At 71.0% G+C, this 55,589-nt stretch carries 53 protein-coding genes (1 of these 53 running past the window's edge); 26 read left to right on the forward strand and 27 right to left on the reverse strand.

Going from position 1 to position 55,589, the window contains the following annotated elements; translation table 11 throughout:
- Positions 1–186: 186 nt before the first annotated feature.
- Positions 187–2,202, reverse strand: a complete 2,016-nt coding sequence (locus ACNPQM_RS15340; RefSeq protein ID WP_418084426.1) for a thioredoxin domain-containing protein — start codon at positions 2,200–2,202, stop codon at positions 187–189.
- 292 nt (positions 2,203–2,494) lie between these two features.
- Here ACNPQM_RS15340 and ACNPQM_RS15345 point away from each other — a divergent pair, with 292 nt between their 5' ends.
- Positions 2,495–5,746 carry a tetratricopeptide repeat protein gene (locus tag ACNPQM_RS15345; protein WP_418084427.1) on the forward strand — a complete coding sequence of 1,084 codons (3,252 nt, stop codon included), beginning with the start codon at positions 2,495–2,497 and terminating at the stop codon, positions 5,744–5,746.
- Between the two features lie 83 nt (positions 5,747–5,829).
- Here ACNPQM_RS15345 and ACNPQM_RS15350 read toward each other — a convergent pair whose 3' ends face one another.
- Positions 5,830–6,069 (reverse strand): hypothetical protein, encoded by a 240-nt coding sequence (locus ACNPQM_RS15350; protein ID WP_358857854.1) that lies wholly within the window; start codon positions 6,067–6,069, stop codon positions 5,830–5,832.
- A gap of 1 nt (position 6,070) precedes the next feature.
- The gene (mca, locus tag ACNPQM_RS15355; RefSeq protein ID WP_358857853.1) at positions 6,071–6,952 is read right to left on the reverse strand and encodes a mycothiol conjugate amidase Mca; all 882 of its coding nucleotides are present in this window, start codon (positions 6,950–6,952) and stop codon (positions 6,071–6,073) included.
- A gap of 150 nt (positions 6,953–7,102) precedes the next feature.
- On the opposite strand from mca, the gene ACNPQM_RS15360 reads away from it, so the two are divergent.
- Both ACNPQM_RS15360 and greA read left to right on the forward strand, forming a co-directional pair.
- Complete coding sequence (locus tag ACNPQM_RS15360; RefSeq protein WP_418084428.1) at positions 7,103–7,519, forward strand: DUF4307 domain-containing protein; 417 nt, start codon at positions 7,103–7,105, stop codon at positions 7,517–7,519.
- Between the two features lie 203 nt (positions 7,520–7,722).
- On the forward strand, positions 7,723–8,220 hold the full coding sequence (greA, locus tag ACNPQM_RS15365) for a transcription elongation factor GreA (RefSeq protein ID WP_358857851.1): 498 nt from the start codon (positions 7,723–7,725) through the stop codon (positions 8,218–8,220).
- 99 nt (positions 8,221–8,319) lie between these two features.
- Here the strand turns inward: greA and ACNPQM_RS15370 are convergent, their stop codons facing one another.
- The 3 genes from ACNPQM_RS15370 to ilvA form a co-directional block, all read right to left on the reverse strand.
- Complete coding sequence (locus tag ACNPQM_RS15370; RefSeq protein WP_358857850.1) at positions 8,320–9,174, reverse strand: ABC transporter permease; 855 nt, start codon at positions 9,172–9,174, stop codon at positions 8,320–8,322.
- A complete protein-coding gene (locus ACNPQM_RS15375) occupies positions 9,171–10,193 on the reverse strand; it encodes an ATP-binding cassette domain-containing protein (protein WP_418084429.1) in 1,023 nt (340 codons plus the stop codon). Before ACNPQM_RS15375 ends, ACNPQM_RS15370 begins: the two co-directional genes overlap by 4 nt.
- A gap of 93 nt (positions 10,194–10,286) precedes the next feature.
- The gene (ilvA, locus tag ACNPQM_RS15380; RefSeq protein WP_358857848.1) at positions 10,287–11,519 is read right to left on the reverse strand and encodes a threonine ammonia-lyase; all 1,233 of its coding nucleotides are present in this window, start codon (positions 11,517–11,519) and stop codon (positions 10,287–10,289) included.
- A 157-nt stretch (positions 11,520–11,676) separates the two neighbouring features.
- On the opposite strand from ilvA, the gene ACNPQM_RS15385 reads away from it, so the two are divergent.
- The 4 genes from ACNPQM_RS15385 (at position 11,677) to ACNPQM_RS15400 (ending at position 13,267) form a co-directional block, all read left to right on the forward strand.
- Positions 11,677–12,198, forward strand: a complete 522-nt coding sequence (locus ACNPQM_RS15385) for a MarR family winged helix-turn-helix transcriptional regulator (protein WP_358857847.1) — start codon at positions 11,677–11,679, stop codon at positions 12,196–12,198.
- Positions 12,199–12,260: 62 nt separating this feature from the next.
- Positions 12,261–12,755: a sigma factor-like helix-turn-helix DNA-binding protein gene (locus ACNPQM_RS15390; protein WP_418084430.1), complete on the forward strand. Its 495-nt coding sequence runs from the start codon at positions 12,261–12,263 to the stop codon at positions 12,753–12,755.
- Complete coding sequence (locus tag ACNPQM_RS15395; RefSeq protein WP_418084431.1) at positions 12,752–12,997, forward strand: hypothetical protein; 246 nt, start codon at positions 12,752–12,754, stop codon at positions 12,995–12,997. Before ACNPQM_RS15390 ends, ACNPQM_RS15395 begins: the two co-directional genes overlap by 4 nt.
- A 78-nt stretch (positions 12,998–13,075) precedes the next feature.
- A complete protein-coding gene (locus ACNPQM_RS15400) occupies positions 13,076–13,267 on the forward strand; it encodes a DUF1059 domain-containing protein (protein WP_037688500.1) in 192 nt (63 codons plus the stop codon).
- A gap of 199 nt (positions 13,268–13,466) precedes the next feature.
- On the opposite strand, the gene ACNPQM_RS15405 is transcribed toward ACNPQM_RS15400, so the two are convergent.
- Positions 13,467–14,612 (reverse strand): cystathionine gamma-synthase, encoded by a 1,146-nt coding sequence (locus ACNPQM_RS15405; RefSeq protein ID WP_358857843.1) that lies wholly within the window; start codon positions 14,610–14,612, stop codon positions 13,467–13,469.
- A 67-nt stretch (positions 14,613–14,679) separates the two neighbouring features.
- Here ACNPQM_RS15405 and ACNPQM_RS15410 point away from each other — a divergent pair, with 67 nt between their 5' ends.
- The 4 genes from ACNPQM_RS15410 to ACNPQM_RS15425 all read left to right on the forward strand — a co-directional run bounded on the left by ACNPQM_RS15410 (position 14,680) and on the right by ACNPQM_RS15425 (position 19,197).
- Complete coding sequence (locus tag ACNPQM_RS15410; protein ID WP_358857842.1) at positions 14,680–15,783, forward strand: hypothetical protein; 1,104 nt, start codon at positions 14,680–14,682, stop codon at positions 15,781–15,783.
- 197 nt (positions 15,784–15,980) lie between these two features.
- Positions 15,981–17,570, forward strand: coding sequence for a M48 family metallopeptidase (locus tag ACNPQM_RS15415; protein WP_358857841.1), 1,590 nt, complete (start codon positions 15,981–15,983; stop codon positions 17,568–17,570).
- Positions 17,571–17,765: 195 nt separating this feature from the next.
- Entirely contained in the window at positions 17,766–18,440 is a 675-nt protein-coding gene (msrA, locus tag ACNPQM_RS15420) for a peptide-methionine (S)-S-oxide reductase MsrA (RefSeq protein WP_418084432.1), read from the forward strand.
- Positions 18,441–18,840: 400 nt separating this feature from the next.
- On the forward strand, positions 18,841–19,197 hold the full coding sequence (locus ACNPQM_RS15425; RefSeq protein ID WP_418084498.1) for a YrdB family protein: 357 nt from the start codon (positions 18,841–18,843) through the stop codon (positions 19,195–19,197).
- A 127-nt stretch (positions 19,198–19,324) separates the two neighbouring features.
- On the opposite strand, the gene gdhA is transcribed toward ACNPQM_RS15425, so the two are convergent.
- The 7 genes from gdhA to ACNPQM_RS15460 all read right to left on the reverse strand — a co-directional run bounded on the left by gdhA (position 19,325) and on the right by ACNPQM_RS15460 (position 26,200).
- Positions 19,325–20,704, reverse strand: a complete 1,380-nt coding sequence (gdhA, locus tag ACNPQM_RS15430; RefSeq protein ID WP_358857947.1) for an NADP-specific glutamate dehydrogenase — start codon at positions 20,702–20,704, stop codon at positions 19,325–19,327.
- Between the two features lie 270 nt (positions 20,705–20,974).
- A complete protein-coding gene (locus ACNPQM_RS15435; RefSeq protein ID WP_358857837.1) occupies positions 20,975–21,145 on the reverse strand; it encodes a hypothetical protein in 171 nt (56 codons plus the stop codon).
- Between the two features lie 186 nt (positions 21,146–21,331).
- Complete coding sequence (locus ACNPQM_RS15440; RefSeq protein WP_358857836.1) at positions 21,332–21,844, reverse strand: hypothetical protein; 513 nt, start codon at positions 21,842–21,844, stop codon at positions 21,332–21,334.
- A gap of 123 nt (positions 21,845–21,967) precedes the next feature.
- Positions 21,968–22,651, reverse strand: coding sequence for an ABC transporter ATP-binding protein (locus ACNPQM_RS15445; RefSeq protein WP_418084433.1), 684 nt, complete (start codon positions 22,649–22,651; stop codon positions 21,968–21,970).
- Between the two features lie 46 nt (positions 22,652–22,697).
- A complete protein-coding gene (locus tag ACNPQM_RS15450; RefSeq protein WP_418084434.1) occupies positions 22,698–24,158 on the reverse strand; it encodes an ABC transporter permease in 1,461 nt (486 codons plus the stop codon).
- Positions 24,159–24,364: 206 nt separating this feature from the next.
- Positions 24,365–25,630, reverse strand: coding sequence for a L,D-transpeptidase (locus ACNPQM_RS15455; RefSeq protein WP_358857834.1), 1,266 nt, complete (start codon positions 25,628–25,630; stop codon positions 24,365–24,367).
- Between the two features lie 207 nt (positions 25,631–25,837).
- Entirely contained in the window at positions 25,838–26,200 is a 363-nt protein-coding gene (locus ACNPQM_RS15460; RefSeq protein ID WP_418084499.1) for a hypothetical protein, read from the reverse strand.
- A 179-nt stretch (positions 26,201–26,379) separates the two neighbouring features.
- Here ACNPQM_RS15460 and ACNPQM_RS15465 point away from each other — a divergent pair, with 179 nt between their 5' ends.
- A complete protein-coding gene (locus ACNPQM_RS15465) occupies positions 26,380–26,661 on the forward strand; it encodes a hypothetical protein (RefSeq protein WP_418084435.1) in 282 nt (93 codons plus the stop codon).
- Between the two features lie 163 nt (positions 26,662–26,824).
- Here ACNPQM_RS15465 and hutH read toward each other — a convergent pair whose 3' ends face one another.
- The 5 genes from hutH to ACNPQM_RS15490 all read right to left on the reverse strand — a co-directional run bounded on the left by hutH (position 26,825) and on the right by ACNPQM_RS15490 (position 33,288).
- A complete protein-coding gene (hutH, locus tag ACNPQM_RS15470) occupies positions 26,825–28,375 on the reverse strand; it encodes a histidine ammonia-lyase (protein WP_418084436.1) in 1,551 nt (516 codons plus the stop codon).
- A 90-nt stretch (positions 28,376–28,465) separates the two neighbouring features.
- The gene (locus ACNPQM_RS15475; RefSeq protein WP_418084437.1) at positions 28,466–29,647 is read right to left on the reverse strand and encodes a diguanylate cyclase domain-containing protein; all 1,182 of its coding nucleotides are present in this window, start codon (positions 29,645–29,647) and stop codon (positions 28,466–28,468) included.
- A gap of 248 nt (positions 29,648–29,895) precedes the next feature.
- Entirely contained in the window at positions 29,896–30,708 is an 813-nt protein-coding gene (locus ACNPQM_RS15480) for an enoyl-CoA hydratase/isomerase family protein (RefSeq protein ID WP_358857829.1), read from the reverse strand.
- A gap of 63 nt (positions 30,709–30,771) precedes the next feature.
- Positions 30,772–31,944, reverse strand: a complete 1,173-nt coding sequence (locus tag ACNPQM_RS15485; protein ID WP_358857828.1) for an adenylate/guanylate cyclase domain-containing protein — start codon at positions 31,942–31,944, stop codon at positions 30,772–30,774.
- Between the two features lie 474 nt (positions 31,945–32,418).
- Positions 32,419–33,288, reverse strand: a complete 870-nt coding sequence (locus ACNPQM_RS15490; RefSeq protein ID WP_358857827.1) for a biotin--[acetyl-CoA-carboxylase] ligase — start codon at positions 33,286–33,288, stop codon at positions 32,419–32,421.
- 188 nt (positions 33,289–33,476) lie between these two features.
- On the opposite strand from ACNPQM_RS15490, the gene ACNPQM_RS15495 reads away from it, so the two are divergent.
- From ACNPQM_RS15495 to ACNPQM_RS15510, 4 genes are all read left to right on the forward strand, one after another.
- Positions 33,477–35,060 carry an acyl-CoA carboxylase subunit beta gene (locus tag ACNPQM_RS15495; RefSeq protein ID WP_358857826.1) on the forward strand — a complete coding sequence of 528 codons (1,584 nt, stop codon included), beginning with the start codon at positions 33,477–33,479 and terminating at the stop codon, positions 35,058–35,060.
- 14 nt (positions 35,061–35,074) lie between these two features.
- Positions 35,075–35,281 (forward strand): acyl-CoA carboxylase subunit epsilon, encoded by a 207-nt coding sequence (locus tag ACNPQM_RS15500; protein WP_358857825.1) that lies wholly within the window; start codon positions 35,075–35,077, stop codon positions 35,279–35,281.
- A 119-nt stretch (positions 35,282–35,400) separates the two neighbouring features.
- Entirely contained in the window at positions 35,401–35,529 is a 129-nt protein-coding gene (gene mmpB / locus ACNPQM_RS15505; RefSeq protein WP_418084438.1) for a morphogenic membrane protein MmpB, read from the forward strand.
- Between the two features lie 111 nt (positions 35,530–35,640).
- Entirely contained in the window at positions 35,641–36,252 is a 612-nt protein-coding gene (locus ACNPQM_RS15510) for a nucleoside triphosphate pyrophosphatase (RefSeq protein ID WP_418084439.1), read from the forward strand.
- Positions 36,253–36,278: 26 nt separating this feature from the next.
- On the opposite strand, the gene ACNPQM_RS15515 is transcribed toward ACNPQM_RS15510, so the two are convergent.
- Positions 36,279–36,737 carry a hypothetical protein gene (locus tag ACNPQM_RS15515; RefSeq protein ID WP_418084500.1) on the reverse strand — a complete coding sequence of 153 codons (459 nt, stop codon included), beginning with the start codon at positions 36,735–36,737 and terminating at the stop codon, positions 36,279–36,281.
- A gap of 424 nt (positions 36,738–37,161) precedes the next feature.
- Here ACNPQM_RS15515 and ACNPQM_RS15520 point away from each other — a divergent pair, with 424 nt between their 5' ends.
- Together ACNPQM_RS15520 and ACNPQM_RS15525 are read left to right on the forward strand one after the other, a co-directional pair.
- Positions 37,162–38,916, forward strand: a complete 1,755-nt coding sequence (locus ACNPQM_RS15520) for an acetyl/propionyl/methylcrotonyl-CoA carboxylase subunit alpha (RefSeq protein WP_418084440.1) — start codon at positions 37,162–37,164, stop codon at positions 38,914–38,916.
- 182 nt (positions 38,917–39,098) lie between these two features.
- Positions 39,099–39,695: a TetR/AcrR family transcriptional regulator gene (locus ACNPQM_RS15525; RefSeq protein WP_418084441.1), complete on the forward strand. Its 597-nt coding sequence runs from the start codon at positions 39,099–39,101 to the stop codon at positions 39,693–39,695.
- 99 nt (positions 39,696–39,794) lie between these two features.
- Here the strand turns inward: ACNPQM_RS15525 and ACNPQM_RS15530 are convergent, their stop codons facing one another.
- Both ACNPQM_RS15530 and ACNPQM_RS15535 read right to left on the reverse strand, forming a co-directional pair.
- Positions 39,795–40,757, reverse strand: coding sequence for a DeoR/GlpR family DNA-binding transcription regulator (locus tag ACNPQM_RS15530; protein WP_358857819.1), 963 nt, complete (start codon positions 40,755–40,757; stop codon positions 39,795–39,797).
- Between the two features lie 187 nt (positions 40,758–40,944).
- Complete coding sequence (locus ACNPQM_RS15535) at positions 40,945–42,384, reverse strand: NAD(P)H-quinone dehydrogenase (RefSeq protein WP_358857818.1); 1,440 nt, start codon at positions 42,382–42,384, stop codon at positions 40,945–40,947.
- Between the two features lie 274 nt (positions 42,385–42,658).
- Between ACNPQM_RS15535 and ACNPQM_RS15540 the strand changes: the two genes are divergently transcribed.
- From ACNPQM_RS15540 to ACNPQM_RS15550, 3 genes are all read left to right on the forward strand, one after another.
- On the forward strand, positions 42,659–43,096 hold the full coding sequence (locus ACNPQM_RS15540) for a gamma-glutamylcyclotransferase (RefSeq protein WP_358857946.1): 438 nt from the start codon (positions 42,659–42,661) through the stop codon (positions 43,094–43,096).
- Positions 43,097–43,198: 102 nt separating this feature from the next.
- A complete protein-coding gene (locus ACNPQM_RS15545) occupies positions 43,199–44,023 on the forward strand; it encodes a purine-nucleoside phosphorylase (protein ID WP_358857817.1) in 825 nt (274 codons plus the stop codon).
- 108 nt (positions 44,024–44,131) lie between these two features.
- Complete coding sequence (locus ACNPQM_RS15550; RefSeq protein ID WP_418084501.1) at positions 44,132–45,772, forward strand: phospho-sugar mutase; 1,641 nt, start codon at positions 44,132–44,134, stop codon at positions 45,770–45,772.
- Positions 45,773–46,185: 413 nt separating this feature from the next.
- Here ACNPQM_RS15550 and ACNPQM_RS15555 read toward each other — a convergent pair whose 3' ends face one another.
- Positions 46,186–46,821 (reverse strand): PH domain-containing protein, encoded by a 636-nt coding sequence (locus tag ACNPQM_RS15555; protein ID WP_358857816.1) that lies wholly within the window; start codon positions 46,819–46,821, stop codon positions 46,186–46,188.
- Positions 46,822–46,957: 136 nt separating this feature from the next.
- On the opposite strand from ACNPQM_RS15555, the gene deoC reads away from it, so the two are divergent.
- Genes deoC through ACNPQM_RS15570 form a run of 3 tightly spaced genes read left to right on the forward strand, consistent with a single transcriptional unit; the run spans position 46,958 to position 50,302 of the window.
- Positions 46,958–47,920, forward strand: coding sequence for a deoxyribose-phosphate aldolase (deoC, locus tag ACNPQM_RS15560; RefSeq protein WP_358857815.1), 963 nt, complete (start codon positions 46,958–46,960; stop codon positions 47,918–47,920).
- Positions 47,921–47,925: 5 nt separating this feature from the next.
- Positions 47,926–49,365 (forward strand): aldehyde dehydrogenase family protein, encoded by a 1,440-nt coding sequence (locus ACNPQM_RS15565; protein WP_418084442.1) that lies wholly within the window; start codon positions 47,926–47,928, stop codon positions 49,363–49,365.
- Positions 49,355–50,302, forward strand: a complete 948-nt coding sequence (locus ACNPQM_RS15570; protein WP_418084443.1) for an aldehyde dehydrogenase family protein — start codon at positions 49,355–49,357, stop codon at positions 50,300–50,302. Before ACNPQM_RS15565 ends, ACNPQM_RS15570 begins: the two co-directional genes overlap by 11 nt.
- 69 nt (positions 50,303–50,371) lie before the next feature.
- On the opposite strand, the gene ACNPQM_RS15575 is transcribed toward ACNPQM_RS15570, so the two are convergent.
- Positions 50,372–50,776 (reverse strand): hypothetical protein, encoded by a 405-nt coding sequence (locus ACNPQM_RS15575; protein ID WP_418084444.1) that lies wholly within the window; start codon positions 50,774–50,776, stop codon positions 50,372–50,374.
- A gap of 64 nt (positions 50,777–50,840) precedes the next feature.
- On the opposite strand from ACNPQM_RS15575, the gene ACNPQM_RS15580 reads away from it, so the two are divergent.
- Positions 50,841–51,539, forward strand: coding sequence for a uridine kinase family protein (locus ACNPQM_RS15580; protein WP_358857811.1), 699 nt, complete (start codon positions 50,841–50,843; stop codon positions 51,537–51,539).
- A gap of 79 nt (positions 51,540–51,618) precedes the next feature.
- Here ACNPQM_RS15580 and ACNPQM_RS15585 read toward each other — a convergent pair whose 3' ends face one another.
- From ACNPQM_RS15585 to ACNPQM_RS15595, 3 genes are read right to left on the reverse strand one after another with little or no spacing between them, the layout of a single operon-like run.
- The gene (locus ACNPQM_RS15585) at positions 51,619–52,395 is read right to left on the reverse strand and encodes an ABC transporter permease (protein WP_358859570.1); all 777 of its coding nucleotides are present in this window, start codon (positions 52,393–52,395) and stop codon (positions 51,619–51,621) included.
- Positions 52,392–53,933, reverse strand: a complete 1,542-nt coding sequence (locus tag ACNPQM_RS15590) for an ABC transporter permease subunit (RefSeq protein WP_418084445.1) — start codon at positions 53,931–53,933, stop codon at positions 52,392–52,394. The genes ACNPQM_RS15585 and ACNPQM_RS15590 overlap by 4 nt, the downstream gene beginning before the upstream one ends.
- Complete coding sequence (locus ACNPQM_RS15595; RefSeq protein ID WP_418084446.1) at positions 53,930–54,862, reverse strand: ABC transporter ATP-binding protein; 933 nt, start codon at positions 54,860–54,862, stop codon at positions 53,930–53,932. The genes ACNPQM_RS15590 and ACNPQM_RS15595 overlap by 4 nt, the downstream gene beginning before the upstream one ends.
- 145 nt (positions 54,863–55,007) lie before the next feature.
- On the opposite strand from ACNPQM_RS15595, the gene ACNPQM_RS15600 reads away from it, so the two are divergent.
- On the forward strand, positions 55,008–55,589 hold the 5' portion of the coding sequence (locus tag ACNPQM_RS15600) for a sensor histidine kinase (RefSeq protein ID WP_358859573.1). It continues 603 nt past the right edge of the window; only the first 582 of its 1,185 coding nucleotides appear in the window; its start codon is at positions 55,008–55,010; its stop codon lies beyond the right edge, outside the window.

The following is a 55,589-nucleotide window of genomic DNA, read 5'->3' on the forward strand; positions in this document are numbered from 1 at the left end:
GGTGGGACTGGTGGGGGGGTGTGGTGCGGTGCATCGCAAGGCGCCGGAGCGTCCTGATAGCGGAGCTATCCGGGCGTTTCGGCAACGCCGCGAGGTGCCGTGCCGGACGCCGCGACCCCGGCCATGATCCGCCGGACACCCCCGAGTGAGGCCCTGGGTGCAGACCACAGACGGAGCGCCGGCCGGTCACGTCACCAGCTTCCGCGCCAGCTCCTCCGTGTCCGTGGTCGGCGCGTCGCACACAAAGTGCCGGCAGACGTACGCCGTCGGCGCCCCGCCGACCATCGGCCGGTCGACCAGCAGCGGAAACTCCGCACCACCGGTCTCGCCCGCCGCGACCACCGCGCCCGGTGCCCGTCCCAGCAGTGCCGTACGGTGCAGTGCGCCGCCGACCGGGCCGTTGACCGCCACCTCGCGTGGACCGTCGAGCAGCGCCTCGGCAACCGCGAGACCCCACCCGATGAACCGCGGAACCCGTGGCCCGAGCGCCTTCACCACCCCCAGCGCGCCTTCCGCGGCAGCCCGATGGGCCTCGGATCCGGTGTGCGCGGCGTACGAGAGCAGCGCTCCGGCAGCCGCCGTCCAGCCCGCCGGAGTCGCGCTGTCGGTGGGGTCCTGCGGGCGGCGGATCAGCTGTTCGGCGTCGTCCGCCGTGTCGTACAGCTGCCCGCCCTCGCCGGTGAAGTGCTGCAGCACGATGTCGAGCAGGAAGCCGGCGAATTCCAGCCAGACACCCTCGCCGGTGACGGCGGCCAGCGCGAGGAAGCCCTCCGCGACATCGCCGTAGTCCTCCAGGACCCCGGCGTTGTCACCCGCCCGGCCGTCCCTGGACGTCCGGGACAGCCGGGCGTTGTCGCCCATGTGGACCCGGACCAGCAGGTCCGCCGCCTCGGTGGCGCGTTCGATCAGGTCGGGCCGGTCGAAATACGCCCCGGTCTCGGCGAGCGCGGCGATCGCCAGGCCGTTCCAGGCCGCCACCACCTTGTCGTCCCGTCCGGGACGCGCCCGCTTCTCGCGCGCCGCGAGCAGCCGGGCCCGCACATCGGCGGCCCGGCCCGGGTCCACCGCGTCGTCCGTGCGCGGCAGTTGGAGCACGGAGGCGCCCTCCTCGAAGGTGCCCGCCTCGGTCACCCCGAAGTACTCCGCGGCGAACGTTGCGTCCTGCTCTCCCAGTGCCTCGCGCAGCTGCGCGGGCGTCCACACGTAGAACGCGCCTTCGACGTGACGGCCGCCGCCGACCTCACTGTCGGCGTCGAGCGCCGAGGCGAATCCGCCCTCCGCCGTCCGCAGTTCGCGCACGATGAAGTCGGCGGTCTCCAGCGCGACCCGTCGCGCCAGGCCGGAACCTGTCGCCCGCCACAGATGGGCGTACACCCGGCAGAGCAGCGCATTGTCGTAGAGCATCTTCTCGAAGTGCGGTACCACCCATGTCCGGTCCACCGAGTAGCGGGCGAAGCCGCCGGCGAGCTGGTCGTACATCCCGCCCCTGGCCATCGCCTCACAGGTGTCGGCCGCCATCTGGAGGGCACCCTCGGCGCCGGTGCGGGCATGGTGGCGCAGCAGGAACTCGATCGTCATGGACGGCGGGAACTTCGGGGCGCCGCCGAAGCCTGCGTACTTCTCGTCGTAATCCCTGGTCAGCCCGAGCAGCGCCTGCGAGAGCTCCTGCTCACCGGGCAGCCCCTCCCCGCCGTGCGCCAGCGAGCGGCCTGCCAGGTCGTGCACGATGCGCCCGGCGACCTCGGCGACCTCGTCGGGGCGTTCGGTCCAGGCGGCCACGACGCCTTCGAGGATCTGCCGGAAGGAGGGCATGCCGTGACGGGGCGCGGGCGGGAAGTACGTACCGAAGTAGAAGGGCTCGGCGTCGGCGGTCAGGAAGACGGTCATCGGCCAGCCGCCCTGACCGGTCGCCGCCTGCACCGCCTCCATGTACACGGCGTCGACGTCCGGCCGCTCCTCCCGGTCGACCTTCACCGGGACGAAGTGCGCGTTCATGTATGCCGCGGTTGCTTCGTCCTCGAAGCTCTCGACCGCGAAAACATGGCACCAGTGGCAACTCGAGTAACCGACGCTCAACACCACCGGAACGCCCCGCTTCCGGGCCTCCTCAAAGGCCTCGGGCGACCAGGGCCACCAGTCGACCGGATTGTCGGCGTGCTGAAGGAGGTACGGAGACGTCTCATGGGCCAGGCGGTTCGGCATACCTCCATCCTGCCTGAGTGGACCCGCTCCATCCCATGACCCGGCCCTCGAACCACAGGATCGGATGCCGCCACCCGGTCCGCCCACTTCCGGACCGGCGTCACACGTGAGTGGTCCCAGGCCCGGTTTCCCTTCACCCCCGGCCGGATCACGAAGGACTCGAAGACCGAGGCAATCACCTTGCGCCGCTCGCCGAGGTCCATGGCACCCGACATCCAGCGCCTGCTCTCTCGCGCTCAGCCGCCCCACGCAGGACACTTGTCCCGACCAGGGCTCTCGGAGGGGGACGGACATGCGGGACAGCCACCGGGCTGAAGCCGAACAGCTGTTGGTACGCGCCGTGGAGGAGGAAGTACGCCGTTCGGGGGGCAGGGCCGACGCCGGTGCGCTGACGACGCGCGGGCGGGCGGCGCTCGACTCGCTGGCCGCAGGCGCGGCCGAGGAGTACGCCGCGTACACGCAGGCGCTCGACGCGATGGAGGCCGGGCAGAAACCTCTGTCGCAGCACTTCAGCAAGGCGGCGATGGGAACTCCGCTGCTCGTCACGGGGGTTGCCGCGGCCGCGGCGTTCGGCGCCGATCTCGCGTTCGGTACGGCGGCGGGGCCGGCGCTCGGCGCGGGTGCCGTCGTCGCCGTCGCGGGTGCCGCAGCCACCGTCGTCAAGGTGACAGCCTCGCACTGGCCCGCCGCGCACCGGCACGCGGGTGCGGCGAGCCAGCCCGGCGGGCCCGAACAGCTGCGGCTGCAGTGGCTCGCGGCGCTGGAGGTACGGGGCATCCGCCCGTTCCTGGACCAGCAGCGGATGCTGAGCGCGTCGTCCCGTACGCCGAAGAAGAAGGCCGCCGTCGTGCCTCAGCTGCGCGGAAGCAACCGCAGTGCGGAGGCGCGCAGGAGGTCGCTGCTCGCTCAGTCCTTCGGGCATCTGCCCGCCCCCGACGCCCCGTTCGCCGGCCGCCGGGCCGAGCTGGCGCAGATCGCCCAGTGGGTGCACGCGGCCCGCGCGTCGACGGAGACCAAGCCGACCGTCGTCGTCCTGCACGGCACGCCCGGGTCCGGGCGCACGACACTCGCGGTGCGGGCGGCGCACGAGCTCAAGGACCAGTTCCGGGGCGCGTGCGTGGTGGATCTGCGTTCCGATGTCACCGGCGAGAACCCGCTGCCGACCCGCGACGCACTGCTGCACCTGCTGAACCGGCTCGGCGCGCCGCGCGAACAGCTGCTGTTCCGCGACGGGGCCTCCGCTGACCGAGCAGGGTCGGGATCTCGGGGGAGGTCCTCGGCCGAGCAGCAGGTGCGACGGCTCAGCGAGCTCTATCACCAGCATCTGACCGGTACGCCCGTGACGATCGTCCTCGACGACGCCGCCGATCCGGAGCAGGTCCGCACGCTCGTACCGGAGCGCTCCGACAGCCTGGTTCTCGTCACCGCCCGCGCCCCTCTCGACCTGCCCGCCGACATTCCGGCGTGGGTGCACCAGCTGCCCGTCGGCCCGCTGGATGCGGCGGGTGCGGAGGAACTGCTGCGTGTGTCGGCGCAGGAGGAGCAGGGGCCGTACGACTCCCAGTCGACGGACGCGATCACCGAGCTGTGCGGTGGGCTGCCCCTGGCGCTGCGGATCGCGGGTTCCTCGCTCGGGCCGCGTACCCGCACGGCGCTGGCCACCGAACTCGCCGCGTACGGGCCCGTCGCCCCCGTCGAACGGGCTCTGTGGCTGCGCTACACCGACCAGTCCGAGCAGGCGCGGAGGCTGCTGCGCCGGCTCGCGCTGGCCGGGCGCGCCAGCCTGGGCGCGGCGGCGGCCGCGGCGCTGCTGTCCGCCGAGGAACAGGAGGCGCAGTCACTGCTGACGGAGCTGTCCCGGGCCGGGCTGCTCGACCATGTGCGGGGTACGCGCTACCGGCTGCACGATCTCGTACGCGGTTTCGCCCTGGCCCGGCTGCGCGACGAGGAGGAGGCGGCGGACCGTAGCGCCGCTCAGGAGCGGCTGATCCACAACTATGCGGAGCTCGCCGGTGCGGTGATCCGGATGGTGGACGGGAAGATGTCCACCCGGGCGGGACAGTTCGGTTCGCACGGGTTCGGTTCGCTCGACGCGGCGCTGCACTGGCTGGACGAAGAGTCGAGCTTCATCACCTCCGCGCTGCGGCATGCGGAGGGCGTCGACCAGGGGGCCCTGCTGGACCTGCTGGGCGCACTGTGCGACTACTGCCTGCTGCGCGGCGACCTCTACCGCCTGGGTGAGATCAGCGAGCTGACACAGGCCGTCGACAAGGGGCTGCTGGACCGGTCGGTCCAGTGGCGTACGGGCATCGCGGCCCGGCAGCTCGGCGAGCTGGACAAGGCCCGCACCACACTGTCCTCGGTCGTCGGTCTCTACCGCGAGGCGCAGAACGACGCGGGCACCGCGCTGGCACTCTGCTCGCTCGGCATCACCCTGCACCACCAGGGGAACCTCACCGACGCGTCGGCGCGGCTGCGCGAGGCGATCGCGCTGCAGTCCTCCGACGGACAGGCCGAGGACCGGGCGTGGTCGCTGCACGCCCTGGCCGCCGTCGAGCGCGACCGGGCGAACCTGGCGGAGGCCCTGACCCTCCTCGACACGGCGCTGACCCTGCACCGGGAGGGCGAGTCGCTGCACGGCGAGGCATGGACGCAGTTCCAGCTGGGCCAGGTGCGGCTGCGGATGGGCGATGTGCCCGGAGCCGAGGAGACGCTGCGTACGGCCCTGGACCTGTACGGCCGCACCCGTGACGAGCGCGGCGAGGCCTGGGCGCTGACCCAGCTGGCCCGCGCCCGGCTGCTCGACGGCGCCCCGGACCTGGCGGTCGACGAGTTGCGCCGGGCGCTCTCCCGCCACCGTGACAACGAGGACGCGCGCGGTGAGGCCTGGACGCTGTACTACCTGGGCCAGGCGCTGGAGGAGGCGGGCGACACCGATCAGGCGGTGCGGGAGCTGGAGCGGTCGCGCACGTTGTTCTCGCGGATGCGGGACGTCTACGGGCTGGCATGTGCCCGGCACCACTCGGGCCGGGTCACCCGCGACCAGCGGGCCGCCCAGACCGGCAATCTGCGCAACTCCGGTTTCGCCCGTCAGCTCCTGGCCGACGCCCGGGCCGACTTCCGGCGCATCGGCCTCGCCCACGGCGAGGCGTGGACATGTCTGGAACTGGCCCTGGTCGACGCGGGGAACAACCGGGCGGCCCAGGCGCTCGCGCTGTGCGACGAGGCGGTGGAGCTGTTCGGCTCGTACGGCGACATGCGAGGTGCCGACTGGGCCCGCTTCCTGCGCTGCACTCTGCTGCCGTACGCGTCTGCGGGCGGCACGGAGGTGGGCACCGTGGTGGCCCAGCAGGAACTCGCCGACCTGCTCCGGGCCGGGCACCCGACCCGCGACAGCAGGCTGGAGGACTGCGCGGAGGCGTTCACCGTGGTCCTGAACCGCGGGATCGATCTGGAGGACGGCTGGCAGGCCTGGCGCCTGGGCATGACCCCGACCCGCCACGCCCGGGAAATCATGGGCGTGGCGGTGGAAGCACGGTCGTAGCCGCCGTCCCTGCACCCTCGCCGGACGGTCTTGGACCGTCCGGCGATTGAGGACAAGGCGCCGACGGGTTGCGCCGGAACCCGCTACTTCGCGGACCCGGCCCCCGTCCCGGACACGTCGGCCCCGGCCGGCGCCGCGTCCGGATCCGGCGCCTCCTCGAAGTTCACCCTGCCCATGTGCCGGTTCATGGACTTCATCAGCAGCCACACGCCCACCGCGAGCGCCGCGAAGACGAGGAAGCCGAGGACGCCGGGTGTCACCTTGTTCTTGTCGAATTCCTCGGCGAGAGGAACGACGTGGGTCAGTGCCTGGGTCACGTACATATCAGGCATTGTCGCGGATGCCCGCGAAGAGGTCGCTCTCGGGGAGGGAGGTGTCGACGAGAGACTTCGCCAGCTCGTACTCCTCGGTCGGCCAGACCTCCCGCTGGATGTCCATCGGCACCCGGAACCAGCCGCCGTCCGGATCGATCTGCGTGGCGTGCGCGATCAGCGCCTTGTCCCGGGTCTCGAAGAACTCCGCGCACGGAACGTGCGTGGTCAGCGTCCGCTCGACGCGCTCGAACTCCTTCCAGCGCTCCAGCCACTCGCCGTACGGCGACTCCAGGCCGCGGGCGAGCAGCGCCTCGTGCAGCGCCACCGTGCGCGGACGGTTGAAGCCCTGGTTGTAGTAGAGCTTCTGCGGCTGCCAGGCGGGGCCGAACTCGGCCTCGGGGAACGTCTCGGTGTCCGCGGCGCCCTCGAACGCGATCATCGTGATCGTGTGGGTCATGATGTGGTCGGGGTGCGGGTAGCCGCCGTTCTCGTCGTACGTGGTGATGACCTGCGGCCGGAACGCGCGGATGGAGCGGACCAGGCGCCCTGCCGCCTTCTCCTCGTCCTCCAGCGCGAAGCAGCCCTCGGGCAGCGGGGGCAGCGGGTCGCCCTCGGGGAGCCCCGAGTCGACGAAGCCGAGCCACTCCTGCTTGACGCCCAGGATCTCCCGGGCCTCGTCCATCTCCTTCTTCCGTACCTCGTGGATGTGCTCCTCGATGTACGGGTCGCCCTGGAGTTTCGGGTTGAGGATGGAGCCGCGTTCGCCTCCTGTGCAGGTCACCACCAGCACGTCCACCCCCTCGGACACGTACTTGGCCATGGTGGCCGCCCCTTTGCTCGACTCGTCGTCGGGGTGGGCGTGGACGGCCATCAGTCGAAGCTGCTCAGTCAAGACTCGATCCTCAGTGATTCGGCCGCCATCGGGCACCGTCCCGGAGGGACGTCGGTGTGGGGCGGCGGTCGGGTGGCGGGTGGGAGGCTTCTATAGTGACCGAACCGGGGGGCGGAAAATTCCTCGATGCCCGGCACGGGAGGAACGATCATGACTGCGGTGCGTGAAGCACTTCCGGAGGGCCGCTACGGGCGCTCCGCGGACGAGCGCGCGGACCGCAAGCTCAAGATCATCGGCTCGGTGCTGGGCGTGGCCCTGCTCGGCGTGGTCGGCTGGATCGGTTACGACTACGTGACCGGCCAGGGCATCAGCGCCGAGGTGATCAAGTTCAGGATCGCTTCGGACGACCGGGTCGACGTCCACCTAGAGGTGCGCAAGGACCGGGACGCGAAGGGGTACTGCACCCTCCGCTCCCAGCAGGTGGACGGCAGCGACGTGGCCCGGAAGGACGTCCGTTTCGACGACCGCTCCGACCGGATCGACCGGATCGTCTCGCTGCGTACGACCTCGCGGGCCACCAGCGTCGAGCTGCTGGGCTGCACGGTTGACGGCGGGTCGTCGCACTGACCGGCACGGACCGGCCCTGACCTGCGACGATCGCGGCTGACCTGCGTCGACGCGGTCATAGCGGTTTACCTTCTCCCCCTTTTCCTGGGGAATTGTTAGGCTCGTGGTTTCGCCCACCCTTGGAGGCACATGCTTCTGGGTAGGGCGATGCTTTGTATTCCCAGTACCGACGATTGAATATCCAGTACCGACTAGGAGCACCTGTGACCCAGACCAGCGAAAACGTCACCTGGCTCACGCAGGAGGCGTACAACCAGCTCAAGGCCGAGCTGGAGTACCTGTCTGGTCCCGCGCGCACGGAGATCGCCGTCAAGATCGCGGCGGCCCGTGAGGAGGGTGACCTCCGAGAGAACGGCGGGTACCACGCGGCCAAGGAGGAGCAGGGCAAGATGGAGTTGCGGGTGCGCCAGCTCACCCAGCTCCTGGAGCATGCGAAGGTCGGCGAGGCCCCCGCCGACGACGGCGTGGTCGAGCCCGGCATGGTCGTCACCATCGCGTTCGACGGTGACCCCGACGACACCATGACGTTCCTGCTCGCCTCGCGCGAGTACGCGAGCGCGGACATCGAGACGTACTCTCCGCAGTCTCCGCTCGGTACCGGCGTGAACGGCAAGAAGATGGGCGAGGACGCCGAGTACGAGCTGCCGAACGGCAAGTGGGCCTCGGTGAAGATCCTCGCGGCGAAGCCCTACACGGGCTGAGCCGACCACCGGACCCCGCAGAACCAGGAAGCCCCGGCCGCCGACGGCCGGGGCTTCCTGGCGTCCCTCAGAGCCTGTCGGGTGACCTCCGACAGGCTCTCAGGCGGTCGCCGAACGGTACTTGCGGACCGCAAGGGTCCGGAAGACCACGATGATCAGCACGGACCAGATCAGCGAGGCCCAGACGGGATGCTGCATCGGCCAGGCATCGGACGGGGAGACGCCCGGGTTCCCGAAGAGTTCGCGGCAGGCCTGGACGGTCGCGCTGAACGGGTTCCATTCGGCGACCGGCTGGAGCCAGCTCGCCATGTTCTCGGTGGGCACGAAGGCGTTCGAGATGAACGTGACCGGGAACAGCCAGATGAGGCCGCCCGACGTGGCTGCCTCGGGCGTGCGGACCGACAGGCCGATCAGCGCCCCGATCCAGGAGAAGGCGTACCCCAGCAGGAGCAGCAGCACGAAGCCGCCGAGCACCTTGCCGACGTTCTCGTCGGTGCGCCAGCCGACCAGCAGGGCGACGGCCGCGAGGACGACCAGGGTGAGCGTCGTCTGGACGAGGTCGGCGAGCGTACGGCCGGTGAGGACCGCGCCGCGCGCCATCGGCAGCGAGCGGAACCGGTCGATGAGGCCCTTGTGCATGTCGTCCGCGATGCCCGCACCGGCGCCCGCGGTGGCGAAGGTCACGGTCTGCGCGAAGATGCCCGCCATCAGGAAGTTGCGGTAGTCACTGGCGCTGGTGGAACCGCCGATCATCATGGAGCCGCCGAAGACGTAGCTGAACAGCACCACGAACATGATCGGCTGGATCAGCCCGAAGATCACCATCTCCGGGATCCGGGTCATCCGGATCAGATTCCGCTTGGCGACGACGAGGGAGTCGCGGACCGACCCGCTGATGCCGCCGCCCGCCCTGGGGGCCGCCGCAACGTGCGGCGTGTCCGTCGTGGCAGTCACTTCCTGACCTCCTGTCCGGCCTTCCTGCCGGTCGGCGCGGCGGGACCCGGGACCGTCCCGTTCTCGTCGGTCTCCGGCGCCTCGGCGACATGGCCGGTGAGCGAGAGGAACACGTCGTCCAGGGTCGGGCGGCGCAGTCCGATGTCGTCGATCTCGACCCCGCGGGAGTCGAGATCGCGGATGATCTCGGCGAGCAGCTTGGCGCCGCCGAAGACCGGGACCGTCAGTTTGCGGGTGTGCTGGGCGACGGTGACCTCGCCCTTGCCGAGGTGGGCGAGGACGGCGCGGGCCGGATCGATCTGGTCGGGGTGGTGGACGACGACCTCGACGCGCTCGCCGCCGGTCCTGGCCTTCAGTTCGTCGGAGGTGCCGCGGGCGATGACGAGCCCGTGATCGATGACGCAGATGTCGTGCGCCAGGCGGTCGGCCTCCTCCAGATACTGCGTGGTCAGCAGCAGCGTCGTGCCACCCGCGATGAGCTCCTCGATGACCTCCCACAGCTGCTGCCGGTTGCGCGGGTCGAGTCCGGTCGTCGGCTCGTCCATGAACATCACCGGCGGGGAGACGACGAGCGCCGCCGCCAGGTCGAGGCGGCGGCGCATGCCGCCGGAGTACGTCTTCGCGGGGCGGTCGGCCGCATCGGCGAGGTTGAACCGCTCCAGCAGCTGCACCGCGCGGGCCTTCGCGTCTCGCCCGCTCATCTGGTAGAGCTGACCGACCATCTGCAGGTTCTCGCGGCCCGTCAGATACTCGTCGACCGCGGCGAACTGGCCGGAGAGGCCGATCGAGCGGCGTACCTCGTTGGGTTTCTTCAGCACGTCGATGCCTGCCACGACGGCCCGGCCGCTGTCGGGTCTGAGCAGCGTCGTGAGGACACGCACGGCAGTCGTCTTGCCTGCGCCGTTGGGACCGAGGAGGCCCAGGACCGTACCCTCCGGCACGTCGAGATCAACACCGCCGAGTGCTCGTACATCACCGAAGGTCTTGACCAGACCCTCGGCGTAGATGGCGCCTGGCATACGGGATTCCCCCAGAGCGATTGTCGGCTTCCTCGACAGATCCTAGGTTTGCGCGCCTTTCCCCGCCCGGTGAACGCCAAACCTCACGGAGTGTCAGTCCGTGACCACCAGGTAGCCCGCACCGCGCAGTTCCGCGGTGACCTCCTCGCAGTGCTCGGGACCCTTGGTCTCCAGGTGCAGGTCGACCTCCGCCTCGGTGAGTCCGAGCCGCGGATCGGTCCGCACATGGCCGATGTCGAGGATGTTCGCGTCGGCGACGGTCAGCACGGAGAGCAGCGTGGCCAGTGCCCCCGGACGGTCGGTGAGCCGGACCCGCAGGCTGAGATAGCGGCCCGCGGTCGCCATGCCGTGGGTGAGGATGCGCTGCATCAGCAGCGGGTCGACATTGCCGCCCGACAACAGGGCGACGACCGGTCCGCGGAACGACTCCGGGTTGCTCAGCAGCGCCGCCACCGGGCTCGCCCCCGCCGGTTCGACGACCAGCTTCGCCCGCTCCAGGCAGAGCAGCAGCGCACTGGAGAGTTCGGCCTCGGAGACCGTACGGACCTCGTCGACCAGTTCCTGGACGAGCCCGAACGGTACGTCGCCGGGGCGCCCCACCTTGATGCCGTCCGCCATCGTCTGGAGCGAGCCGATCGCCACCGGGTAGCCGGCGGCGAGCGACGGCGGGTAGCAGGCGGCGCCCGCCGCCTGGACTCCGACGATCCGCACGTCGGGCCGGATCGCCTTCACGGCCACGGCGATGCCCGCGGCGAGTCCCCCGCCGCCGATCCCGACGACGATGGTGCGGACCTCCGGGCACTGTTCGAGGATCTCCAGGCCCACGGTGCCCTGTCCGGCGATGATGTCCGGGTGGTCGAAGGGGTGGATGAAGACCGCGCCGGTCTCCTGGGCGTACTCCTCGGCGGCGGCGAGGGTCTCGTCGACGACGTGGCCGTGCAGCCGGACCTCGGCGCCGTACTCGCGGGTCGCGGCGACCTTCGGCAGCGGCGCCCCGACCGGCATGAAGACCGTTGAGCGTACGCCGAGCAGTGCAGACGCGAGTGCGACACCCTGCGCATGGTTTCCGGCGCTTGCGGCGACGACTCCGGCCGCGCGCTCGACCGGGGAGAGGCCGGCGATCCGCACGTACGCGCCGCGCAGCTTGAACGAGCCGGTCCGCTGGAGGTTCTCGCATTTGAAGTGGACCGGCGCCCCGACCAGCGCGGACAGGTGACGACTGCCCTCCATCGGGGTCATCCGGGCCACGCCGGAGAGCATCTTCCGTGCGCCGCGGACGTCGTCGAGAATCACTGGGGGAAACGGGTGTGGCGTACGGAAGTTCATAACCGCAAGTCTGGCAGCTGGACACGGAGCCGGACGCCGCGCTGGTGCCGTCCTGCGTCGTTGTTCGCAGGTTTGTGCAGTGCTGGTACATGTTGCCCCGTGGCCGCGTACTCTGTCCCCCACCCATCCGAACACCGCACGAAGAGAGCCCCCGGCCATGCCCCCTCAGGACATGACGACTGCTGCGTCTCCTTCCGGGGGCGCCACCCCCGATTCCCCGGGTACCGACCACCTCCTCGATGTTCTGCAGCACCAGGTGGCCGTCTTCGCCCGCCGTGCCGAGCAGACCCGCCTCGGCGGCGTCGGCCAGGTCCGCAACTCCATGGACCGGGCGGCGTATCTGCTGCTGAACCGACTGGACCGGGAAGGCCCGATGGGCGTCAAGGCGCTGGCCGCGGGCATGGGGATCGACTCCTCGACCGTGACCCGTCAGGTCGCACCGCTCGTCGACACCGGCCTGGTCAAGCGGACCTCGCATCCGGAGGACGGCCGCGCGGTCGTGCTTCAGCTGTCGCCGCGCGGACACGCGCGGCTGGACGAGGTGCGTGCGTCGCGGCGGGAGCTGATGTCGCAGGTGACGGGGGAATGGACGGCGGAGGAGCGCGAGACGTTCTGCACACTGCTGACCCGGTTCAACGTGGCGCTGGCTGCGCGGCAGCAGCAGCCCGCAGGGGGCTGATGGCTGGAATACGCCTGCACAACCTCTTGACCTGGAGACCTCCCCGGCGCTGCGATGTGGGTGTGCGAGAGCGGCAGACAGGACTTCAACGGCGGCGTGCCCGGGAGTTCGAGACCTTTGTAGCGGGCGCCGCGGGCCGGCTTCTGCATACCGCCACCCTGCTCACCGCCGAGCCCACGGAGCCGCCCGGCGCGAACGAACGGGCGCAGCGGCTGCTGACCGCCGCCCTGGCCCGCACGTACGCGGCCTGGGACGGGCTGCACGGGGAGGATCCGTACGACCGGACCCGGCAGGAGCTGGCCCGCCGGTTCGCCCATGAGGCGTGGCGGCACCATCGGCCGCGCGGCGGGCTGTTGGATCCGCTGACCCCGCGGGAGCGGCTGGTTCTCGTGCTGCGGCTGTACGAGGGGGTTGCCGAGGAGCAGACCGCCGCGTTGCTGGGGCTTCCGGTGGACCGGGTCCGGGCACTCTGCAACCGGTCGGTGGCCACGATGCGCGGCACCCGCAGGCCCACGGCGCGGCGGCTGTCCGTACGACTGCTGGGGGCGGGGTCATGAAACGTCAGGACCAGAAGGAGGACCAGGTCCGGCAGATGCTGGACATGCCGCATCCGCAGGTCCCCGCCGATCTGGCGGAGCGGGCGGCCGAGCAGGGCGGCCGGATGCTGCGGCGGCGCCGTGCGCTGCATGCACTGGGGCTGTTCGTGCTGTGCGCGGCCGTGGTCGCGTTCACGGTGTGGATGGTGATCGCCGAGCCCTGGCATGTGCCGCCCACGGAGACGACCCCACCCCTGGACTGACCGTAAAGCCTGAAACGCTCGATTCCTTCGGTTCTATCCTGAATGTGACGGCATGCCGCACGAGCCGAGGAGGCCGTCATGACCAGGAAGATCGCTGACTGCCGCAAGCACCCGAGCGTCACGAACTGCTCGCTCACCATCGCCGGTGAGGAGGAGGAAGTGGTGCGAGCCGCGACGGAACACGCGGTCTCCGTCCACGAACACGCCGACAGCCCGGAGCTGCGGGAGCAGATCCGGGCGTCGCTGGAGGACGAGAAGGTCGACGCCTGAACCCCAGGACGCCGGGCCGGTGGGACGAGTGCCCGCCGGCCCGGTTATGGACTGTCCTCCCGGCCTGAACCGCCCCAGGGCCTGCCTCAGGCCAACCCCGTACCCGAACGCCCAGACCGGCCGGCACCCCGTGGAAACCACCCACCGAGGAGCAACCCCCCACGGCCCCCGCCCCAGGCCAACCCCGTACCGGGACGCCCTAGCCGAGCGCCTGCGTCAGGTCGGCCAGCAGGTCGTCCGCGGACTCGATGCCGACGGAGAGGCGGACCAGGTCGGCCGGTACCTCCAGGGCCGAGCCGGCCACGGAGGCGTGCGTCATCCGGCCCGGGTGCTCCACCAGCGACTCGACGCCGCCGAGCGACTCGCCGAGCGTGAAGAGCCTGGCCCGGTTGCAGACCTCGACCGCCGCCTCCTCGCCGCCCTGGACCCGGAAGGAGACCATGCCGCCGAACGCCTTCATCTGCTTGGCGGCGATCTCGTGCCCCGGGTGCTCCGGCAGCCCCGGGTAGAGGACCTGGGTGACCTTGGGGTGCCGGGTCAGCATCTCGGCGACCTTGGCCGCGTTCTCGCTGTGCCGGTCCATCCGGACGGGCAGCGTCTTGATGCCACGCAGCACCAGCCAGGAGTCGAACGGTCCGGCGACCGCGCCCATCGCGTTCTGGTGGTACGCCAGTTCCTCGCCGAGCTCCGCGTCGGCGGCGATCAATGCACCGCCGACGACGTCGGAGTGGCCGCCCATGTACTTGGTCAGGGAGTGCACGACGACGTCCGCGCCGAGTGCGATCGGCTGCTGCAGATAAGGGCTGGCGAAGGTGTTGTCGACGACCAGCCGGGCACCCGCGGTGCGCGCCACCTCCGCGACCGCGGCGATGTCGGTGATGCCGAGCAGCGGGTTGGACGGCGTCTCGACCCAGATGACCTTCGTACGGTCGTTGACCGCGGCCCGGACCGCCGCCGGGTCCGAGGTGTCCGCGACGGAGTAGTCGACGCCCCACCGCGTGACGACCTTGGCGAAGAGCCGGAAGGTGCCGCCGTAGGCGTCGTTGGGGATGACGACATGGGCGCCGGGGTGGAGCAGCGTGCGCAGCAGGCAGTCCTCTGCTGCGAGCCCGGACGCGAAAGCGAGACCGCGGCGGCCGCCCTCGATGGCCGCGAGGTTCTCCTCCAGTGCTGTGCGCGTCGGGTTGGCGCTGCGGCTGTACTCGTAGCCGCCGCGGAGTCCGCCGACGCCGTCCTGCTTGTACGTGGACACCTGATAGATGGGCGGAACAACGGCGCCGGTGAGGGGATCGGCGGCGTTGCCCGCGTGGATCGCGAGGGTCTCGAAGCTCTGCTGGTCGCTCATGGGGCCCGAGCGTAGTTCGTCGCAGGGGGGATCCACGGCCACTGTGCCGTCCGGTGACAATGGGTGCATGGAGATTCTCTGGTTCCTGATCGCGCTGTGCATGCTCGCCGCGGTCCTCGGCCCCTTCGTGCTGCGTCGCCGCTCCGGTATCCGCCAGGTCGCGCCGGGCTCCCCCGACGCCGCCGACCCGGACACCTACGGCTTCGTGCGCCAGGAGCAGCTGGACATCCGGATGCCGGGCCCCGACCAGGACCTCCTCGATGTCCTCGACGTCGTGCAGCGCACCCAGGACTGGCGCGCGGCCTCTCAGTTGCTGGCGGGGACGCCGAAGGAGGGTGAGGTGCGGTGGCAGCGCGTGCAGGCGTTCGCCGGTGCCGCCTCGCTGGAGCTGATGCAGGCGCCCGGGGTCGGTGGTGCGTGGCTGCGGTCGTGGCGCGCCCAGTCGCCGAAGGACGCGGGCGGGGCGGCGGTGCACGCCGAGTTCCTGGTCCAGCAGGCCTGGCGGTCCTCCTCCGCGGGGACGGACGACTTCCGGATCATCCTGGAGGAGGCGCGTACGGTCTGCGGCGAGGCGGCCCTGCTGGCGCCCGGCGACCCGGTCCCGTACATCGTCGAACTGGCCGTCGCGCGTGGACTCGGCTACTCCCATGAGCAGTTCGACCAGCTCTGGGCGAAGATCATCGACCGCGCGCCGGCGCACATGGGCGCGCACATCGCCGCGCTGCACTTCTGGTGCGAGAAGTGGCACGGCTCCCGCGAGGAGGCCGAGCGGTTCGCGACGTCCGCCGCAGCCCGCGCCCCGCAGGGTTCGCTGCTGGCCGCGTTGCCGCTGTTCGCGGTGTACGAGCATCTGCCCGAGGTCAATCTGGTGCAGGGCTTCTACCGGGGCACCGTGGTGACGAAGGCCGTCGAGGGCGCCTTGTTTGCGGTGCACGCGGCACGCCCCGACGACCCGATGCTCGCCCATGTCCGTCATCTGCTGGTGCTGTTCCTGGTCCGGATGGAACGCTGGGCGGAGGCGATGCACCAGCTCGTCCACATCGACGGGCACGTGGGCGCGCTGCCGTGGACGCAGAACCCCGACCCGGCCGCCGAGTACACGGTCTACCGGGCGCTGGCGGTCGCCGGGTACGAGGCGAACGGCGGCAGCCCGGCGACACTGCCGCGGTGACGGAGGCCCGTTCCACCGCTGGTCTGCCCCCGTTCCACCGCCGGTCAGCGCTCGTTCCACCGTCGGCTGCGGCTGTCGCCGAACCACGTTGCCGCATCCGCCCGCGGTAGGACATACTCCGGTTCCCCCCACAACGCGCACCACCCCGGCTCTGCCGTTCGCCATACGTTTCTCATTCCCGTGGGGGGAACCGCCCGATGGGCCCATCTCTGCGTGCCGCGCGCGCTCTTGTCCTGCTCGCCGGCTTCTATCTGCTGAGCGTCGTCCTGCTCGCCGCCCTGGGCGCCCTCGACTGGGCGGCGTTCACATGGACGACGGGCGGCGTCGCCGCGAAGCTGTTCGTCCTCAGCGTCGTGCTGGCCGTACCGATCGTGCGGGGCGTGTTCATGCTGCGCACGCCGAAGGACGAGGGCCTGGCCGGACTGCCGGTCGACGACACCCACGAACCGCGGCTCTGGGCCACCGTTCGCGACATCGCGCAACAGGTCGGCACCCGCGCGCCGGACGAGATCGTGCTCACCGGCGATGTGAACGCCGCGGTCAGCGAGGACGCCAGGTTCCTCGGCCTGGTCGGCGGCAGGCGCCGGCTCTATCTCGGCCTGCCCCTGATGACCGGTCTGTCGCAGGCCCAGCTGCGTTCCGTACTCGCCCATGAGATGGGCCACTACGGCAACTCCGACACCCGCCTCACCGCGATCACCGCCCGCGGTCGCATCCAGGTGCTGCGCACCATCGCCCACTTCGAGGAGCGGGCGGGCAAGACGGTCGCCAAGGAGCAGGCGCGCCAGGAGAAGAAGGCGGCGAAGGCCCTCGCCAAGGGCAAGAAGGCCAAGGAGATCGACACCGGTGGCGCGGGTGTCACGTACCGCGCGATGGCGGCGATCTACACGGCGTACGCGAACTTCTACATGCGCGCCACGCTCTCCGGCGCCCGCCGCGAGGAGCTCGCGGCCGATGTCGCGGCGGCCCGGATCGCGGGCCGTGACGCGACCGCGTCCGCCCTGCGCGAACTCCCGGCCCTCGACGCCGCCCACGGCTTCTACATGAACGCGTACGCCACACTCGGCGTCGAGGCAGGAATGCTGCCGCTGCCCGGCCAGGTCCTCGGAGGTGTACGGCATCTGCTGGCCGCCCGCCAGGACGAGCTGGACGAGATGCGCGGCTCCCTGCCGACCGAGCCGTCCTCCCCGTACGACTCGCATCCGCCGATCGCGGAGCGTGTCGCCCGGATCGAGGCGCTGCCGGACGACGGGCGTGCGTCGGAGCCGGTGACACCGTCCCTGGCCCTGCTCGTCGATCCCGAGCGTGCGCTCGCCGCCGTCGAAGAGGCGGTCCTCACCCCCGAGGCGCTGGGGCTGCGCCGTGCCGACTGGCCGGAGCTGGTGCACGAGTCGATGGCGTCGTACACCGAACGGTCGGCGCGGGGGTTCGGCGCGGTGGTCGCCGAGGCGACCGGCAGCGACGGCTCGCTCTTCGCCACGCTCGACGCGATCGACGCGGGTGCGCTGTGGCAGATCGCCGACCGGCTGCCCAAGTCCGAGGAGGCCGCAGCGGCGACCGGCCCGGCGGCCCGCGAGTTCGCCAGGCCCCGGCTGCGGTCCGGCCTGTCGCAGCTGGTCAGCAACGAGTACGTACGGCAGGGACGGGCCCGCTGGCAGCTGTCCTGGTCCGACTCCGCCACGCTGGAGCTGCCGCACGGGTACGCGCAGGAGCTCCCTGCGGCGCTGGACGCCGCCGTGGCAGACATCCCGGACACCGAGCCGCTGCGCAAACTGCTCGCCCCGTGACCGGGGCGGATCGTCCGGGTCCGCCAGCTGCTCGCCCGGCGGCTGTACTGGCAGGACCGGTACGAGGAAGCGGCGCGCCGCACAACCTGGCGGCGGGAGGAAACTGACCGGTGCGACGCAGCGGGGGCGCCGGAATCCGCGGCGGCCCCGCTGTGTTGTACGCACTGCACACGCCTACCCCGGAGGAGCCCCCGCATGTTCCTGCACCGCCGCACCCCGCAGCTCCCTACCCCGGAGGAGGCCCTGCGCGGCCGCCCCACCCCCGAATTCACCGTCCCTTCCCACCACACGGTCCTCGGCAATCCATTGGTGGGCCCCTACCCGGACGGCCTGGAGGTCGCGGACTTCGCGCTGGGCTGTTTCTGGGGCGCCGAGCGCAAGTTCTGGCAGACGGACGGTGTCTGGACGACACTCGCCGGCTACCAGGGGGGCTATACGGAGAATCCCGCTTACGAAGAGGTCTGCTCGGGCCTGACGGGGCACACGGAAGCGGTCCGCGTCGTCTTCGACCCGAAGATCGTCACGTACTCCGAGCTGCTGAAGCTCTTCTGGGAGTCCCATGACCCGACACAGGGCTTCCGCCAGGGCAACGACGTGGGTACGCAGTACCGCTCGGCGATCTACACCCACTCCCCCGAGCAGGAGGCGGCAGTCGCCGCGTCCCGCGAGGCGTACCAGAAGGTCCTGACGGCCGCCGGCCACGGCGAGATCACCACGGAGATCCTCCCGGCGCAGGGCCGCACGTTCTGGCCTGCTGAGGCGTATCACCAGCAGTACCTGGACAAGAACCCGGCGGGCTACTGCGGGATCGGCGGGACGGGCGTTTCATGCCCGATCGGCGTGGCCGAGGCCCCATCGACGGACACCTGAGGGACAGTTCACCGCTTCGGCGGCTCCCGGCCTTCCTCGACCACCAGGCTGTGCGTGCCGGGGCGAGCCCCAGTCGCGGGCTCGGGCGGCCGAACGGATCGTCTCCGCCGTGTTGTCGTCAGGAACCCTGATCGCCGGCATGCCGCCCACCTTGGCTGTGGTTGTCCTGGCCATGTCGGAGCGGTGATACTACCGGGATCGCTGCGCGGTACGGGGCGTTGCCGTAACACCCCGCATGAGTCCCGCCAGGAGCGCGGACCGAAGCACGCCGCCGTACCGGTGATCGACGAGGTTTTCGCGGGTGTCCAGGGCCGGTTGGGGACCACGACGGCCTGCCGGCTGACAACCCATCAAGGAGTCCCACCCGATGACGAGCGACGGCTTCGACGGCCTGACCGCGATGCGCGGTCGCCCCTGGTTCATGGCCAACGAACTCCTGGCGTTCCTCGTCGAGTTGGCGGCGCTGGCGGGCCTTTCCTGGTGGGGCTTCACGGCCGGCGGCTCAACCGCTGCCCGGTGGCTGCTGGGGCTCGGAGCACCGGCGGTGGCCATCGTGCTGTGGGGGCTTTTCGCCGCTCCTCGCGCCCGGGTCCGGCTTCCGCTGTGGGGCGTCCTGCTGGTGAAGGCGGTGGTGCTCGGCGGCGGGGTGTACGCGGTGTACCGCGTGGGTCATCCGGTGGCGGCGGCGGCGGCCGGTGCCGTGGTGGTCGTGAACACGGGGCTGGCCGAGTTCTTCCGGCGCCGGCCCGCCGGGTGACGGGGCTCTCGGGGCCTCTCGCGTTCGGAGCACGCCGGGCTCGCGGGGCCCGATCCGAAGGAAAGGGCCCTGACGCCACCGGCCCGGCCGCGGAGGCGGCCGGGCCGGTGGCGGGCACGGCGCCGGGTCAGATGAGGCCCTGCGCGAGCATGGCGTCCGCGACCAGTTCGAAACCGGCGATATTCGCGCCGACCACGTAGTTGCCGGGGCTGCCGTAGCGCTCCGCCGTGGTGAAGCAGGAGTCGTGGATGTGGCGCATGATCTCCGCGAGCCGCTCCTCGGTGTGCGCGAAGGTCCATGAGTCGCGTGACGCGTTCTGCTGCATCTCCAGCGCGCTGGTGGCCACTCCGCCCGCGTTGGCGGCCTTGCCGGGGGCGAAGGCGACGCCCGCTTCCTGGAGGACCCGCACAGCCTCCGGGGTGGTGGGCATGTTGGCGCCCTCGGCGACCGCCTGCACCCCGTTGCGTACGAGCGTCAGCGCATCGGCCTCGTGGAGCTCGTTCTGCGTGGCACACGGCAGGGCCACGTCGCAGGGGACGTTCCACACGCCCGTACCGGCGACGAAGCCGACATGTGCGCCGCGCCGCTGCGCGTACTCCGAGATCCGGCCGCGACCGGCCTCCTTGACCTCCTTGAGCAGAGCGAGGTCGATGCCCTTCTCGTCGACGACATAACCGTCGGAGTCGGAGCACGTCACCACGGTCGCGCCGAGCTGCTGGGCCTTCTCGATGGCGTAGATCGCGACATTGCCGGAGCCCGAGACGACGACCCGCCGGCCGTCGAGGGATCCGCCCCGGCTCCTGAGCATCTCGTCGGTGAAGAGCACACAGCCGTAGCCGGTGGCCTCGGTGCGCGCCTGGGCACCGCCCCAGCCCAGGCCCTTTCCGGTGAGCACACCGGACTCGTACCGGTTGGTGATCCGCTTGTACTGGCCGAACAGGTAGCCGATCTCGCGGCCGCCGACGCCGATGTCACCGGCCGGGACGTCCGTGTACTCACCCAGATGACGGTGGAGTTCGGTCATGAACGACTGGCAGAACCGCATGACCTCGGCGTCGGAGCGACCCTTCGGGTCGAAGTCGGCGCCGCCCTTGCCACCGCCGATCGGCATCCCGGTGAGGGCATTCTTGAAGATCTGCTCGAATCCGAGGAACTTCACGATGCCGAGGTCGACCGAGGGGTGGAAGCGCAGCCCGCCCTTGTACGGTCCCAGGGCGCTGGAGAACTCGACCCGGAAGCCGCGGTTCACATGGATGTGGCCGGAGTCGTCCGACCACGGCACGCGGAAGATGAGCTGACGCTCCGGTTCACAGATGCGCTCGATGATCCGGGCGTCCACGAACTCCGGTCGCTGCGCCAGGACCGGGCCGAGCGTCTCAAGGACTTCCCGTACCGCCTGGTGGAATTCGCTCTCGCCCCGATTGCGCCGCAGGATCTCCGCGTACAGCGGCTCGATGACACGGATCTCGGCTGCGTGCGGCTCCGAGGAAACAGGGGTGGCCGTCATCTGATCAAGACCTTCCATGGGTCGGCAACGTGCGCGAAGGCGCCCCCGTCCCCAGGGGCACCACCAGTCCCCCTCCCCATTGAGGACGTCACCCGGACAACGTGAGAAGCGCACTCACCGATGCGACGTACGGGACCGCTGTGACGTATCGATTGTCCCAGGGAAGCCGCAAGATCCTCGGCCGCATCCACATACTGAGCCTGTTCCGAGCCTTCCGGCACCGGGTGTGTGGCTCGATCCGCACCGGATCGGCCGGTCGGGGCGGAGGGATCAGGCCTCCTCGCGCCTGTCCCGCAGCATCCACAGCCCCACGCCGGACGCGAGGACGACCACGCCCGAGACGACGCTCAGGGCGATGTGCAGTCCGGTGTCCTCCATCAGGTTGAGGCCGACATTGGCGACGACTGCGAGACAGAGCACGAGCCAGAGCAGCGGCTTCATGGGGTTCCCTCCGTGGTTGATCCGACGTGATCCATTCTCCAGAGCGGGGCGCGCCGCAGCGAGGGACCCCTCCCCCGGAACGGGGGTGTACTCAGCTACACCTCGCTCAGCGCCGTCGGACCGGCCACGGGTCACCGTACGGGTTCCGGGCCGTTGCCCATCAGGCATCCACCGGTGGGGGCGGGCTCAGTCGGTGATGCCCAGGTCCTCCCGCATCAGCTCCCGCATCGTGTCGAGGAACGGACTCGACGCCCTCAGGTTCTCCAGGATCCGGGCCACGGTCTCGCCGTCGCGGGCGAGACCGCGGTCCAGGCGTTTGACGGCTCCGTCGGCGGTTGCGAGGACCTGGTTGAGGTCGCGGGAGGCCTGCAGGATCCGCTCCGGGACGATCATCTGCGCCTCGGCGTAGCGGTCGCGGTGGTCGAGGCGCGCCTCTTCGAGCTGGATGCGCTCCTGCTCCGTATAGACGCCGTCCCTGATCCGGTGCAGGGCGTCCTTGAGGAGTGTGTGGAACTGCCGGGAGGCCCGGTTCATGGCCGTGTACTGGGCGCGCCGCTCCTCGAACCTCCTTCGCGTGCCGGCCAGTTCGGCCTCCTCCCGGCGCTCCCGCGCGGTCATCCGCTGCGCGAGCATCGGCGCGAACAGGGTACCGAGCACACCGACGACTGCGGTGATCATGGCGGTGATGGCAGCGGTCATGACCGCGAGACTAGACCGACCGGTGTTGGCGCCGTCACCCCTGTCCAGAAGGCCGGTGTGCGCGGCCGGTGCGTCCGTACGTCACATGTCCGCGTCCGTCCGCCACATCGTGGCGTTCGCACGTCAGGCCGTCGCGTTCTCCGTGATCGTGACACGGCCCTTGCGAATGGTCGCCAGCCGCGGCGCCCTGCGGGCGATTGCGCTGTCGTGGGTGACCATGATGAAGGTCAGCCCGTGCTCCTTCCACATCGTCTCCAGCACCTCCATGACCTCGTCTCGCATCGATTCGTCGAGGTTGCCGGTGGGCTCGTCGGCGAGCAGCACCTTCGGCTGCTTGACCAGGGCCCGTGCGATCGCCACACGCTGCTGCTGCCCGCCGGACATCTCGCTCGGGAGGTGCCCGAGCCGCTCACCGAGTCCGACGGAGTCCAGCGCCTCCGCGGCCCGCCTGCGCCGCTCCGCCGGCCTGCCGCCGAGCGGGACGAGCGCCGTCTCGACGTTCTCCTGCGCGGTCAGCGTCGGGATGAGGTTGAAGCTCTGGAAGACGAAGCCGATGTTCTGCGCGCGCACCTCGGTGAGCTTGGCCTCGCTGAGCTTCGCGAGGTCCACACCGTCGAGTTCGACGCTGCCGGCCGTCGGACGGTCCAGACCGCCGAGCATCTGCAGCAGCGTGGATTTGCCACCGCCGGTGGGGCCCTGGATGACCAGGCGGCCCCCGTCCTCGATGGTCAGATCGACGCCGGCGAGCGCATCGACGGTGGACTTTCCGCGGGTATAGCGCTTGGTGACGCCGCTGAGCTTGTACATGGATCAACTCCTGCTGGACTGAAAGGGGGTGGGGCTCGCGGACGGGCTATTCGACGCGGCGCAGCGCGTCCGCGGGGCGCAGCCGGGAAGCCCGCCAGCCGCCGAACGCGCCGGCGATCAGCCCGCCCGCCACGGCCAGCGCGACGGCGATGAGGATGGTGGACAGGGAGACGGGTGCGGTCAGCGCGATGTCGAGGGACTTGGACGCCGCCTGGCGGAGGGGGCCGCCCATGCCGCCGGGGCCGCCGGCCATGCCGCCACCGCCGCCCGAGCCACCGAGCTGCGCGGTGAGGGTGGGGCTGATGGCCGTCACGACGTACGCGCCGGCCAGACCGACCGCGATGCCGAGGACACCGCCCATCAGACCGTTGACGAGGGCCTCGCCGACAACCTGGCGGGTGACCCGGCCGCTCTTCCAGCCGAGCGCCTTCAGCGTGCCGAACTCCCGCACCCGGCGGCTGACCGCGGAGGAGGTGAGCAGTCCGGCGACCAGGAAGGCGGCCACGAGGACCGCGATCGACAGCCACTTGCCGACGCTGGTGGCCAGGTCGGAGGCGGTGGACAGGGAGCCGGAGACGGTGTCGGCGAGGTCCGCGGAGGTGGTGACGGTCGTGCCCGGGATGTTCTTCTGGATGGCGGACTTGACGCTGTCGATCTGCTGCGAGTCGGCGGCCTTGACGTAGACCGTGGTGACCTTGTTCTTGGCCTCGGCGAGGGTCTGCGCCTGCTTCAGCGGGATGTAGACGTTGGCGGCCGCGTCGCCGCTGTCCGCCGTCGAGACACCGACGATCTTGTACTTGGTCCCGGAGATGGTCACGGTCTTGCCGACCGCGAGCTTCTTCTGCTTGGCGTACGAGGCGTCGACGACCGCGACCTCGGCATCGGTCTCGGTGGCTTTGAACGTACGGCCCTTGGTGATCTTCGACGAGGTCAGCGGGCCGAGGTCCTGCTTGGTGACGTCGGTCCCGTACACGGTGTACGAGTTGACGTCGAACGAGGCGCCGCCGCCCTGGACCTCACCCTGTGGCTGCGTCGCACCGCCCTCGCCGCCGGGACCGCGCTGGTCGGTGGCGCCCGCGTTCCCGTTCTGCTTGAACTCGCCGGGCTTGAACTGACCGTCCACCTTCAGGACGTTCAGGCTCAGCCCGCCGACGGCGTCCGCGACACCGTTCTGCTTGCCGACCTTGTCGACGGTGGTGGAGGACAGCGTCTGGAAGCCCTGGACCATGACCCGGTCCGAACTCTGCTTCGCGTCATCGCCCTTGGCGTCGAACTCGAACCTGGGGCGCTGACCGTTGGAGCCCGGAGCGGCGGCGGCCTTGGTGACCGTCATGTCCGTACCGAGGCCGTACAGCGATTCCAGGACCTTGTCCTGAGCCTTGGTCATGCCGGAGGAGACCGAGCTGACGATGATGACCAGCGCAATACCCAGGGCGAGCCCCGAGGCGACGACCAGCGCTGCCTTTCTGCGGCGGCGCAGCTCGCGCCGGAGGTAGGTGAAGAACATGACGCGACGTTATGGAGCGGTTGTGATGGCGAGTTAAGGCCGCGATGAGATCCGGATGAGAAGGCTCCCGGACGACGAAGGCGGCGGCACCGGGGGTCCGAGGGGATCCGGGGTGCCGCCGCCTTGCGTAGGTACGTGGCGTCGGGGTTTGCGCGGGTACGCGGTCGAGCGTGGGACACCGAGGGCGTCCGGGACGCCCTGCGGGGTCAGGCTGCGGAGCCTGCCTGCCAGTCGGCCCAGCTCATGTTCCAGCCGTTGAGGCCGTTGTCGGGGGTGATGGTCTTGTCGGGGGAGTTCTTGACGATGACCACGTCGCCGACCATCGAGTTGTTGTAGAACCACGCGGCGGGCTGGTTGGCGTCGCCCGCACCCTTGACGTCGGCGAGGCCGACGCAGCCGTGGCTGGTGTTGGCGCTGCCGAAGACCGACCGCGCACCCCAGTAGTTGCCGTGGATGAAGGTGCCCGACGAGGACAGCCGCATGGCGTGCGGTACGTCCTTGATGTCGTACTCGCCCTTGCCGTCGGCATCGGTGAAGCCGACCGTCGCACCGTTCATCCGGGTCTCCTTGAACTTCTCGGAGATCACCATCTGACCGTTGTACGTCGGGTTGGCCGGGGAACCGGCCGAGATCGGGATGGTCTTGATCGTCTTGCCGTCCTGCGTGACGGTCATCGTCTTCGTGCGGGCGTCGACCGTCGAGACCTGGTTGCGGCCGACCTTGAAGGTGACCGTCTTCTGCTGCACACCGTAGACGCCGTTGGAGCCCTCGACGCCGTCCAGCGCCAGCTTCAGCGTGACGGTGGAGCCGCCCGTCCAGTACTGCTCGGGGCGCAGGTCCAGACGCTGTGAGTTGAACCAGTGGCCGACGACCTGCTGGCCGCTGCTGGACGTCACGGTGATCCCGGCCTGGACGGCCTTCTGGTTCGTGATCGGCTTGTTGAAGTTGATCGAGACCGGCATGCCGACGCCGACCGTGGAGCCGTCCTCGGGGGTGAAGTTCCCGATGAAGCTGTTGGCGGGCGACACGGTGGTGAACGAGGAGTTCTCGTGGGCCTCGCGGCCCTTCGAGTCCTTGGCCGTCGCGTTGATCTTGTACGTGGTCGAGCGCTCCAGCTGCCCGTTCGGCTGCCAGCTCGTGCCGTCGGCCGCCAGGGTGCCCTGGACGCCCGCGCCGGCCGCCGTGGTCATGGTGACCTCGGTCAGCTTGCCCTTGGCCACGGTGACCTTGGCGTCGTTGTTGATGCTGGCGTTGGTCGCGCCGTTCTTCGGCGAGATCGCTATCTGCGCCTCCGAAGCGTCCTGGGCCGCCGCCTTGTCGACCTCTGCCGCCTGCGACTTCTTCGAGCTCTCGGCGCTGGCCTTGTCTCCGCCGTCGCTGCAGGCAGTAAGCACCAGAACGCCGCCGAGCAGTGCGGACGCGGCCATCAGGCCCCTGCGTCGTTTGCTGTCCGTCATCACACGCTTCTCCATCGTTGCCGTATCCCCCGTAACCCCGCACAGAGCCGCCGGCCGGCGGTACCCCGTCAATGTTCCAGGAACACCCGGGAAGGGCCCTCGGTTCCACATCCGTCAAGGATGTGGGGAACACCACTCACCGACGCAGCCGTGGCAGCTGTGGTTCCAGGGCCGAACACCTGGTGGCCCCGACCCACCGGGAACGGGCCGGGGCCGGTGTGTTCACCGGCTGGACCGCTGTTCCCCGTCGTCGTGTTCCTCCCCATTGTGCGCGACGTCGTCGTCGTCCTCGTCACCGTGCCCCTCGTCCTCGTCGTCGAGGTCCCAGGCGTCCGCTTCCCCGGGGTCGTAGTCGATGATCTCGCTGCTCCAGGAGGCCTGGGCCAGCTCGACCCCCGGCACCTCGCCGACCAGATCGAACGGGTCGATGAGGGAGGCGAGGGCCTCCGCATCGTCATCCCGTACCGCGGACTCGGCATGCATGCGCTCCTCGGCCGACTCGCCGCCGGGCTCGCCGTACTCGGCGGCGATGCTCTCCAGTGCCGTACCGCTGAGGGCGTCCGCGTCTGTGATCTCCAACACCATCTCCACGCGAAGGCGAACAAACCGTGATGTCTCCGAAGTGCTCATACGCCGGAGCGTAGGGCCAGGGGCTCCCCCGGCTTTCCCGCGACCCGCTGCTTTCATTAGCATCGGCGCACCCGGCTGAGACCGACCGGTGCCGGTCGGTCCAACTCACTGCTGTCACAAGGGGGATCGATTCCGTGACCATGGCCCGCCGTCCGCTCCTGACCGCCACCGCGGCGGCCACGCTGCTGTGCGCCCTGTGGTTCGTCCCGTCGGCCAACGCGACGGACGATACCGACGGTGCGGCCGGTACGCCGAGCAGACCGGCGGTCATGAACGCCGGGGACGAGGTGCCCGGGCCGGCGCTCGCCGAGACCGGAGCCGGGGTCGACACCACTCCGTATCTGATCGGTGGCACAGGGTTCCTGGCCATCGGCGCAGCGTTCGTCGCCCACTCGGGGCGCCGCGCGGGCGCCTAGGACATGTTTCGACAGTTCCGCCTGCCGGGCGGGCGCACGACGCCACTTCCGGAACACGCCCTAGAGCTGCCCGCCCGAGGCAGGGCGCCGGGATTCCCGAGCAGCAAAGCCACTTGGGCATCCCGGCAACTCTGCGGGCCGGGCGGGACCTTGCGGACGTGCCCTACGCCAGTGCCCCGGTGACCGGCTCCACCGCGGCGACCAGCTTCCCGCTCCGAACGAACGCGTCCGCAGCAGCCAGATCCGGCGAAAGGAACCGGTCCGGGCCAGGCCCCTCGACGCCGGCCGCCCGCAGCGCCTCGATCGCGGCGAGGGACGCGGGCGCCGGGGCGAGCCCCTGGTCGGCGCGCAGTTCGATGGCGCGGGTCGCCGCGTACAGCTCGACGGCGATGATCCGGCCGAGGTTCTCCACCGCGGTACGGAGCTTGCGCGCCGCCGACCATCCCATGGAGACGTGGTCCTCCTGCATCGCGGAGGACGGGATCGAGTCCGCCGACGCCGGGACCGCGAGCCGCTTCATCTCGCTGACCAGGGCGGCCTGCGTGTACTGGGCGATCATCAGACCCGAGTCGACACCGGCGTCGTCGGCGAGGAACGGCGGCAGCCCGTGCGAACGGTTCTTGTCCAGCAGCCGGTCCGTGCGACGCTCGGTGATCGAGCCGAGGTCGGCGGCGACGATCGCCAGGAAGTCGAGTACGTAAGCCACCGGGGCGCCGTGGAAGTTGCCGTTGGACTCGACGCGGCCGTCCGGCAGGACGACCGGGTTGTCGACGGCGGAGGCCAGCTCGCGGTCGGCGACGGTCCCGGCGTACGCGAGGGTGTCCCGCCCGGCGCCGTTGACCTGGGGCGCGCACCGCACCGAGTAGGCGTCCTGGACGCGCGGCGCGTCGTCCTGGTGATGACCGGTGAGGCCGGACCCGGACAGCACCCGCAGCATGTTGTCGGCGCTGACGCCCTGGCCCGGGTGCGGGCGGATGGCGTGCAGCTCCGGGGCGAGGACCTTCTCCGTGCCGAGCAGTGCCTCCAGGCTGAGCGCGGCAGTGATGTCGGCGGAGGTGTAGAGGTTCTTCAGGTCGGCGAGGGCCATCACGAGCATGCCGAGCATGCCGTCGGTGCCGTTGAGGAGGGCAAGGCCCTCCTTCTCGCGCAGTTCGACAGGGGCAATGCCGTGCGCGGCGAGGAGCTCACCGGCCGGGCGCACGACACCGTCGGGACCCTCGGCCTCCCCCTCGCCCATCAGCGTCAGGGCGCAGTGCGAGAGGGGCGCGAGGTCGCCGGAGCAGCCGAGCGAGCCGTACTCGTGCACGACGGGGGTGATGCCCGCGTTCAGTACGTCGGCCATGGTCCGGGCAACCTCGGGACGTACGCCGGTGTGGCCGGAGCAGACCGTCTTCAGGCGCAGGAACATCAGCGCCCGCACGACCTCGCGCTCGACGCGCGGGCCCATCCCGGCCGCGTGCGAGCGGACGATGTTGCGCTGGAGCTGGGCCCGCAGGTCGGGGCTGATGTGCCGGCTGGCGAGCGCGCCGAAGCCGGTGGAGACGCCATAGACCGGCTCGGGCTTGGCGGCCAGCGCGTCCACGATCTCGCGGGCGGCGGCGAGTGCGCTGACTGCGGCTGCGGAGAGCTCGACGCGGGCTCCCGCGCGAGCCACGGCGATGACGTCCTCTGCGGTGGTACCGGACGTCCCCACCACGACTGTGTGCATATCCATATTCAGAAGCGTACGGACTGAATCTCTCCATGTCACTAGTGGTCGTGCGGCGGACCCCTTACCGATCACGATCGCGGTTCCGTGCGCGCGCTACGGGCGGCTGCCGCGCAGCCGACGGCGGTCATGAGCGGGCTTCGGCGGCGAGTCGGCCAGCCGGATGACCTCGCCGTCCCGCCCCGCCACCACCGGCTTCGCCGAGCGGGCCGCCTTCGCCCGGTACTGGGCTGCGTCCGCCAGCCGGAACAGCCGCCGGGCCGAGACCACCGGACCGATCGGGTCGCCGGTCGACGCGATCCCACAGGCGACCCCGTCGCCGTGCTCCAACTCCAATGCCCGGTCGCAGAGTTCGTTGGCCACCCGGATCACCTCGTCCGCCTCGGGGCCCACGGCGAGCAGACAGAACTCGTCACCGCCGAGCCGGGCCGCGAGCGCTCCCGGCAGCATCGCGCCACACCGTGACAGCACCGAACCGAAACGTTCCAGCAGTCGGTCGCCGACCGCGTGGCCGAGCGTGTCGTTGACCTCTTTCAGGCCGTTCAGGTCGCAGACGACCAGGCTGACCACCGAACCGTCGGCATGGTGCCGTTCCACCGCCTCGTCGAGCCGCGCATCGACGAGGCGACGGTTGGCCAGCCCCGTCAGCGGGTCGGTGAAGGCGAGCCTGCGGACCTCTTCGAGGCGCTCCGTCTGGGAGATCCCGGCGGCGACGACGGCCGCCAACACGGTCGCGAAGTCCGCGTCCTCCCGCCCGAACGCCGGCGCCCCCACCGGTCGCGCCACATAGAGCTCACCCCAGGCCCGCCCGTGCAGCACGATCGGCGCGACCACACAGCAGCCGCGCCCGCGGCGCCGCAGAGCCGCCACGCGCTCATGGCGGTAACCGCTCCCGGGCCCGCCCGCACCCGCCGCTTCCACGTCGGACGCGACACCGTCCTCGCCGACCGGCCCGTCGGCCGTCTCCACCCAGGCGTCCGGTTCACCGCCCCCCGCCCACCGCTCGTGCAGGAACTCGGTGATCTCCGGGAACTCGTGCACCGGGTACGTCTCCTCGTCGGGGAACTCCTCCTCCCCTTCGGCCCGTTCACCCGCGTTCACCAGCACCCGGAGCCGCCCCGGCCCGCGCTCCCACACGGAGAGCGCGGCGAAACTGCCGCCCAACGCCTCGCACGCCCCCAGCGCGGCCGCCCGCCAGGACTCGCGCGGGGCCTGCGTCGCAGCCATCGACTGCGCAAGCGATACGACGGCCCGCAGCCGCACATCTTCACCACCCATCGTTACATCGTATGTAGATCTGTGGTGATTTGATCAATTTGAGGCCGCGAATCTCCTGCTCTGCGCGTCGGAGCCACGACGTACCGTTGGAGGCCGCGCGGATAGGTGGGGTGGAGGAAGGAGCGGGGCGAGGGGCAAGCCTGGCAAGGCGGAGGAGGAAGGCGACGCGGAGCGTCGTCGACCGACGACAACGGCGCCAGGCGCCGCCCGTCGGCACGCGACGCCGCCCCACCTATCCGCGCGGCCTCTTACTCGCCCGGCCAGTTCGGCTTCCGCTTCTCGTTGAACGCGGCCACGCCCTCGGCCCGGTCCCCGGAGAAGGCCACCGAGCGCCAGGCCGCGTCCTCCACTTCCAGTCCGGCCCGCAGATCGAGTCCGTGTCCGAGCCGCAGCGCCCGCTTCGCAGCGCGCAGACCCACCGGCGAGTTGGCCGCGATCCGCCCGGCGAGCGCGAGCGCCTGCGTCCGGTCCTCCCCGGCCTCCACCAGCTCGTCGACGAGGCCCAACTCCCTTGCCTCCGCGGCCTCCACCCGCCGGGCGGTGAAGACCAGCTCGGCGGCGCGCGCCGCCCCGATCCGGCGCGGCAGCAGCTGGGTGCCGCCGCCCCCCGGGATGACGCCGACCGACACCTCGGGCAGCCCCACCACGGCGGTCCGGTCGGCGACGATCAGATCGCAGGAGAGAGCCAGCTCGAATCCGCCGCCTAGGGCGAACCCGTGCACGGCGGCGACCGTCGGCATCGGCAGGTCGAGGACGCCGGTGTAGGCGGCGCGGGCGGTGGGCCGCTGCCGGACCAGCTCGGCGTCGGTGAAGGAGTTCCGCTCCTTGAGGTCCGCACCCACGCAGAAGGCGCGCTCGTGGCTGGAGGTGAGAACGGTGACCCGTACGGCGGGGTCGGCGGCGAGCGCCGCACAGGCGGCACCGATCGAGCGGGCCATGTCCGTGGACACGGCGTTCATGGCCTTGGGCCGGTCCAGAACCAGTTCGGCGACATGGTCCTGGCCCTCGTGGACCCGTACGACGACGAACTCCCCGAACCGCTGCTCGGACGTGACGGTCATGACTGCACCCCTCCGGTTAACGAGCGTTATCGGAGGGATCCTAGAGCGTGTCCGCGAGCGCGGTCAGGACGTACCGCGCCGGGCCAGCAGCCACGGCTCCACCACGCCGAGCCCACGCACCGGCCGCTGCCACATCGGCTGCAGCCCGTACCGGTACTTCGGCACGGCCGACGGCTCCATGCCTTCCTCGCGCTCCTTCTCGGCCGCAGCGGCCTCCTCCGCCGCCTGCGCCTCGGAGGCCGGGGCGTCGCCCGTACGCGTCAGCTCCTCCGCGAACGCGCCGTCCACCAGCACGGCGTCCTTGGGCGCTATCGAGGTGAGCCGGCTGGCGAGGTTCACCGTCGTGCCGAAGACATCGCCCATCCGGGTCGTGACGGTGCCGAACGCGATGCCGACGCGGAGCGCGGGCATCGTCTCGTCCTCGGCCATCGCCTCTATCAGGCGCAGCGCGATCTCGGCCGCCGTGCCCGCGTCGTCGGCGGCGAAGAGGACCTCGTCACCGAGGGTCTTGATGAGCCGGCCGCCGTGCGCGGCGACCAGGTCGGCGCAGGTTGTCTCGAACGACTCGACGAGCTCCCCGAGCTCCTCCTCCTCCAGCCGCCGGGTCAGCCGGGTGAAGCCGACCAGGTCCGCGAAGCCGACGGCGAGCCTGCGGTCCACCATCTCGTCGTCGTCGGCCGCCTGCACCACCCGGCCGGTCGCGGCGGCGAGCTGGCGCCGCCAGACATAGATGAGGAACTCCTCCAGCTCCGGCAGGAGCAGCTCCACCAGGGGATACGTGACCTCGGTGCGGGTCATGCCGGGCTCGGGCGGCTCGGTCAGCCCCTCCAGGAAGGAATCGATCTGCCATTCCGCCAGCCGGGCGGTGGTCTGTCCGGTGGACCGGGCGACCTGCACCGCCATGGGCTCGCTGAGCAGTCCCGCCTCCACGAGTCCGGCGAGCCGACGCAGCGCCAGCACGTCCGCCTCGGTGAGCGCCTTCGCCTGCCCGATGTCGGCGAACCCCATGGCCCGCCAGAACCGCGACGCCAGGTCCATCGAGACACCGGCGGTACGGGCCGCCTGGAACGGGGTGTAGCGGCGGTCGGCCCCCAGGATCAGCTGTTCCAGCCGGATCGCGAGGGGATCGTCGGTCGGTTCCACCGTGTGGTCGACTTCGTGATGCGGCGTCGCGTGGACCGAGGGTTCCGATGGGGGCTCCGCGCCCGCGCCGGACTTCGTGTCGTCGACGGTCACCAGCCGCCTCCTGCCCGTTCCCTGCGCACTGCCCTGCCGATCTGTCGGTGGATCGCCTCAACGATACGGCAGGTGTGCGCTACCTCACTAAATGAGGGCGCCCGGGTACGGGGTGGGCCCGGGCAGGGGGCGTGGACGGTTGCTGCCCGGTGTGTGGTTTCCACGGGGGCGACCGCCCGACCGGGCGCCCCGGTACGGGGTGGGCCCAGGCTCCGGCGCCCCGGTACTGGCGGGGTCTCCGGGACCTGGCCCGTCCCGCCGCGCGGCGGGGGCCACCGGTGGGCGCCCCGGTAAGGCACTAGGGCGTGTTTCGAAAGTAGCGTCGTCCGCCCCTAGGGCGGGCCGGGCGGCGTCTGGTGCGTGCGATCGCAAGGCGGAGGGCCGCCCCGATACCGGTCGTATCGGGGCGGCCCGACAATGCGGCGAGCGTGCGTGCCGGACGCCGCCCGGCAGGCGGGACTTTCGAAACACGCCCTAGGCAAGGCCGCCGCCCTCCGCGCCCCTCAGATGGACGATGTCGCCCGCCGACACCGGTTCCTGGAGGCCCTCCTCGGTGGACAGGATCAGGCGGCCGTCACCGTCGATCGCCACCGCCTCACCGGTGAGGGAGCGGTCGCCGGGGAGCTGGGCGCGCACCGTCCGCCCCAGCGTCGCGCAGCCTGCCGCGTACGCCGCCTGGAGGCCGCTCTCCGCCGCGTCGCCGTCGGCCGCGCGCCATTCCCCGTACCAGTGCTCCAGCGAGCGCAGCACGCCCCGCAGCAGCGTCTCCCGGTCCGTGGAGACCGCTCCGGCCAGGGCGAGGGAGGCCGCCGTGGGGACGGGGAGTTCGTCCGCGTGCAGGGAGACGTTGATGCCGATACCGACCACGACGCCGTTCGCGGCGCGCTCGGCCAGGATGCCGCCCGCCTTCCGCTCCTCGCCCGCCACCGTGACCAGCAGGTCATTCGGCCATTTCAGTGCCATGTCGACGCCCGCCGCCTTTGCCAGACCGGTCGCCGCCGCGACACCCGCGAGCAGCGGCAGCCAGCCCCAGCGATGGACCGGTACGCCCTCGCCGGGGGTCAGGTAGACGGAGAAGAACAGGCCGGAGCGGGCGGGCGCCGTCCAATTCCGGTCGAGGCGGCCTCGGCCCGCGGTCTGTTCCTCGGCAATCAGGACCGTGCCCTCGCTGAGTTCCGCAGCCCGTCCCGCGAGGTCGGAGTTGGTGGAACCGATCGTGTTCACGACGTCGAGCGAGGTCCACAGTCCGCCCGGCCGCAGCAGTCCGCGGCGCAGGGCGGCGACGTTCAGGGGCGGCCGGTCCAGGTCCGACCAGCGGTTCTGTGACGCATCCGGAGGTGTCATGCAAGCCACCCTAGGTGTGGCAAACGACGCACTGCCGAACGGTATCCGCGCCGATACGCTACGGATCAGTAGCCGTTCAGCACCTTCGGCAGCTGCCCGCCCGGCCGTCCTCGCGCACCAGGCCGCGCGCGCAGCCGTAGAACCCACCAGTCAGTCGTCCCCGTGACCAGGCAGGGAGCCGCCACCCGATGTCCGAGCCGGAAGAGATCGACATCCACACCACCGCGGGCAAGATCGCGGACCTGCAGCGCCGTATCGACGAGGCGACACATGCCGGTTCCGCACGTGCGGTCGAAAAGCAACACGCCAAGGGCAAGTTGACCGCCCGCGAGCGGGTCGCTCTCCTGCTCGACGAGGGCTCCTTCGTGGAGCTCGACGAGTTCGCCCGTCACCGCTCCACCGACTTCGGGATGGAGAAGAACCGCCCCTACGGCGACGGTGTGGTCACCGGCTACGGCACGGTCGACGGCCGCCCGGTGGCGGTGTTCTCCCAGGACTTCACGGTTCTGGGCGGCTCCCTGGGCGAGGTCTTCGGCCAGAAGATCATGAAGGTGATGGACTTCGCGCTGAAGACCGGCTGCCCGGTCATCGGCATCAACGACTCCGGCGGCGCCCGTATCCAGGAGGGCGTCATGGCCCTCGGGATGTACGGGGAGATCTTCCGCCGCAACACCCATGCCTCCGGCGTGATCCCGCAGATCTCGCTGGTCGTCGGCCCGTGCGCGGGCGGCGCGGTCTACTCCCCCGCGATCACCGACTTCACGGTGATGGTGGACCAGACCTCGCACATGTTCATCACGGGTCCCGACGTCATCAAGACGGTGACCGGCGAGGACGTCGGCTTCGAGGAGCTGGGCGGCGCCCGTACGCACAACACCACCTCGGGTGTGGCGCATCACATGGCGGGTGACGAGAAGGACGCCATCGAGTACGTCAAGTCGCTGCTGTCCTACCTCCCGTCGAACAACCTCTCGGAGGCACCCGCCTTCCCGGAGGAGGCGGATGTCACGGTGACCGACGAGGACCGTGAGCTCGACACCCTCATCCCGGACTCGGCGAACCAGCCGTACGACATGCACACCGCCATCGAGCATGTGCTGGACGACGGCGAGTTCCTTGAGACGCAGGCCCTGTTCGCGCCGAACATCATCACCGGCTTCGGGCGCGTGGAGGGCTACCCCGTCGGCATCGTCGCCAACCAGCCGATGCAGTTCGCGGGTTGTCTGGACATCAACGCGAGCGAGAAGGCCGCACGCTTCGTCCGTACCTGCGACGCGTTCAACGTGCCCGTGCTGACCTTCGTCGACGTCCCCGGCTTCCTGCCCGGCGTCGACCAGGAATACGGCGGCATCATCCGGCGCGGCGCCAAGCTGATCTACGCGTACGCGGAGGCGACCGTCCCGCTGATCACGGTGATCACCCGCAAGGCGTTCGGCGGCGCGTACGACGTCATGGGCTCCAAGCATCTGGGCGCCGACATCAACCTCGCCTGGCCGACCGCACAGATCGCGGTGATGGGGGCGCAGGGCGCCGTCAACATCCTGCACCGCCGCACCATCGCGGAGGCGGAGGACCAGGAGGCGACTCGGGCGCGGCTGATCCAGGAGTACGAGGACACGCTGCTCAACCCGTACGTGGCGGCCGAACGCGGCTACATGGACGCGGTGATCATGCCGTCCGACACCCGGGCACACGTGGTGAAGGGGCTGCGCCAGCTGCGTACGAAGCGGGAGTCGCTGCCCCCGAAGAAGCACGGCAACATCCCCCTCTAGAAAGGGTCCTGACCATGATCAAGGTCGTACGGGGCAACCCGACCCCGGAGGAGCTGGCCGCCGCACTGGCAGTGGTCCAGGCGCGCGCCGCGGCGACGGCCGCTGTGTCGTCCGGCGCGCCCGCGCTGCCCGAGCGGTGGTCCGACCCGGGCCGCATCGCCCGCCGGGAGCGCCACCGGCCTGGCCCGCGGGCCTGGGCGCGGACGTACTGGCCCGGGTAACCGTCCGGCCGCACGGTGTCCTCGGAGGCCCGGAACCCGTCATGGCGGGTTCCGGGCCTTCGCCGTCCTGAGTACCCGTACTCAGGCGCCGAGGGGGCGGCCGCAGCAGGATCGGGATCATGCTGTGGTCCGACCCCGAGAACAGGCCCCCGAAAGAGCTGCGCGACGCCCAGGACATGATGCGGCGTGTGTGGCTGGTGCTTGCGCTCGCCATGGTCGTCGTCATGCTGGCGCTGGGCACCCGCTGACGCCGTGCGCGCCAGGTGCCGCGGCGCGCGCCGGGGTCGTGAACACTCGGTGCCGCGGCGTGCGCCGAGGCCGTGGGTGCGTGGTACTGCGGCGCGCCGGGCCCTTCTACGATGGCCGGTATGACTGATCAGCGCCGTCTCGTGCTCGCCTCCGCCTCTCCCGCCCGTCTCGGCCTGCTGCGCCAGGCCGGCTTCGCACCCGAGGTGATCGTCAGTGGTGTGGACGAGGACGCGTTGACCGCCCCGACGCCGGGCGAGCTCGCGCTCGTCCTCGCCGAGGCGAAGGCCGCCGCCGTGGCCGGCCGTCCGGAGGCCGCGGGGGCTCTGGTCATCGGGTGCGACTCGGTCCTCGAACTCGACGGCGAGGCGCTCGGGAAGCCGGCCGAGAGCGAGGACGCCACCGCCCGCTGGAAGTCCATGCGCGGCCGGTCGGGGATCCTGCAGACCGGCCACAGCGTGATCGACACGGCGACCGGGCGTACGGCGTCCGCGACGGCGTCCACCGTCGTCCGGTTCGGTGAGCCCACGGATGCCGAGATCGCCGCTTACGTCGCCTCGGGCGAGCCGCTCCATGTCGCGGGCGCCTTCACGCTGGACGGGCGCTCGGCACCGTTCATCGACTCCATCGAGGGCGACCACGGCAATGTCATCGGGCTCTCACTGCCGTTGCTGCGCCGGCTCCTGGGCGAACTGGGTTTCTCCGTCACCGACTTGTGGGTCTGACCCGCACGACTGGCGCGCTCGGGCGGTCACACGGGCGCCGGAGCACCCTCTTCGGCGCCGCCGCCGTTCCCGTCCGCCTCGCCGTCGCGCTTCTCGCGCGCGGTCCCGTGCGCCACCAGAGTCAGCACGATCAGTCCGAGCACGACCATCATGAAGGCGAACGCGACCCAGCCGACCAGCCCCACGGTCAGCGCGCCCAGCACCCCGTGCACCACGGCGCAGCTGATCAAGGCGAAGCGGCCGACCCGGCCGGGGGCGCGGTCACGGATGCCGGTCACCAGCAGGACGAGACCGCACAGCAGCAGATAGAGGCCGGCCACGCCGCCCATCGCCCACGCCCCGGCGGACATGGCGGCGGGATCGAGCCCCGCCAGCGACATCTCCTGGTTGTCGACGACCGTCGCCAGGATGCCGTTGACGAGCACCATGCCCACGGCTTCCACGAAGAGCAAGATCGCGGCCACGAAAGCCACCGGTCTGCGCACCACGGCGCCCACCCCCTGTTACCTGCAGTACGTGCGATAGCGCGGACCCTACTAACGGGTAATCCTTCGGACAAGAGTTCAGACCGCCCTGCCTCCCACTTTCCGCACCCGGACACGGATCACACTCGGCACACGAACTCCGCGTTGTCGCGCCCCTCGTGCGTCGCGCAAAGAAAACCCCGCCCATTAGTAGGTACTCAACAAAGAAACGCCAGGAGCCGGCACTCCTGTGAACAGAGACCCGGACCACACCTCGTGGCTACTGTGCGGTCATGAAACCCGGCGTACCGTGGTGCCACAAGGGATTTCGCGCTTCGAGCAGGCCTCGAATCACGCTCCGTGTGGGCAAGCTCACCAATGGGGACGGGTCGTAAGGCCGTGTCGGTAGTCCCTAAACTCAGCTTGTTTCAAGGAGGGAGCCATCGTGCGCAAGGTGCTCATCGCCAACCGTGGCGAAATTGCTGTCCGTGTTGCTCGGGCGTGCCGGGATGCCGGGATCGGGAGCGTGGCCGTCTACGCCGACCCGGACCGGGACGCTCTGCATGTACGTGCGGCCGACGAGGCATTCGCTCTGGGCGGTGACACACCGGCCGCCAGCTACCTGGACATGGCCAAGGTGCTGCAGGCTGCCAAGGACTCGGGGGCGGACGCGATCCACCCGGGCTACGGCTTCCTGTCGGAGAACGCCGAGTTCGCCCAGGCCGTGCTGGACGCCGGACTGACGTGGATCGGTCCGCCGCCGCAGGCGATCCGGGACCTGGGCGACAAGGTCGCGGCCCGGCACATCGCGCAGCGTGCCGGTGCGCCGCTGGTCGCCGGCACCCCGGACCCGGTGTCGGGTTCCGCGGAGGTCGTGGCGTTCGCCGAGCAGCACGGGCTGCCGATCGCGATCAAGGCGGCGTTCGGCGGCGGCGGTCGCGGGCTGAAGGTGGCCCGGACGCTGGAGGAGATCCCGGAGCTGTACGACTCCGCGGTCCGCGAGGCGGTCGCGGCGTTCGGGCGCGGAGAGTGCTTCGTGGAGCGCTACCTCGACAAGCCGCGACACGTGGAGACGCAGTGCCTGGCCGACAGCCACGGCAATGTCGTCGTCGTGTCGACCCGTGACTGCTCGCTGCAGCGCCGCCACCAGAAGCTGGTGGAGGAGGCTCCCGCGCCGTTCCTGTCCGAGGCGCAGAACGCGGAGCTGTACGCGGCGTCGAAGGCGATCCTGAAGGAGGCCGGGTACGTCGGTGCGGGCACCGTGGAGTTCCTGGTCGGTATGGACGGCACGATCTCGTTCCTGGAGGTCAACACCCGCCTCCAGGTCGAGCACCCGGTCACCGAGGAGGTCACCGGTCTCGACCTGGTCCGCGAGATGTTCCGGATCGCGGACGGCGAGAAGCTCGGTTACGACGACCCGGCGGTACGCGGGCACTCGTTCGAGTTCCGGATCAACGGTGAGGACCCGGGCCGCGGCTTCCTGCCCGCCCCGGGCACGGTGACGGTGTTCGCGCCGCCGGCCGGTCCGGGTGTCCGCCTGGACGCGGGCGTCGAGTCCGGCTCGGTCATCGGCCCCGCCTGGGACTCGCTGCTGGCGAAGCTCATCGTGACCGGTGCGACGCGCGAGCAGGCTCTGCAGCGCGCGGCGCGCGCCCTGGCCGAGTTCAACGTCGAGGGCATGGCCACCGCGATCCCGTTCCACCGCGCGGTCGTCGCCGACCCGGCGTTCACCAGCGACCCGTTCCGCGTCCACACCCGCTGGATCGAGACCGAGTTCGTCAACGAGATCAAGCCCTTCGCCACCCCCGCCGAGACGGAGGCAGAGGAGGAGGCAGGCCGCGAGACGGTCGTCGTCGAGGTCGGCGGCAAGCGCCTCGAGGTCTCCCTGCCCTCGTCACTGGGCATGAGCCTGGCCCGCACCGGGCTCGCGGCGGGCGCCAAGCCGAAGCGCCGCGCGGCGAAGAAGACCGGTTCCGCGGTCTCCGGCGACACCCTCGCGTCCCCGATGCAGGGCACCATCGTCAAGATCGCCGTCGAGGAGGGCCAGACGGTCAACGAGGGCGATCTGATCGTCGTCCTGGAGGCCATGAAGATGGAACAGCCCCTCAACGCGCACCGCGCCGGCACGATCAAGGGTCTGGCCGCGGAGGTCGGCGGCTCGGTCTCGTCCGGCGCCGTGATCTGCGAGATCAAGGACTGATCGGCGAAGCCGTCCCGGGGCCCCTGCGGAGTCGTGCGAACGACTCCGCAGGGGCCCTTGCCGTCTGCCGGCGCCGTCCCGGTGCCGCAGCGGGGTTCCGGCCCGGTCCCGGCAAGCGGAGGAAACCTACGTTTACGCAATGGCATCCTGGATCCCGGGGGCGGAAAAGGGAGGACTGCGCAATGGCGATGAGCACGGCACAGACGCCGGGCCGGCCCATGCGCGCCGACGCGCGCCGCAACTACGACCGGTTGCTGTGCGAGGCCCGTACGGCGTTCGCGGAGCACGGCACCGATGCCTCGCTGGAGGACATCGCACGGCGGGCGGGCGTGGGGATCGGCACGCTGTACCGGCACTTCCCGAACCGCCACGCGCTGATGAGCGCGGTGTTCCAGGAAGCGGTCGCCTCACTGCTCGCCCGCTCCCACGAGCTGGCGAAGGCGGATCCGTGCGCGGGTCTGGTGGACTGGCTCGGCGCGATCATCACCCATGCGGGTGAGTACCGCGGGCTCGCGCAGGCACTCATGTCGACGTCACGGGACGAGACTTCGGCCCTGTCCGAGTGCAACGTGCCGCTGCGCGAGGCGGGGGCACGGCTGCTCGCACGGGCGCAGGAGAGTGGGACGGTGCGGGCGGACGTGTCGATCGGCGACCTGATGCAGCTGACGAATGCGATCGCGCTGGCGGCGGAGCAGGCGCCGGAGGATCCGGCGCTGGCCGGGCGACTGCTGACACTGACGTTGCAGGGCCTGAAGGGGCCGCGGGCGGCGGCAGGCTGAGACTGCTCCACCATCTCGCCGGAGGGGCCGGGTTCCGTCGGCCCCATCAAGCCCGTCCGGCAAGTGAGCGCTGAGGTTCGGGGCATTGCCCCGATTGACTCAGCGGCGACGCAGGTCCGCCACGCGGGCCCGGTCGCCCGAGGACTGATCCGTCAGGGTCGAAGCCGCGCTGCGCAGTTGCGGCCCCGGGCCGCCATGCGTGCGGCGCTGACCGGGCAGGGGCATGTCGCGGCGCGCCTGGCGCCCCGGCGGGTGGGAGTCGGTCCCGACCGGGCCCATCCCCGCCCCGGCCACCGCGATCTGTACGCCCTGGTCGGCCAGCGCCTGCAACTCCGTGGCGGACCGCTCGTCGTGGGCCGGAGGTTCGTCCGTCACCAGACGGGTGATCAGGTCCGTGGGCACCGTCTGGAACATCGTGTCGGAGCCGAGCTTGGTGTGGTCCGCCAGGACCACCACCTCCGCGGCGGCCTGCACCAACGCCCGGTCGACGCTCGCCGAGAGCATGTTGGACGTGGACAGCCCCCGTTCCGCGGTGAGTCCGCTCCCGGACAGGAACGCGCGTGACACCCGCAGCCCCTGGAGCGACTGCTCCGCACCGCTGCCCACCAGGGCATAGTTGGAACCGCGCAGGGTGCCTCCGGTCATCACCACTTCCACCCGGTTGGCATGGGCCAACGCCTGGGCGACCAGCAGTGAGTTGGTGACGACGGTCAGGCCGGGGATCCGCGCGAGCCGGCGGGCCAGCTCCTGCGTGGTCGTACCGGCTCCGACCACGATGGCCTCGCCCTCTTCGACGAGACCGGCGGCCAGGTCGGCGATGGCCGTCTTCTCCGCGGTGGCGAGATGGGATTTCTGCGGAAGGCCGGACTCCCGCGTAAAACCGCCCGGCAAAACCGCACCGCCGTGCCGGCGGTCGAGGAGTCCTTCTGCCTCCAGTGCCCGCACGTCCCGCCGTACGGTTACTTCGGAGGTCTGGACGACGCGGGCGAGCTCACGGAGCGATACCGCCCCGTTGGCGCGCACCATTTCGAGGATCAGTTGACGACGTTCTGCAGCGAACACGAAACTGACAGTAACGTGACCACCCGAGAGTTTTCAGCAGTTTGCGCCGATTAACAGAAGTTGTACATACAAGGGGCCGCCAAGTGATATAGGCGGCCCCGTTGTTGTCCCGTACTGATCGTCCGGTGGCTTCCCGGCCGCCTGAGTTGCCAGGGGTTGCCGGGGAATGCCGGGCCCTCGAAGGCGCTTATGCCTCGCCCGTGAGCTTACGGGTGTGCAACTGACGAGCCACTTCCGCGATCGATCCCGACAGGGACGGGTACACAGTGAAAGCGTTTGCGATCTGTTCCACCGTCAGATTGTTGTCGACTGCGATCGAGATGGGGTGGATCAGCTCGCTCGCCCGCGGCGCGACGACACAGCCGCCGACCACGATGCCGGTGCCGGGCCGGCAGAAGATCTTGACGAAGCCGTCGCGGATGCCCTGCATCTTGGCGCGCGGGTTGCGCAGCAGCGGCAGCTTGACGACCCGGGCGTCGATCTTGCCGGAGTCGACGTCGGCCTGGGAGTAGCCGACGGTGGCGATCTCGGGGTCGGTGAAGACGTTCGAGGAGACCGTCTTCAGATTCAGCGGGGCCACCGCGTCGCCGAGGAAGTGGTACATCGCGATCCGGCCCTGCATCGCGGCGACCGAGGCCAGCGCGAAGATGCCGGTGACGTCACCGGCCGCGTACACGCCGGGGGCGCTGGTGCGGGAGACCTTGTCGGTCCAGATGTGGCCGGACTCCTTGAGCCTGACCCCGGCCTCCTCCAGGCCCATGCCCGCGCTGTTCGGGATCGCGCCGACCGCCATCAGGCAGTGCGAACCGGAGATGACCCGGCCGTCGGCGAGGGTGACCTCGACCCGGTCGCCGACCCGCTTCGCCGCCTGGGCGCGGGAGCGGGCCATGACGTTCATGCCACGGCGCCGGAAGACGTCCTCCAGCACGGCGGCCGCGTCCGGGTCCTCGCCCGGCAGCACCCGGTCGCGGGACGAGACGAGCGTGACGCGGGAACCGAGCGCCTGGTAGGCACCGGCGAACTCGGCTCCGGTGACACCGGAGCCGACCACGATGAGCTCCTCGGGGAGCTCGTCGAGGTCGTAGACCTGGGTCCAGTTCAGAATGCGCTCGCCGTCGGGGAGTGCGTCGGGGATCTCCCGGGGGTGGCCGCCGGTCGCGATCAGCACGGCGTCGGCGGTGAGCCTCTCCTCCGTGCCGTCGGCCGCGGTCACGACGACCGTACGGGAGCCGTCTGCGGCCTGGAGGCCTTCCAGACGTCCGCGGCCGCGCGTCACCCGGGCCCCCGCACGGGTGACGGAGGCGGTGATGTCGTGGGACTGGGCGAGCGCCAGGCGCTTCACCCGTCGGTTGACCTTGCCGAGATCGACACCGACCACCCGCGCCGCCTGCTCGACGTACGGCGTGTCGTCGGCGACGATGATGCCCAGCTCCTCGTACGAAGAGTCGAAGGTGGTCATCACCTCTGCCGTCGCGATCAGGGTCTTCGAGGGTACGCAGTCGGTGAGCACCGACGCGCCGCCGAGGCCGTCACAGTCGACGACGGTCACCTCCGCGCCGAGCTGGGCGCCCACCAGTGCCGCCTCGTAGCCGCCGGGTCCGCCGCCGATGATCACGATCCGGGTCACGAAAAGTCCGCCTCGCGTATCTCATCCCGCGGCCGTCTGCCGCCCCGGCCGGGGGTCCGGGGGATCACCCCGGGGGTATGCAGTACGTACTCCATTGTCCCGCACGCGCCAACATGCTTCGCCCCGGGGCCCTCCATACGGGAGCCAGGACCGCGGAAGGAGGGCGGTGAGGTCCCCTCACCGAGGCTTCCACCGGTTCTCCCCGGAGGCGCCGACCGGGGTCTTCCGCACGGGAATCGCCGCTCCCGGGGTCACCTCCCGTACCCTCGATCCCATGTCGCTCTACGCCGCGTACGCCGGCAACCTCGACGCGCGGCTGATGACGCGCCGCGCACCGCATTCCCCGCTGCGCGGCACGGGCTGGCTCAACGGCTGGCGGCTGACCTTCGGCGGGGAGCAGATGGGCTGGGAAGGCGCGCTGGCCACGGTGGTCGAGGCGCCGCGCTCGCAGGTCTTCGTGACGCTGTACGACCTCGCGCCGATGGACGAGGACTCCATGGACCGCTGGGAGGGTGTCGGTCTCGACATCTACCGGCGGATGCGGGTCCGGGTGCACACCCTGGACGGCGAGGAGCCGGCCTGGATGTATGTACTGAACGGGTACGAGGGCGGGCTGCCGTCCGCCCGCTACTTGGGCGAGATCGCGGACGCCGCCGAGTCGGCAGGCGCGCCGCACGACTATGTGATGGAACTGCGCAAACGCCCCTGCTGACCCGCCGGACCAGCACTTTTGCATGAATGTACAAGCAGGCACGGGCAGACTCGGCGCAAAGACATCTACGCGCGTAGGAAATCACCGGCTACCCTCTTCCGCGTGAACGCATCTGTTATTCCGGACAACATTCAGGGCGACCCGCACGCCGCCGCTGCCGCCGCCGCTGCCCGCCTGCGCGAGCTGACCGGTGCCGAGACCCACGACGTCGCCCTCGTGATGGGTTCCGGCTGGGCACCTGCAGGCGACGCGCTCGGCACACCGGAAGCCGAATTCCCGGTGACCGAACTGCCCGGTTTCCCGGCACCCGCCGTCCAGGGCCACGGCGGCACGATCCGCTCGTACCGCATCGGCGAGAAGCGCGCCCTGGTCTTCCTCGGCCGCACGCACTTCTACGAGGGCCGCGGCGTCTCCGCCGTCGCGCACGGGGTCCGTACCGCCGTCGCCGCCGGCTGCAAGACCGTCGTCCTGACGAACGGCTGCGGCGGTCTGCGCGAGGGCATGCGCCCCGGACAGCCGGTCCTGATCAGCGACCACATCAACCTGACCGCGGCGTCCCCGATCGTCGGCGCCAACTTCGTCGACCTCACCGACCTGTACTCGCCGCGGCTGCGCGCGCTGTGCAAGGAGGTCGACGACACCCTCGAAGAGGGCGTGTACGTGCAGTTCCCCGGTCCGCACTACGAGACCCCGGCCGAGATCAACATGGTCCGGGTCATGGGCGGCGACCTGGTCGGCATGTCCACGGTGCTCGAAGCCATTGCGGCGCGGGAGGCGGGGGCGGAGGTTCTGGGCATCTCGCTCGTCACGAACCTGGCCGCCGGGCTGAGCGGCGAGCCGCTGAACCACGAAGAGGTACTGCAGGCAGGACGGGACTCGGCGACCCGGATGGGGTCGTTGCTCGCGCGGGTGCTCGACCGTATCTGACCGGGCGTCGCCCTGCCGCGGGCGGTGTCTCCCACCCGGGAGGGCCCCGCGCTGCGTGCCACCCACCCGTACCCGGACAACACCTCACCCCGCAGAAAGGCGGACACCGTGCAGCAGGACCTCATCACGCAGGCCAGGACCTGGCTCGCCGAGGACCCCGACCCCGAGACCCGCGACGAGCTCGCCAAGCTCATCGACGCCGAGGACCTCGACGCGCTCGCCGCACGGTTCGCCGGCACGCTGCAGTTCGGTACCGCCGGGCTCCGCGGTGAGCTGGGGGCCGGGCCGATGCGGATGAACCGGTCCGTCGTCATCCGCGCCGCCGCCGGGCTCGCCGCCCATCTGAAGGCGAAGGGGCAGACCGGCGGCACCGTCGTCATCGGGTACGACGCCCGGTACAAGTCCGCCGACTTCGCCCGCGACACGGCGGCCGTGATGACCGGTGCGGGGCTGCGCGCGGCGGTCCTCCCCCGCCCGCTCCCGACCCCCGTCCTGGCGTATGCCATACGCCACCTGGGCGCCGTCGCGGGCGTCGAGGTGACCGCGAGCCACAATCCGCCGCGCGACAACGGCTACAAGGTCTATCTCGGCGACGGTTCGCAGATCGTGCCCCCGGCGGACGGGGAGATCGCCGACGCGATCGCCGCGGTCGGCCCGCTGGCCGGCGTGGACCGGCCGGAGAGCGGCTGGGAGATCCTCGGCGACGAGGTCCTGGACGCCTATCTGGCCCGTACGGACGCGGTGCTCGGCGCCGGGTCCCCGCGTACCGCCCAGGTCGTGTACACCGCCATGCACGGCGTCGGCACGTCCGTCCTGACCGCGGCCTTCGCCCGCGCCGGGTTCCCGGAGCCGGTGCTCGTCGCCGAGCAGGCCGAGCCCGACCCGGCGTTCCCCACGGTCGCATTCCCGAACCCGGAGGAGCCGGGGGCGATGGATCTCGCGTTCGCCACCGCCCGGCGCGCGCACCCGGACATCGTCATCGCCAACGACCCGGACGCCGACCGCTGCGCCGTCGCCGTCCCGGACCCGTCCGTGGACGGCGGCTGGCGGATGCTGCGCGGCGACGAGGTCGGCGCGCTGCTCGCCGCCCATCTGGTCGCCCGCGGTGCCACCGGGGTCTTCGCCGAGTCGATCGTGTCGTCGTCGCTGCTCGGCCGGATCGCCGAGAAGTCGGGGAACGGATACGAGGAGACGCTGACCGGCTTCAAGTGGATCGCCCGTGTCGACGGCCTGCGGTACGGGTACGAGGAGGCGCTCGGCTACTGCGTCGACCCCGACGGCGTCCGTGACAAGGACGGCATCACGGCCGCGCTGCTCGTCGCCGAGCTGGCCTCCGTGCTCAAGGAGCGGGGGCGCACGCTCCTCGACCTCCTCGACGACCTCGCGGTCGAGCACGGGCTGCACGCCACCGACCAGTTGTCGGTCCGGGTGGAAGACCTGTCGGTCATCGCGGACGCCATGCGGCGGCTGCGCGAGGCACCGCCGAGCGCGCTCGCGGGGCTCGCCGTCACCTCGGCCGAGGATCTGTCGGAGGGCACGGAGCAGTTGCCGCCCACCGACGGACTCCGCTACCACCTGCAGGGCGCCCGGGTGATCGTCAGGCCGAGCGGCACCGAGCCGAAGCTCAAGTGCTACCTGGAGGTCGTGGTGCCGGTCGGTACTGCGGACGAGCTGCCCGCCGCGCGGGCCAAGGGCGCCGAACTGCTCGCGGGGATCAAGAGGGATCTGTCGGCGGCCGCCGGGATCTGAGCGGAGGCGCCACCTCGCACGGGGGAATCGGTGACGGCAGTTGCCGCAGCCTTCCGCCTCCTTTCCCGATCAGCGGACCGAGGCGGGAAAAGGGGTGACCGCTGTCCTCGCGCCGGGCCGCCCCTGCTGTCCGATGCTCCCCGGCCGCTCCCACTGTCCCCGCCTCCCGTGCCGCGCAGCCGCCGGTCACGGGAGGCGGTGGCGTACGGGGCCGGGGCCCCGCGGTCCGGTGCGCCGTTCCCGCCCCGCTTCAGGGCTGTCCGGTCATCCCTCCCGGATCGGCGCGCGGCGTCAGATGCGGTGCGTCGCCAGCCGGAGAGGCGTCCTCACACAGGACATGTCCGGGCGCTCCGGCAGCGCGGCGAGCTGCCGCGACTGTCGTCGTGCGCCTGCCGGCGACGACGGAACGGTCCTCAGCCCAGCGCCAGCAGCACCACCAGCAGCACAGCCCCCGCGACCGACGGCGCGATCACCTCGTACGCCCACCGCACGACGACCGCCTCGGCACCACCCGCGCCGCCCCCGCCCTGCTCGGCCATCTCGCGCAGATCCGCCACCGTCTGATCGGCCGCAGCCAGCCGCGCCTTCGTGTCCCGCACATCCGCATGCACCGACGTCCGCCGGTACGGGTCGTCCTGCGACTGGCGCGACTGCTGCCGTGCCGCCTTCTTGCGCTGCCGCAGCGACACCGGCACCGCCCACAGCTGGTACTTCGCGCCGTCCTGGGTGAACAGTTCGGTGGAGTACCCGGCGCGCACATCCGCGACCGCCGCCCACGGCGCCGTGATCGTCCGGAACGGGTTGCGGATCCGGATCCGCTCCTTGTTCACCGACACGACCGGGCGCAGCGTGAACGCGACGATCAGCGGCACAGCCGTCAGCAGCCCGGCCAGGGCCAGCCACGGCGTCCGCCCGTCACCCCTGATCAGGGCATCCACGCCGAGCCAGCCGACCAGCAGGAGCAGCAGGACACCGCCCGCCATCCCGGCAGGTGACCGGAAGGTCCGGTCGGCGTAGGTCGGCTCGGTGGGCGGTGTGGGGCTCGTCATGTGGCCGATTCTGCCTGACGTGCGGGGGCGCCGCCGGAGCGGCCACCCCGCACCCGAACGGCACCGCGCCCCCACGCCGGTATCCCCTCCCCCCTGTACAGGCTGCTACGCGCGTAGATATGCTCCCCTGGTGACCATGCCCACCACTGCACCCGCATTCTCCGACGCCACCGCGTCCGACAGTGCGCTGCGCCGCTTCCTGCACGGGCTGCCCGGCGTCGACGCCGTCGGCCTCGAAGCGCGCGCTGCGTCTCTCGGAACCCGTTCGATCAAGACGACGGCCAAGGCGTACGCCATCGACCTCGCCATCTCGATGATCGACCTGACGACGCTGGAAGGCGCGGACACCCCGGGCAAGGTCCGGGCTCTCGCCGCCAAGGCCGTCAATCCCGACCCGACCGACCGGACGACCCCGCGCACCGCCGCGGTCTGCGTCTATCCCGACATGGTGGCGACGGCCACCGCCGCGCTGGCCGGTTCCGGCGTGAAGGTGGCGTCCGTCGCGACGGCCTTCCCCGCCGGGCGCGCCGCGCTCGACGTGAAGCTCGCGGACGTCCGCGACGCCGTGGCCGCCGGGGCCGACGAGATCGACATGGTGATCGACCGGGGCGCCTTCCTCTCCGGCCGCTACCTCAAGGTGTACGAGGAGATCCTCGCCGTGAAGGCCGAGTGCGCCCGTGCCGACGGCACCGACGCCCGCCTCAAGGTCATCTTCGAGACCGGCGAGCTGTCCACCTACGACAACATCCGCCGCGCCTCCTGGCTCGGCATGCTGGCGGGCGCGGACTTCATCAAGACGTCGACCGGCAAGGTGGGGACCAACGCCACGCCCGCGAACACTCTGCTGATGCTGGAGGCCGTGCGCGACTTCCGGGAGCAGACTGGGGTGCAGATCGGTGTGAAGCCCGCCGGTGGCATCCGCACCTCCAAGGACGCGATCAAGTTCCTCGTCCTGGTCAACGAGACCGCCGGCGAGGACTGGCTGGACAACCACTGGTTCCGCTTCGGCGCGTCGAGTCTGCTCAACGACCTGCTGATGCAGCGCCAGAAGCTGGCCACGGGCCGCTACTCCGGCCCCGACTACGTGACGGTGGACTGATCCCCATGGCATCTGCATTCGAGTACGCCCCCGCCCCCGAGTCGCGCTCGGTCGTCGATATCGCGCCCTCGTACGGCCTCTTCATCGACGGCGAGTTCACCGACGCGGCCGACGGCAAGGTCTTCAAGACGGTCTCGCCGAGCAGCGAAGAGGTGCTCTCCGAGGTCGCACAGGCCGGCGCCGCGGACGTCGACCGGGCCGTGAAGGCAGCCCGCAAGGCATTCGAGAAGTGGTCGGCACTGCCGGGCTCCGAGCGCGCCAAGTACCTCTTCCGGATCGCCCGGATCATTCAGGAGCGCTCCCGCGAGCTCGCCGTTCTCGAAACCCTCGACAACGGCAAGCCGATCAAGGAGACCCGTGACGCGGACCTCCCGCTGGTCGCGGCGCACTTCTTCTACTACGCGGGCTGGGCCGACAAGCTGGACCACGCGGGCTTCGGCGCGAACCCGCGCCCGCTCGGTGTCGCGGGCCAGATCATCCCGTGGAACTTCCCGCTGCTCATGCTGGCGTGGAAGATCGCCCCGGCGCTCGCCACCGGCAACACCGTGGTCCTGAAGCCCGCCGAGACGACCCCGCTCTCCGCGCTCTTCTTCGCGGACATCTGCCGCCAGGCGGGGCTGCCGAAGGGCGTCGTGAACATCCTCACCGGGTACGGCGACGCGGGTGCGGCCCTCGTCGAGCACCCGGACGTGAACAAGATCGCCTTCACCGGCTCGACCGCGGTCGGCAAGGCCATCGCCCGCCAGATCGCGGGCACCGACAAGAAGGTCACCCTGGAGCTCGGTGGCAAGGGCGCCAACATCGTCTTCGACGACGCCCCGATCGACCAGGCCGTCGAAGGCGTCGTCACCGGCATCTTCTTCAACCAGGGGCAGGTCTGCTGCGCAGGCTCGCGCCTCCTCGTGCAGGAGTCGATCCAGGACGAGCTGCTGGACTCCCTGAAGCGCCGGCTGTCCACGCTGCGCCTCGGCGACCCGCTGGACAAGAACACCGACATCGGTGCGATCAACTCCGCGGAACAGCTCTCCCGGATCACGGCACTGGTCGAGACGGGCGAGGCGGAGGGCGCCGAGCGCTGGTCCGCCCCGTGCGAACTCCCGTCCTCCGGCTACTGGTTCGCCCCGACGCTGTTCACGAACGTCACCCAGGCGCACACCGTCGCGCGCGACGAGATCTTCGGCCCGGTGCTCTCCGTTCTGTCGTTCCGTACGCCGGACGAGGCGGTGGCCAAGGCCAACAACAGCCAGTACGGCCTGTCGGCCGGCATCTGGACGGAGAAGGGCTCCCGCATCCTCGCGGTGGCGAGCAAGCTCCGGGCGGGCGTCGTCTGGGCCAACACGTTCAACAAGTTCGACCCGACCTCGCCGTTCGGCGGATACAAGGAGTCGGGCTTCGGCCGCGAAGGCGGCCGTCACGGCCTGGAGGCGTACCTCGATGTCCGATAACCGTCTGAGCGTCTTCAAGACCTACAAGCTGTACGTCGGGGGCAAGTTCCCCCGCTCCGAGAGCGGCCGGGTGTACGAGGTGACGGACTCCAAGGGCACGTGGCTGGCGAACGCCCCGCAGTCCTCCCGCAAGGACGCACGGGACGCGGTCGTGGCCGCCCGCAAGGCGTTCGGCGGCTGGTCGGGCGCGACGGCGTACAACCGCGGTCAGATCCTCTACCGCATCGCGGAGATGCTGGAGGGCCGAAAGGGCCAGTTCGTACGGGAAGTGGCGGACGCGGAGGGGTTGTCGAAGTCCAAGGCGGCGGCCGTCGTGGACGCGGCGATCGACCGCTGGGTCTGGTACGCGGGCTGGACCGACAAGATCGGCCAGATCGTGGGCGGGGCGAACCCGGTCGCGGGCCCGTTCTTCAACCTGTCCACGCCCGAGCCGACGGGTGTGGTCGCGGTCGTGGCGCCGCAGAAGTCGTCGTTCCTGGGTCTGGTCTCCGTCGTCGCGCCGGTGATCGCGACCGGCAACACGGCGGTCGTCGTCGCGTCCGCCGACGCCCCGCTCCCGGCGCTGTCCCTGGGCGAGGTGCTGGCCACCTCCGACCTGCCGGGCGGTGTGGTGAACATCCTGTCCGGGAAGACGGCGGAGCTCGCGGCCCCGCTCGCGTCCCACCAGGACGTGAACGCGATCGATCTCACGGGCGCCGACAGCGGTCTGGCGAAGGAGCTGGAGATCGCGGCAGCGGACAACCTGAAGCGCGTTCTCCGCCCAGCCGCCTTCCGCCACCACCCCGAGGAGGAAGCACAGGGCGCCGCCCGTCCACAGGCTGTGGACGGAAACGACTGGTCGGCAGATCCGGGCACGGACCGCCTGACGGCGTTCCTGGAGACCAAGACGGTCTGGCACCCCACGGGCGCGCTCGGCGCCTCGGGTTCGTCCTACTGACCGACACGGCTGCGGCCCGCCCCTCCGACAACACCGCGGAGGGGCGGGCCGCAGCCCTGTGCGCCGGGATCAGCCGTGCATCAACCCCGTCACCTGCCCCACCAACGGCTGGTCGTTCAGCGCACCACCGTTGCTCAGCGGGTCGGTGACGACGCCCGTGGAGACCGGCTCGAAGTCGGCGATCCGCGCCCCCGCCCTGTTGTTCAGCGGGTCCACACCCGTCTTGGCCAGCGGGTCGAGCTGAAGGTTCGTGACCGGAGAGACCCCGTGTCCGAGTGCCCCGGTCACCGCGCTCCCGGTCGCCTCACCGACCGCGTCGAGGCTGCTGTCGGCACCCGGGGCCGGAGCGACGGGCAGCGGCGCCGCCTGGGCCGCCGCACCCCCCGCACCGAGCGCGGCGCCCACCGCGGTGACGGTCAGACCTGCGCGCAGCAGCGCGCGGCGCCGGGACCTGGAAAGTGCATGTCGTGCCATGGAATTCCCGCCTGATCGATATCGATCGAGTAATCGTCTGCGTACGTAGAGTAGTTGAGGTGTGATGCTGGATACCAACACGGGCACCGGGGGATCCCCTGCGCGGGTCAATGCCTCACACTCGTGTCCTGTGAATTCCCAACCGATCCCGACCCGCGTCGTACTGCTCGCGGGCCCCTCCGGCTCCGGCAAGTCCTCACTGGCCGCCCGCACCGACCTTCCGGTGCTGCGCCTGGACGACTTCTACAAGGAGGGCGACGACCCCACACTGCCGCTGGTACCGGGCAGTTCGGACATCGACTGGGACTCCGCACAGTCCTGGGACGCGGATGCCGCGGTCGCCGCCATCACGGAGCTGTGCCGCACGGGGCGTACACACGTCCCGGTGTACGACATCGCGACCAGCTCCCGGATCGACCACGAGGCGTTCCACATCGAGCGGACGCCGCTGTTCGTGGCCGAGGGCATCTTCGCGGCGGACATAGTCGAACGGTGCCAGGAACTGGGTGTCCTGGCGGACGCGCTCTGCCTGCGCGGCCGCCCGACGACAACGTTCCGCCGCCGGCTGCTGCGGGATCTGCGCGAGGGCCGCAAGTCCGTGCCGTTCCTGCTGCGACGGGGATGGCGGCTGATGCGCGCGGAGCGGCGGATCGTGGCGCGGCAGACGGCGCTGGGCGCTCACCCGTGCGGGAAGCAGGAGGCGCTCGGGCGCCTGGCGGCGGCTGCGGCAGGGCGGTGCCGACGGGCACCGGTGGCACGCTAGTGCTGCGACCCGAAAGGTTCACCGGCTCGCGGCAATCCTTTCCGGACACCCCCTAAGGGCTGTCCCGTACGCCGGGGGCTCACGCGTCCCGCAGCCTCAGGACCAGCCCCCCTCCCAGCAGCGCGGCCGCGGCCCATCCCGTGAGCACCCCCAGCCCTGCCCACGGGCCAATGGGAAGACTGTCGGCACCGGTCGTGGACTGAACGGCGAGCCCCGCCGTCATCGGGGCGATCTGCTGCAGGTGCCGGTGCCAGTCCGGGTCGGTGACCAGCTGCGTGAGGATCGGGAGGACGAAGAGCAGGCCGAGTACGACCCCGACCGCCGCCGCCGGGTCCCGGACCGCGGTGGCGGTGCCCAGGCCGAGCAGGCCGATCAGCACCAGGTACAGCACCGTCCCGGCCGCCGCGCGCAGCGTCGGACCGTCGGTCAGGGACAGCATCGCCCGGCCCTGCGCCGTCGTGAATCCGTTGCCCGGCAGGATCAGCCCCGCCGCCAGCAGGCAGCCGAACACCGCGACCGCCCCGGCGACCAACACCACCCCCGTGAGGACGGCCGACTTCGCGGCCAGGACCGTGAACCGGCGCGGTGTCGCCATCAGGGTGGTGCGCATCATCCCCGTGCTGTACTCGCCGCTGATCACCAGCACGGCCAGGACGGCGATGACCGTCTGCCCGAGAAGGATCCCGGTCAGACCGAGCCTGACGACGTCCTGGTGACAGCCCGTCGACGGGCACTTTGCGGCGGCGGCCGTCGCGGCACTGACCCCCACCGTGACCACGACAAAGGCAAGGAGCAGCCGCCCCGGGGCCGTCACGGTGCACAGCTTCGTCCACTCCGCGTGCAGGGTCTGCTTCATGCGTCCCTCCGGCGCATCATGAACACCGCCGCACCCAGCGCGACAGCCGTCCACCCGCACAGCACCGCGAATCCGCCCCACGGCGGCAGCGGGAAGTAACCGAAGGCCGGTGTGTAGTCGCTGTCCACCTGCGCGTACTGCGGCATGTTCTGCTGAACGGCGAAGCCCGCTGCCGGGGTGACCCGCAGGAGCCACTGCGAGGGCCCGGCCGGCAGGATCGAGGCGGTCGCGAGGATGTACGGCAGGACGATCGCCGCGAACACCAGGGTGACCGCCCCGGCGCTGCGCCGCAGTACGGTGCCGACGGCCAGGGCGAGCACCGCGGTGACCGCGAGCAGGGCCGCCGTACCGGCCACCACGCGCAGCTCCGTGAGCGTGCCGACCGGGAAGTCGAAGCCACCGGGGCGCACCAGCCATTCACCGAGCAGCACCGCCGCCGCCGCGGCGGGCAGCCCGGCCACAAAGGTCACGGCGGCGAGGACGACGGCTTTCGCGGCCGGCGCCCTGCCCCGCCGCGGGCTCGCCATGAGGGTGGGGCGGATCAGTCCGCGCCGGTACTCGGCGGTGATGAACGTCGCCCCGACGACGATCACCAGGATCAGCCCGACGAATGTGCCGGTCAGGCTGCGCTCGATGGTCTGACCGCCTGCGGTCATGGGCCCGCCCACGGCCGGTGCGATGTCGCCGGACCCGGTGACGGTGAATGTGCCGTCCACCCGGTGGAACGTGCCGTCCGACGCGAAGTCGTCGGCGGGACCGCCCATCTGCTCACCGTGCCACGCCGCGTCCCCGGACTCCGCGCCGCTGAGAGCGACGTGGTCGAAGACACCCGTGGCCCGAGTGGGCGCCCCGCGGTTGCTCAGCCCGCCGAATTTCTCGCTCGTCGACTCCGTGGCGGGCGGCGAGGCGGCGAACATCCCGGCCTGCACCTGCGAGGGCAGTCCGGTCAGGCGCGCGGTACCGACCGCGGTCCAGCGCGCCCCGTCGGCCGACTGGTAGCCGGTCACCGTGTCCCCGGACCGGGTCAGCCGCAGCCAGCGCGGGGACGCGGCGGAGACGGCGCCGGGGGCACCGGCTGTGTCATGCGTGTAGTTGTGCTGCATCCGCACGCCGTGGCCCGCGGTGACCATGACGGCCGCGTATGCCGACCCCGCCCGGTCGCCCGCCTTCAGGACGATCCCCGCCTTCGCCCACGGCGGCAGCCCGCCCTTCGCGCCGTCCGGGGCCAGCGACATGATCCGTACGGTGATGCTGCCGTCCCCGGTCAGCGGCTGGTGCACGAAGTAGAACCGGTCCGTCACGGCCTCGCCGCCCGGACCCCTGGCACCGGTGCAGGGCTGGTTCGGGTCCTCGCAGGTGGGCCGCTCGGTGTGGGCGCCGATCAGCCCGATCAGGACGATCACCAGCGCCGCGGCCGCGAGTCCGGCGACCCAGCCCCGTACCGTCCGGAACTTGGTCCACTCGGCACGCAGTTGCTGGGCGAACCCGGCGTGCACGGCCGGCGTCCCGGAGCGGTACGACGTCGTGGTCAGGGTCATCGGGCCGGCTCCTCGGCCGCCGTGGCGCGGAACTCGACCGCGTCCCGGGTGAGTTCCATGTACGCCTCCTCCAGGGTCGCGCGGTGCGCGGACACTTCGGCGAACGGCACCCCGCTCTCACCGAGCAGCGTCACGATGTGCTCCGCCGCCAGCCCGGAGACGGTGAGGGTGTCACGGTCCGTGGCCGCCACGGTGGCTCCGGCGTACGTAAGCGCCGTCATCGCCTCCGACCGTGCCGAGGTCCGCAGCGTGACCCGGTCGCCGGACGCGGTCCCGATCAGCTCGCGCACGCTGGTGTCGGCGATGACCCTGCCACGTCCGACCACCACCAGATGGTCGGCGGTGTCCTGCAGTTCGCTCATCAGGTGGCTGGACAGCAGCACCGCCCGGCCCTGCGCGGCCAGCGCACGCTGGAAGTCGCGCATCCACACGATGCCTTCCGGGTCCAGGCCGTTGAACGGCTCGTCCAGCATGATCACCGGCGGGTCGCCGAGCAGTGCGGCGGCGATCCCGAGGCGCTGCCGCATGCCGAGCGAGAAACCCGCCGTCCGGCGCCCGGCGACCGGCCCCAGGCCGGCCTGCTCGATGACGTCGTCGACCCGCCGCGCGCCGAGGCCCTGCGAGTGGGCGAGCCACAGCAGATGGTTGCGGGCGGTCCGGCCCGGCTGCAGTGCGGCGGCGTCCAGCAGCGCCCCGATGTGGTTCAGCGGGTTCCGCAGGTTCCGGTACGGCTGACCTCCGATCAGCGCGGTGCCCTCGTCGGCCGTGTCCAGGCCGAGGATGACCCGCATCGTGGTGGACTTGCCGGCGCCGTTGGGCCCGACGAAGCCGGTGACCTGTCCGGGCCTGACGGTGAATGTCATCCCGTCCAGCGCGGTGGTCGGCCCGTAGCGCTTGCGCAGGCCGGTGACTTCCACGGTTGCTTCCATGTCCGGCAGGCTAGGCAGCAGAGTGCCCCGCGGTCGTCACGCCGGACAGCGACTTCTGCCCTCCCTGACAGGAGGGATGTCCGGTGCCGCAGGTCCCTCATGAGAGGGATGCCGGGGTGCGCCACCTGCGGCAAGAATGACGGACGTGGACGAGCACCGGTGGAGCGGACGGGCCGAGTGGGGGCGGCGCATCGGCGCCGGCCCTCGTACGTCTGCCGTGGCCGGGACGGTCCTGGCGCTGCTCGCGGTGACCGAGTCGTTCGCGCGGACGTTCGACAGCGGCGTCACGGTCCGGTTCGGTCTGCTCATCGGCCTGCTCGCGCTGGCCACCACGCTGCCCTCGGTGTTCTTGAGTCCTGCCGCGGCCGCCGCGTCGGTCACTGCGGCAACCGTGCTGTCGCTGGCCCCGTTCCGCTCGCTGACCGTCGCAGGGCTCTGCGCCCAGCTGATCGTCCTGCACCGGCTGGGCCGTGCGGGCTCACCGCGGTCGGCGGCGCTCCTCGCCATGCCGTTCCTGCCGCTCGCCCTCGCCCGGCTCGCCCCGGCGCACTCCGAAACCGGCGTCCTCACCGTGCTGCTGGCCTCGCTCGCCCCGGTCGCGGCCTGGGCGGGTATCGCCCGCCGGGCCCGCGGCGAGGCACTCACCCACAGCGCCGCACACCGGGCGATGACGAGCACCCTGCTCGAACACACGGCACGTGCCGAACGCGCCCGGATCGCCCGCGAG

The organism is Streptomyces sp. NPDC056231 (genome assembly GCF_048270745.1).
Lineage (GTDB): Bacteria > Actinomycetota > Actinomycetes > Streptomycetales > Streptomycetaceae > Streptomyces.

What these genes read in the sequence shown, in the direction of transcription:
- ACNPQM_RS15340 (WP_418084426.1), bottom strand. Translation starts at nt 2,202, where the DNA reads ATGCCGAACCGCCTGGCCCATGAGACGTCTCCGTACCTCCTTCAGCAC.
- ACNPQM_RS15345 (WP_418084427.1), top strand. Translation starts at nt 2,495, where the DNA reads ATGCGGGACAGCCACCGGGCTGAAGCCGAACAGCTGTTGGTACGCGCC.
- ACNPQM_RS15350 (WP_358857854.1), bottom strand. Translation starts at nt 6,069, where the DNA reads ATGTACGTGACCCAGGCACTGACCCACGTCGTTCCTCTCGCCGAGGAA.
- ACNPQM_RS15360 (WP_418084428.1), top strand. Translation starts at nt 7,103, where the DNA reads ATGACTGCGGTGCGTGAAGCACTTCCGGAGGGCCGCTACGGGCGCTCC.
- ACNPQM_RS15375 (WP_418084429.1), bottom strand. Translation starts at nt 10,193, where the DNA reads ATGCCAGGCGCCATCTACGCCGAGGGTCTGGTCAAGACCTTCGGTGAT.
- ilvA (WP_358857848.1), bottom strand. Translation starts at nt 11,519, where the DNA reads ATGAACTTCCGTACGCCACACCCGTTTCCCCCAGTGATTCTCGACGAC.
- ACNPQM_RS15385 (WP_358857847.1), top strand. Translation starts at nt 11,677, where the DNA reads ATGCCCCCTCAGGACATGACGACTGCTGCGTCTCCTTCCGGGGGCGCC.
- ACNPQM_RS15395 (WP_418084431.1), top strand. Translation starts at nt 12,752, where the DNA reads ATGAAACGTCAGGACCAGAAGGAGGACCAGGTCCGGCAGATGCTGGAC.
- ACNPQM_RS15400 (WP_037688500.1), top strand. Translation starts at nt 13,076, where the DNA reads ATGACCAGGAAGATCGCTGACTGCCGCAAGCACCCGAGCGTCACGAAC.
- ACNPQM_RS15405 (WP_358857843.1), bottom strand. Translation starts at nt 14,612, where the DNA reads ATGAGCGACCAGCAGAGCTTCGAGACCCTCGCGATCCACGCGGGCAAC.
- ACNPQM_RS15410 (WP_358857842.1), top strand. Translation starts at nt 14,680, where the DNA reads ATGGAGATTCTCTGGTTCCTGATCGCGCTGTGCATGCTCGCCGCGGTC.
- ACNPQM_RS15415 (WP_358857841.1), top strand. Translation starts at nt 15,981, where the DNA reads ATGGGCCCATCTCTGCGTGCCGCGCGCGCTCTTGTCCTGCTCGCCGGC.
- msrA (WP_418084432.1), top strand. Translation starts at nt 17,766, where the DNA reads ATGTTCCTGCACCGCCGCACCCCGCAGCTCCCTACCCCGGAGGAGGCC.
- ACNPQM_RS15425 (WP_418084498.1), top strand. Translation starts at nt 18,841, where the DNA reads ATGCGCGGTCGCCCCTGGTTCATGGCCAACGAACTCCTGGCGTTCCTC.
- gdhA (WP_358857947.1), bottom strand. Translation starts at nt 20,704, where the DNA reads ATGACGGCCACCCCTGTTTCCTCGGAGCCGCACGCAGCCGAGATCCGT.
- ACNPQM_RS15435 (WP_358857837.1), bottom strand. Translation starts at nt 21,145, where the DNA reads ATGAAGCCGCTGCTCTGGCTCGTGCTCTGTCTCGCAGTCGTCGCCAAT.
- ACNPQM_RS15440 (WP_358857836.1), bottom strand. Translation starts at nt 21,844, where the DNA reads ATGACCGCTGCCATCACCGCCATGATCACCGCAGTCGTCGGTGTGCTC.
- ACNPQM_RS15445 (WP_418084433.1), bottom strand. Translation starts at nt 22,651, where the DNA reads ATGTACAAGCTCAGCGGCGTCACCAAGCGCTATACCCGCGGAAAGTCC.
- ACNPQM_RS15450 (WP_418084434.1), bottom strand. Translation starts at nt 24,158, where the DNA reads ATGTTCTTCACCTACCTCCGGCGCGAGCTGCGCCGCCGCAGAAAGGCA.
- ACNPQM_RS15455 (WP_358857834.1), bottom strand. Translation starts at nt 25,630, where the DNA reads ATGGAGAAGCGTGTGATGACGGACAGCAAACGACGCAGGGGCCTGATG.
- ACNPQM_RS15460 (WP_418084499.1), bottom strand. Translation starts at nt 26,200, where the DNA reads ATGGTGTTGGAGATCACAGACGCGGACGCCCTCAGCGGTACGGCACTG.
- hutH (WP_418084436.1), bottom strand. Translation starts at nt 28,375, where the DNA reads ATGGATATGCACACAGTCGTGGTGGGGACGTCCGGTACCACCGCAGAG.
- ACNPQM_RS15475 (WP_418084437.1), bottom strand. Translation starts at nt 29,647, where the DNA reads ATGGGTGGTGAAGATGTGCGGCTGCGGGCCGTCGTATCGCTTGCGCAG.
- ACNPQM_RS15480 (WP_358857829.1), bottom strand. Translation starts at nt 30,708, where the DNA reads ATGACCGTCACGTCCGAGCAGCGGTTCGGGGAGTTCGTCGTCGTACGG.
- ACNPQM_RS15490 (WP_358857827.1), bottom strand. Translation starts at nt 33,288, where the DNA reads ATGACACCTCCGGATGCGTCACAGAACCGCTGGTCGGACCTGGACCGG.
- ACNPQM_RS15495 (WP_358857826.1), top strand. Translation starts at nt 33,477, where the DNA reads ATGTCCGAGCCGGAAGAGATCGACATCCACACCACCGCGGGCAAGATC.
- ACNPQM_RS15500 (WP_358857825.1), top strand. Translation starts at nt 35,075, where the DNA reads ATGATCAAGGTCGTACGGGGCAACCCGACCCCGGAGGAGCTGGCCGCC.
- mmpB (WP_418084438.1), top strand. Translation starts at nt 35,401, where the DNA reads ATGCTGTGGTCCGACCCCGAGAACAGGCCCCCGAAAGAGCTGCGCGAC.
- ACNPQM_RS15510 (WP_418084439.1), top strand. Translation starts at nt 35,641, where the DNA reads ATGGCCGGTATGACTGATCAGCGCCGTCTCGTGCTCGCCTCCGCCTCT.
- ACNPQM_RS15525 (WP_418084441.1), top strand. Translation starts at nt 39,099, where the DNA reads ATGGCGATGAGCACGGCACAGACGCCGGGCCGGCCCATGCGCGCCGAC.
- ACNPQM_RS15540 (WP_358857946.1), top strand. Translation starts at nt 42,659, where the DNA reads ATGTCGCTCTACGCCGCGTACGCCGGCAACCTCGACGCGCGGCTGATG.
- ACNPQM_RS15555 (WP_358857816.1), bottom strand. Translation starts at nt 46,821, where the DNA reads ATGACGAGCCCCACACCGCCCACCGAGCCGACCTACGCCGACCGGACC.
- deoC (WP_358857815.1), top strand. Translation starts at nt 46,958, where the DNA reads ATGCCCACCACTGCACCCGCATTCTCCGACGCCACCGCGTCCGACAGT.
- ACNPQM_RS15565 (WP_418084442.1), top strand. Translation starts at nt 47,926, where the DNA reads ATGGCATCTGCATTCGAGTACGCCCCCGCCCCCGAGTCGCGCTCGGTC.
- ACNPQM_RS15570 (WP_418084443.1), top strand. Translation starts at nt 49,355, where the DNA reads ATGTCCGATAACCGTCTGAGCGTCTTCAAGACCTACAAGCTGTACGTC.
- ACNPQM_RS15575 (WP_418084444.1), bottom strand. Translation starts at nt 50,776, where the DNA reads ATGGCACGACATGCACTTTCCAGGTCCCGGCGCCGCGCGCTGCTGCGC.
- ACNPQM_RS15580 (WP_358857811.1), top strand. Translation starts at nt 50,841, where the DNA reads ATGCTGGATACCAACACGGGCACCGGGGGATCCCCTGCGCGGGTCAAT.
- ACNPQM_RS15585 (WP_358859570.1), bottom strand. Translation starts at nt 52,395, where the DNA reads ATGAAGCAGACCCTGCACGCGGAGTGGACGAAGCTGTGCACCGTGACG.
- ACNPQM_RS15590 (WP_418084445.1), bottom strand. Translation starts at nt 53,933, where the DNA reads ATGACCCTGACCACGACGTCGTACCGCTCCGGGACGCCGGCCGTGCAC.
- ACNPQM_RS15595 (WP_418084446.1), bottom strand. Translation starts at nt 54,862, where the DNA reads ATGGAAGCAACCGTGGAAGTCACCGGCCTGCGCAAGCGCTACGGGCCG.